This is a genomic window from Serratia sp. BNK-17 (assembly GCF_048684935.1).
GTDB lineage: Bacteria > Pseudomonadota > Gammaproteobacteria > Enterobacterales > Enterobacteriaceae > Serratia > Serratia nematodiphila.
Map to the genome: position 1 here is coordinate 4,588,693 of NZ_JBLQTR010000001.1, position 54,339 is coordinate 4,643,031.

The 54,339-nt window shown below is 53.2% G+C and carries 68 protein-coding genes (2 of these 68 cut by a window edge); 17 read left to right on the forward strand and 51 right to left on the reverse strand.

Going from position 1 to position 54,339, the window contains the following annotated elements:
* The 33 genes from umuC to ACMGF7_RS22015 form a co-directional block, all read right to left on the reverse strand.
* On the reverse strand, positions 1–129 hold the start of the coding sequence (gene umuC, locus ACMGF7_RS21855; RefSeq protein ID WP_265260056.1) for a translesion error-prone DNA polymerase V subunit UmuC. It extends 1,140 nt beyond the left edge of the window; only the first 129 of its 1,269 coding nucleotides appear in the window; its start codon is at positions 127–129; the stop codon falls past the left edge of the window.
* Complete coding sequence (gene umuD, locus ACMGF7_RS21860; RefSeq protein ID WP_420286654.1) at positions 129–551, reverse strand: translesion error-prone DNA polymerase V autoproteolytic subunit; 423 nt, start codon at positions 549–551, stop codon at positions 129–131. The genes umuC and umuD overlap by 1 nt, the downstream gene beginning before the upstream one ends.
* Positions 552–1,197: 646 nt before the next feature.
* Positions 1,198–1,893, reverse strand: coding sequence for a hypothetical protein (locus tag ACMGF7_RS21865; protein ID WP_420286656.1), 696 nt, complete (start codon positions 1,891–1,893; stop codon positions 1,198–1,200).
* A gap of 23 nt (positions 1,894–1,916) precedes the next feature.
* Complete coding sequence (locus tag ACMGF7_RS21870) at positions 1,917–3,038, reverse strand: contractile injection system protein, VgrG/Pvc8 family (RefSeq protein WP_420286658.1); 1,122 nt, start codon at positions 3,036–3,038, stop codon at positions 1,917–1,919.
* Positions 3,039–3,041: 3 nt separating this feature from the next.
* Positions 3,042–3,257, reverse strand: coding sequence for a tail protein X (locus tag ACMGF7_RS21875; protein WP_085337420.1), 216 nt, complete (start codon positions 3,255–3,257; stop codon positions 3,042–3,044).
* A complete protein-coding gene (locus tag ACMGF7_RS21880) occupies positions 3,232–3,690 on the reverse strand; it encodes a phage tail protein (RefSeq protein ID WP_049232666.1) in 459 nt (152 codons plus the stop codon). The genes ACMGF7_RS21875 and ACMGF7_RS21880 overlap by 26 nt, the downstream gene beginning before the upstream one ends.
* Complete coding sequence (locus tag ACMGF7_RS21885) at positions 3,690–5,309, reverse strand: hypothetical protein (RefSeq protein ID WP_420279541.1); 1,620 nt, start codon at positions 5,307–5,309, stop codon at positions 3,690–3,692. Before ACMGF7_RS21885 ends, ACMGF7_RS21880 begins: the two co-directional genes overlap by 1 nt.
* A 102-nt stretch (positions 5,310–5,411) precedes the next feature.
* Entirely contained in the window at positions 5,412–5,711 is a 300-nt protein-coding gene (locus ACMGF7_RS21890; protein WP_197763118.1) for a phage tail assembly protein, read from the reverse strand.
* A 56-nt stretch (positions 5,712–5,767) separates the two neighbouring features.
* Positions 5,768–6,274, reverse strand: coding sequence for a phage major tail tube protein (locus tag ACMGF7_RS21895; RefSeq protein ID WP_380692115.1), 507 nt, complete (start codon positions 6,272–6,274; stop codon positions 5,768–5,770).
* Positions 6,271–7,812, reverse strand: a complete 1,542-nt coding sequence (locus tag ACMGF7_RS21900; RefSeq protein ID WP_420286660.1) for a phage tail sheath C-terminal domain-containing protein — start codon at positions 7,810–7,812, stop codon at positions 6,271–6,273. The genes ACMGF7_RS21895 and ACMGF7_RS21900 overlap by 4 nt, the downstream gene beginning before the upstream one ends.
* A gap of 49 nt (positions 7,813–7,861) precedes the next feature.
* Complete coding sequence (locus ACMGF7_RS21905; RefSeq protein ID WP_420286662.1) at positions 7,862–8,593, reverse strand: tail fiber assembly protein; 732 nt, start codon at positions 8,591–8,593, stop codon at positions 7,862–7,864.
* Positions 8,590–9,936 (reverse strand): phage tail protein, encoded by a 1,347-nt coding sequence (locus ACMGF7_RS21910; RefSeq protein ID WP_420286664.1) that lies wholly within the window; start codon positions 9,934–9,936, stop codon positions 8,590–8,592. The genes ACMGF7_RS21905 and ACMGF7_RS21910 overlap by 4 nt, the downstream gene beginning before the upstream one ends.
* On the reverse strand, positions 9,936–11,066 hold the full coding sequence (locus ACMGF7_RS21915; protein ID WP_420286666.1) for a phage tail protein I: 1,131 nt from the start codon (positions 11,064–11,066) through the stop codon (positions 9,936–9,938). Before ACMGF7_RS21915 ends, ACMGF7_RS21910 begins: the two co-directional genes overlap by 1 nt.
* A complete protein-coding gene (locus tag ACMGF7_RS21920) occupies positions 11,056–11,970 on the reverse strand; it encodes a baseplate assembly protein (protein ID WP_380692120.1) in 915 nt (304 codons plus the stop codon). The genes ACMGF7_RS21915 and ACMGF7_RS21920 overlap by 11 nt, the downstream gene beginning before the upstream one ends.
* The gene (locus ACMGF7_RS21925) at positions 11,945–12,304 is read right to left on the reverse strand and encodes a GPW/gp25 family protein (protein WP_380692121.1); all 360 of its coding nucleotides are present in this window, start codon (positions 12,302–12,304) and stop codon (positions 11,945–11,947) included. Before ACMGF7_RS21925 ends, ACMGF7_RS21920 begins: the two co-directional genes overlap by 26 nt.
* A gap of 32 nt (positions 12,305–12,336) precedes the next feature.
* On the reverse strand, positions 12,337–12,957 hold the full coding sequence (locus ACMGF7_RS21930; protein ID WP_420286668.1) for a phage baseplate assembly protein V: 621 nt from the start codon (positions 12,955–12,957) through the stop codon (positions 12,337–12,339).
* A complete protein-coding gene (locus ACMGF7_RS21935; protein WP_265260181.1) occupies positions 12,950–13,504 on the reverse strand; it encodes a hypothetical protein in 555 nt (184 codons plus the stop codon). The genes ACMGF7_RS21930 and ACMGF7_RS21935 overlap by 8 nt, the downstream gene beginning before the upstream one ends.
* Positions 13,505–13,511: 7 nt before the next feature.
* Positions 13,512–14,168, reverse strand: coding sequence for a hypothetical protein (locus ACMGF7_RS21940; protein WP_420286670.1), 657 nt, complete (start codon positions 14,166–14,168; stop codon positions 13,512–13,514).
* Between the two features lie 4 nt (positions 14,169–14,172).
* The gene (locus ACMGF7_RS21945; protein WP_420286672.1) at positions 14,173–14,538 is read right to left on the reverse strand and encodes a head-tail joining protein; all 366 of its coding nucleotides are present in this window, start codon (positions 14,536–14,538) and stop codon (positions 14,173–14,175) included.
* A 9-nt stretch (positions 14,539–14,547) separates the two neighbouring features.
* Positions 14,548–14,958: a DNA-packaging protein FI gene (gene gpFI / locus ACMGF7_RS21950; protein ID WP_420286674.1), complete on the reverse strand. Its 411-nt coding sequence runs from the start codon at positions 14,956–14,958 to the stop codon at positions 14,548–14,550.
* Between the two features lie 53 nt (positions 14,959–15,011).
* On the reverse strand, positions 15,012–16,049 hold the full coding sequence (locus tag ACMGF7_RS21955; protein WP_420286676.1) for a major capsid protein: 1,038 nt from the start codon (positions 16,047–16,049) through the stop codon (positions 15,012–15,014).
* A gap of 59 nt (positions 16,050–16,108) precedes the next feature.
* Positions 16,109–16,441 (reverse strand): head decoration protein, encoded by a 333-nt coding sequence (locus ACMGF7_RS21960; RefSeq protein WP_171884968.1) that lies wholly within the window; start codon positions 16,439–16,441, stop codon positions 16,109–16,111.
* Positions 16,442–16,452: 11 nt separating this feature from the next.
* Positions 16,453–17,730 carry a S49 family peptidase gene (locus ACMGF7_RS21965; protein WP_420286775.1) on the reverse strand — a complete coding sequence of 426 codons (1,278 nt, stop codon included), beginning with the start codon at positions 17,728–17,730 and terminating at the stop codon, positions 16,453–16,455.
* Positions 17,731–17,749: 19 nt separating this feature from the next.
* Positions 17,750–19,351 carry a phage portal protein gene (locus ACMGF7_RS21970; RefSeq protein WP_420286678.1) on the reverse strand — a complete coding sequence of 534 codons (1,602 nt, stop codon included), beginning with the start codon at positions 19,349–19,351 and terminating at the stop codon, positions 17,750–17,752.
* Positions 19,348–19,554: a phage head-tail joining protein gene (locus ACMGF7_RS21975; RefSeq protein WP_026142328.1), complete on the reverse strand. Its 207-nt coding sequence runs from the start codon at positions 19,552–19,554 to the stop codon at positions 19,348–19,350. Before ACMGF7_RS21975 ends, ACMGF7_RS21970 begins: the two co-directional genes overlap by 4 nt.
* A gap of 1 nt (position 19,555) precedes the next feature.
* A complete protein-coding gene (locus ACMGF7_RS21980) occupies positions 19,556–21,481 on the reverse strand; it encodes a phage terminase large subunit family protein (protein ID WP_420286680.1) in 1,926 nt (641 codons plus the stop codon).
* A complete protein-coding gene (locus tag ACMGF7_RS21985) occupies positions 21,456–22,010 on the reverse strand; it encodes a terminase small subunit (RefSeq protein ID WP_122078345.1) in 555 nt (184 codons plus the stop codon). The genes ACMGF7_RS21980 and ACMGF7_RS21985 overlap by 26 nt, the downstream gene beginning before the upstream one ends.
* A 334-nt stretch (positions 22,011–22,344) precedes the next feature.
* A complete protein-coding gene (locus ACMGF7_RS21990) occupies positions 22,345–22,800 on the reverse strand; it encodes a hypothetical protein (protein ID WP_420286682.1) in 456 nt (151 codons plus the stop codon).
* A gap of 276 nt (positions 22,801–23,076) precedes the next feature.
* Positions 23,077–23,358, reverse strand: a complete 282-nt coding sequence (locus ACMGF7_RS21995) for a DUF7681 family protein (protein ID WP_420286684.1) — start codon at positions 23,356–23,358, stop codon at positions 23,077–23,079.
* Complete coding sequence (lysC, locus tag ACMGF7_RS22000) at positions 23,355–23,609, reverse strand: Rz1-like lysis system protein LysC (RefSeq protein ID WP_420286686.1); 255 nt, start codon at positions 23,607–23,609, stop codon at positions 23,355–23,357. The genes ACMGF7_RS21995 and lysC overlap by 4 nt, the downstream gene beginning before the upstream one ends.
* Entirely contained in the window at positions 23,512–23,895 is a 384-nt protein-coding gene (locus tag ACMGF7_RS22005) for a hypothetical protein (protein WP_420286688.1), read from the reverse strand. Before ACMGF7_RS22005 ends, lysC begins: the two co-directional genes overlap by 98 nt.
* A gap of 2 nt (positions 23,896–23,897) precedes the next feature.
* Positions 23,898–24,386, reverse strand: coding sequence for a lysozyme (locus tag ACMGF7_RS22010; protein ID WP_420286690.1), 489 nt, complete (start codon positions 24,384–24,386; stop codon positions 23,898–23,900).
* A gap of 4 nt (positions 24,387–24,390) precedes the next feature.
* Positions 24,391–24,618 carry an HP1 family phage holin gene (locus ACMGF7_RS22015; protein WP_060424656.1) on the reverse strand — a complete coding sequence of 76 codons (228 nt, stop codon included), beginning with the start codon at positions 24,616–24,618 and terminating at the stop codon, positions 24,391–24,393.
* A 287-nt stretch (positions 24,619–24,905) separates the two neighbouring features.
* On the opposite strand from ACMGF7_RS22015, the gene ACMGF7_RS22020 reads away from it, so the two are divergent.
* A complete protein-coding gene (locus ACMGF7_RS22020; protein ID WP_420286692.1) occupies positions 24,906–25,967 on the forward strand; it encodes an N-acetyltransferase in 1,062 nt (353 codons plus the stop codon).
* Positions 25,945–26,322 (forward strand): ASCH domain-containing protein, encoded by a 378-nt coding sequence (locus ACMGF7_RS22025; protein ID WP_420286694.1) that lies wholly within the window; start codon positions 25,945–25,947, stop codon positions 26,320–26,322. Before ACMGF7_RS22020 ends, ACMGF7_RS22025 begins: the two co-directional genes overlap by 23 nt.
* A 29-nt stretch (positions 26,323–26,351) precedes the next feature.
* Here ACMGF7_RS22025 and ACMGF7_RS22030 read toward each other — a convergent pair whose 3' ends face one another.
* The 9 genes from ACMGF7_RS22030 to ACMGF7_RS22070 form a co-directional block, all read right to left on the reverse strand.
* A complete protein-coding gene (locus ACMGF7_RS22030) occupies positions 26,352–26,711 on the reverse strand; it encodes an antiterminator Q family protein (protein ID WP_420286696.1) in 360 nt (119 codons plus the stop codon).
* Between the two features lie 62 nt (positions 26,712–26,773).
* The gene (locus tag ACMGF7_RS22035; RefSeq protein ID WP_420286698.1) at positions 26,774–27,823 is read right to left on the reverse strand and encodes a hypothetical protein; all 1,050 of its coding nucleotides are present in this window, start codon (positions 27,821–27,823) and stop codon (positions 26,774–26,776) included.
* A gap of 74 nt (positions 27,824–27,897) precedes the next feature.
* Positions 27,898–28,884, reverse strand: a complete 987-nt coding sequence (locus tag ACMGF7_RS22040) for a DUF968 domain-containing protein (protein WP_420286700.1) — start codon at positions 28,882–28,884, stop codon at positions 27,898–27,900.
* 8 nt (positions 28,885–28,892) lie between these two features.
* A complete protein-coding gene (locus ACMGF7_RS22045) occupies positions 28,893–29,690 on the reverse strand; it encodes a KilA-N domain-containing protein (RefSeq protein WP_420286777.1) in 798 nt (265 codons plus the stop codon).
* A gap of 106 nt (positions 29,691–29,796) precedes the next feature.
* Complete coding sequence (locus ACMGF7_RS22050; protein WP_420286702.1) at positions 29,797–30,174, reverse strand: RusA family crossover junction endodeoxyribonuclease; 378 nt, start codon at positions 30,172–30,174, stop codon at positions 29,797–29,799.
* Positions 30,175–30,385: 211 nt separating this feature from the next.
* Positions 30,386–31,432, reverse strand: coding sequence for a hypothetical protein (locus ACMGF7_RS22055; protein WP_420286703.1), 1,047 nt, complete (start codon positions 31,430–31,432; stop codon positions 30,386–30,388).
* A gap of 8 nt (positions 31,433–31,440) precedes the next feature.
* Entirely contained in the window at positions 31,441–31,623 is a 183-nt protein-coding gene (locus ACMGF7_RS22060; RefSeq protein WP_420286704.1) for a DUF4222 domain-containing protein, read from the reverse strand.
* Positions 31,624–31,808: 185 nt separating this feature from the next.
* Positions 31,809–32,342, reverse strand: a complete 534-nt coding sequence (locus ACMGF7_RS22065) for a YmfL family putative regulatory protein (protein WP_251683262.1) — start codon at positions 32,340–32,342, stop codon at positions 31,809–31,811.
* Positions 32,343–32,369: 27 nt separating this feature from the next.
* Complete coding sequence (locus tag ACMGF7_RS22070) at positions 32,370–32,567, reverse strand: Cro/CI family transcriptional regulator (RefSeq protein ID WP_033637966.1); 198 nt, start codon at positions 32,565–32,567, stop codon at positions 32,370–32,372.
* A 99-nt stretch (positions 32,568–32,666) separates the two neighbouring features.
* Between ACMGF7_RS22070 and ACMGF7_RS22075 the strand changes: the two genes are divergently transcribed.
* The 3 genes from ACMGF7_RS22075 to ACMGF7_RS22085 all read left to right on the forward strand — a co-directional run bounded on the left by ACMGF7_RS22075 (position 32,667) and on the right by ACMGF7_RS22085 (position 34,193).
* The gene (locus ACMGF7_RS22075) at positions 32,667–33,317 is read left to right on the forward strand and encodes a helix-turn-helix domain-containing protein (RefSeq protein ID WP_414162024.1); all 651 of its coding nucleotides are present in this window, start codon (positions 32,667–32,669) and stop codon (positions 33,315–33,317) included.
* Positions 33,318–33,361: 44 nt separating this feature from the next.
* Positions 33,362–33,730 carry a hypothetical protein gene (locus tag ACMGF7_RS22080; protein ID WP_251683258.1) on the forward strand — a complete coding sequence of 123 codons (369 nt, stop codon included), beginning with the start codon at positions 33,362–33,364 and terminating at the stop codon, positions 33,728–33,730.
* A 163-nt stretch (positions 33,731–33,893) separates the two neighbouring features.
* Positions 33,894–34,193, forward strand: coding sequence for a hypothetical protein (locus ACMGF7_RS22085; RefSeq protein WP_251683256.1), 300 nt, complete (start codon positions 33,894–33,896; stop codon positions 34,191–34,193).
* A 686-nt stretch (positions 34,194–34,879) separates the two neighbouring features.
* On the opposite strand, the gene ACMGF7_RS22090 is transcribed toward ACMGF7_RS22085, so the two are convergent.
* A complete protein-coding gene (locus ACMGF7_RS22090) occupies positions 34,880–35,617 on the reverse strand; it encodes an ETEC_3214 domain-containing protein (RefSeq protein ID WP_230206260.1) in 738 nt (245 codons plus the stop codon).
* A gap of 233 nt (positions 35,618–35,850) precedes the next feature.
* On the opposite strand from ACMGF7_RS22090, the gene ACMGF7_RS22095 reads away from it, so the two are divergent.
* The 5 genes from ACMGF7_RS22095 to ACMGF7_RS22115 are packed head-to-tail and all read left to right on the forward strand — an operon-like array spanning position 35,851 to position 39,082.
* Complete coding sequence (locus ACMGF7_RS22095) at positions 35,851–36,483, forward strand: 3'-5' exonuclease (RefSeq protein WP_420286706.1); 633 nt, start codon at positions 35,851–35,853, stop codon at positions 36,481–36,483.
* A complete protein-coding gene (locus ACMGF7_RS22100) occupies positions 36,483–37,343 on the forward strand; it encodes a DNA cytosine methyltransferase (protein WP_420286707.1) in 861 nt (286 codons plus the stop codon). Before ACMGF7_RS22095 ends, ACMGF7_RS22100 begins: the two co-directional genes overlap by 1 nt.
* Positions 37,330–37,695 (forward strand): hypothetical protein, encoded by a 366-nt coding sequence (locus tag ACMGF7_RS22105; protein ID WP_420286708.1) that lies wholly within the window; start codon positions 37,330–37,332, stop codon positions 37,693–37,695. The genes ACMGF7_RS22100 and ACMGF7_RS22105 overlap by 14 nt, the downstream gene beginning before the upstream one ends.
* A gap of 36 nt (positions 37,696–37,731) precedes the next feature.
* Entirely contained in the window at positions 37,732–37,977 is a 246-nt protein-coding gene (locus ACMGF7_RS22110) for an excisionase (RefSeq protein ID WP_072056085.1), read from the forward strand.
* On the forward strand, positions 37,958–39,082 hold the full coding sequence (locus tag ACMGF7_RS22115; protein WP_420286709.1) for a phage integrase Arm DNA-binding domain-containing protein: 1,125 nt from the start codon (positions 37,958–37,960) through the stop codon (positions 39,080–39,082). The genes ACMGF7_RS22110 and ACMGF7_RS22115 overlap by 20 nt, the downstream gene beginning before the upstream one ends.
* A gap of 4 nt (positions 39,083–39,086) precedes the next feature.
* On the opposite strand, the gene ACMGF7_RS22120 is transcribed toward ACMGF7_RS22115, so the two are convergent.
* The 3 genes from ACMGF7_RS22120 to icd form a co-directional block, all read right to left on the reverse strand.
* Positions 39,087–40,076: a DNA-processing protein DprA gene (locus ACMGF7_RS22120; protein ID WP_101453102.1), complete on the reverse strand. Its 990-nt coding sequence runs from the start codon at positions 40,074–40,076 to the stop codon at positions 39,087–39,089.
* The gene (locus ACMGF7_RS22125; protein WP_420286711.1) at positions 40,073–41,518 is read right to left on the reverse strand and encodes an HAD-IA family hydrolase; all 1,446 of its coding nucleotides are present in this window, start codon (positions 41,516–41,518) and stop codon (positions 40,073–40,075) included. The genes ACMGF7_RS22120 and ACMGF7_RS22125 overlap by 4 nt, the downstream gene beginning before the upstream one ends.
* Before the next feature lie 163 nt (positions 41,519–41,681).
* Positions 41,682–42,935 carry an NADP-dependent isocitrate dehydrogenase gene (gene icd, locus ACMGF7_RS22130; protein ID WP_015377612.1) on the reverse strand — a complete coding sequence of 418 codons (1,254 nt, stop codon included), beginning with the start codon at positions 42,933–42,935 and terminating at the stop codon, positions 41,682–41,684.
* 131 nt (positions 42,936–43,066) lie between these two features.
* On the opposite strand from icd, the gene rluE reads away from it, so the two are divergent.
* The 4 genes from rluE (at position 43,067) to mnmA (ending at position 45,717) form a co-directional block, all read left to right on the forward strand.
* A complete protein-coding gene (gene rluE / locus ACMGF7_RS22135) occupies positions 43,067–43,693 on the forward strand; it encodes a 23S rRNA pseudouridine(2457) synthase RluE (RefSeq protein WP_049240217.1) in 627 nt (208 codons plus the stop codon).
* A gap of 22 nt (positions 43,694–43,715) precedes the next feature.
* The gene (locus ACMGF7_RS22140) at positions 43,716–44,054 is read left to right on the forward strand and encodes a lysozyme inhibitor LprI family protein (RefSeq protein WP_049240218.1); all 339 of its coding nucleotides are present in this window, start codon (positions 43,716–43,718) and stop codon (positions 44,052–44,054) included.
* A gap of 9 nt (positions 44,055–44,063) precedes the next feature.
* Positions 44,064–44,510 carry an NUDIX hydrolase gene (locus ACMGF7_RS22145; RefSeq protein WP_049240219.1) on the forward strand — a complete coding sequence of 149 codons (447 nt, stop codon included), beginning with the start codon at positions 44,064–44,066 and terminating at the stop codon, positions 44,508–44,510.
* Between the two features lie 106 nt (positions 44,511–44,616).
* Positions 44,617–45,717: a tRNA 2-thiouridine(34) synthase MnmA gene (mnmA, locus tag ACMGF7_RS22150; protein ID WP_197842782.1), complete on the forward strand. Its 1,101-nt coding sequence runs from the start codon at positions 44,617–44,619 to the stop codon at positions 45,715–45,717.
* Positions 45,718–45,764: 47 nt separating this feature from the next.
* On the opposite strand, the gene kup is transcribed toward mnmA, so the two are convergent.
* Entirely contained in the window at positions 45,765–47,633 is a 1,869-nt protein-coding gene (kup, locus tag ACMGF7_RS22155) for a low affinity potassium transporter Kup (protein ID WP_420286712.1), read from the reverse strand.
* Between the two features lie 331 nt (positions 47,634–47,964).
* Between kup and hflD the strand changes: the two genes are divergently transcribed.
* Together hflD and purB are read left to right on the forward strand one after the other, a co-directional pair.
* Positions 47,965–48,591, forward strand: a complete 627-nt coding sequence (gene hflD, locus ACMGF7_RS22160) for a high frequency lysogenization protein HflD (RefSeq protein ID WP_004941196.1) — start codon at positions 47,965–47,967, stop codon at positions 48,589–48,591.
* Between the two features lie 22 nt (positions 48,592–48,613).
* Entirely contained in the window at positions 48,614–49,984 is a 1,371-nt protein-coding gene (gene purB / locus ACMGF7_RS22165) for an adenylosuccinate lyase (RefSeq protein ID WP_004941193.1), read from the forward strand.
* A 51-nt stretch (positions 49,985–50,035) separates the two neighbouring features.
* Here the strand turns inward: purB and ACMGF7_RS22170 are convergent, their stop codons facing one another.
* The 3 genes from ACMGF7_RS22170 to ACMGF7_RS22180 all read right to left on the reverse strand — a co-directional run bounded on the left by ACMGF7_RS22170 (position 50,036) and on the right by ACMGF7_RS22180 (position 52,839).
* Positions 50,036–50,740 (reverse strand): GNAT family N-acetyltransferase, encoded by a 705-nt coding sequence (locus tag ACMGF7_RS22170; protein WP_033633284.1) that lies wholly within the window; start codon positions 50,738–50,740, stop codon positions 50,036–50,038.
* 15 nt (positions 50,741–50,755) lie between these two features.
* A complete protein-coding gene (locus tag ACMGF7_RS22175; protein ID WP_015377605.1) occupies positions 50,756–51,208 on the reverse strand; it encodes a GNAT family N-acetyltransferase in 453 nt (150 codons plus the stop codon).
* 116 nt (positions 51,209–51,324) lie between these two features.
* Positions 51,325–52,839 carry a PLP-dependent aminotransferase family protein gene (locus ACMGF7_RS22180; protein ID WP_049240220.1) on the reverse strand — a complete coding sequence of 505 codons (1,515 nt, stop codon included), beginning with the start codon at positions 52,837–52,839 and terminating at the stop codon, positions 51,325–51,327.
* 139 nt (positions 52,840–52,978) lie between these two features.
* Here ACMGF7_RS22180 and ACMGF7_RS22185 point away from each other — a divergent pair, with 139 nt between their 5' ends.
* Entirely contained in the window at positions 52,979–53,743 is a 765-nt protein-coding gene (locus ACMGF7_RS22185; protein ID WP_085336317.1) for a GntR family transcriptional regulator, read from the forward strand.
* 21 nt (positions 53,744–53,764) lie between these two features.
* Here ACMGF7_RS22185 and ACMGF7_RS22190 read toward each other — a convergent pair whose 3' ends face one another.
* Positions 53,765–54,339: the 3' portion of an ADP-ribosylglycohydrolase family protein gene (locus ACMGF7_RS22190; protein WP_049240222.1), read on the reverse strand. It continues 445 nt past the right edge of the window; only the last 575 of its 1,020 coding nucleotides appear in the window; its start codon lies off the right edge, out of view; it ends in the stop codon at positions 53,765–53,767.

A 54,339-nucleotide genomic window follows, 5' to 3' on the forward strand; every position in this document is an offset into this window, starting at 1 on the left:
TTCCTTGCTCCTGGCTACGACACATCCGTCGTTATTCGACAGAACGACAACAGGACGCCCTCGCAGATCTGGTCGCCACAACGTTTCGCAGCTCGCGTAGAAGCTGTTCACATCAGCAAGCGCATACATCACTTGAGCCTCGTTATCGAAGATACGACAACACCCATCACCTCCAGATCGTCGCCGCCGTCATGAAGCAGGATCGGCTCATACTTGGGGTTCATGGGTTCCAATTGCGCGCGAGGATGCAAACAGAGGCGCTTCACGGTGAACTCGCCGGCTATGTTGGCAATCACAATATCGCCATGAGAGGGGCTGATGCTACGATCAACCACAAGCATAGAGCCCTCAGTGATGCCGGCCTCAAGCATGGAATCACCTGTCGCATAGAGAAAATAGGTCGCATTGGGATGGCTGATACAGTACTCGTTCAGATCGATGCGCGAGCTGACGTAATCTGCTGCGGGGCTGGGAAACCCCGCCGGCACCTTATCGGCGAACAGCGGGATTTTGAGCTTGGTTGGGTTTGGTGTTGGATAAAAGAAAGTCATAATGTTGCCTTGTCACTGTGTTTTTATACAGTATATACGCAAGATTTTGACGGGGGAAAGTTCGGATTTTTGTTAGATAGGTAGGATATTGATCGGTAAAGAAAGATAGTTTTGATGAATGAAGATGAAGTTCTACCAGTATTTGGCCTACGTGAATTAAGTACACAAGCACGATAAAAACTGAAGCCATTATACGTTCCCCCAACACAACTGTAGTTCTGTGGCCCCTACCGAGGCATTTCCATGTACAGACAAGCCTGGTAGTCACCTGGCTAATCGTAAGCGATCGTTTTCAACGATCAATCTGCAACTAATTGATCGGCAATACCCATTTGCAACTCCAAGATAATACACGCACCATTAATAATGATTTTCATATGGAGGTGTATCATGTCTGCACACAACATGACGTTTTGCAGAACGTGCGGGTTATGGATAACTGAAACCACCGGTTGGGCAAACGGCGAACCGAGCTACTGTGAGAAGTGCAAGCCACCATCAATTTTAAGACGTGCTGCGACAAGATTCAGAAACATTATCCGAACGATATTTATTGGTATGATTAAAAGATAAAAAATCCACCAGCACCAAGGATACTAAAAGAGGCAGATTATCAGCCTCTTTTTCTTTATAAACTTCAATGTAATTATGGTACCGATTGAGCCATGTCCCCAAACGTATATTTAATGCTGACATTCCACGCAATTCCCTCCTTGTAATCTTCTAAAGCGCCGGACGCTACATCCATTAATTTAACGGGAGCACCAACAATAGCCAATATCATGACAGAATGCTGACGCCAAACCCCTCCGACCCTTTTATTTGTTGCCCCCACGCTTAACGTGTATTGCAATGGTATCCCTGACGTGTCACACGGTATTTTACCCAAGGTGATATCAATGATGACCGCGCCGCTGGCCGTACTTGGCACTCGGCTAAGCATTACCGTATTCTTGACTCGCCAAATCCCCCCCGTTTCACTAAACGCGTTATCCTGAGTGAAATCAGGCCCCGCGCCGGTACTTACATACGTGCCAGTAATGCCTACGCAAGGGGCCTTGTAACGGTCTAACAGAAGTCCCGCATCACTCTTACTCAGCAGATTATTCGCACTAGGGTCTAACGTGATATCACCAGGCCCCCCGCCACCAAGTAAATCAGTGATGTCTTGTATTTTTGCTGCCTCAGTCACCCCATTGTTAACTACAGGAACCAAAGCAGAGAGTTTTAATTTATCGGTAGGTGGCAGTTTAGAGATTGACAACGATAATTCATCGTCTCGACTATTTATAACACCTGACTTTATTTGTTGAGCAGTACGGGCACGATTTAACCTTTCCATTATTTATCCTTCCGCGAATAACGTTAATTATAATAGCCTATGCCATCAGCTTTATTTTCTTTCTTGGCCGCCTTACTGCCTGCCTGCGGTTTAATATCAGTGACCAGGTTAAACGCCATCGTCAGGCCGGAGCTGTTCAACGAGAACGCCAGGGACTCAATTAACCAGGTGCGATCCTCCTCTTCACCAAAACCGGCTGTTGTTATCCGAGTCTCTGCCGTTAACGGGACGTACTGCGGCCGTCCCGGGCCGCTCAGCGTCATTCTCCGCTCGTTACGGTTGGCCTTCGTCATTTTGGCTTTGGCGCTGCTATCAGCCTGGGCCTTGCTCGGCTGCGTGAACGGGTTAGCCTGGTCAGGCCCGTTATGCTCGAGTGATTGCGTTTTAGTCCGGCCGTCGGCGGCGTCGTAGTATGCAACGCTCACCTTGCCCTTTTTGCCTTTGCCGTCCGCCGTCTTCGCTGGCTTTTCTGTGGTAGCGCCGCGCTGGCCATCTGAATAACTCCACGATGTCAGCGCCTCCCGGGTGATCGTCACATTGGTAAGCCGGCGCCCGCTCGCGGTCGTCGCCTCTCCTTGTTCCAGGAATAGCCAATAGCCGCCGGCAGGCTTGCTAACCGCGTTATACGTTCGCGCCAGGCGAGTCATCAGCGCGGCGTCAGACTCTCGCACCTGATCGATATGCTCGATCGCAATGCTGGCCAGCTGCTCGGCAACCTTCGGGATCAGTCCGTTATCCTTTGCGACCGTCGTCACAATGTCCCCGAGTGTCACAGCGTCCCAGCTGCGGCTTTTCTGGCTCTGTACGTCTCCGGGTTGCTTTTGTGCATTCATAGGGGCTGCAGTGGCATACAGCACGATTTTTCGCGGCGGCCCGCTGCTGGCGCGGCCGGATACAACAAACCAGCCCTTGTCGACCAGTTGGCCATTGAATCCCAGGGAAACCCGGAGGCGGGCGCCCTTTGGCGGTAGTTTTAGGGTTTCAGACAGGAGAGTGATCTGCAGCTCGTCAGCCTTGCCAGTGGCGCCACCGTTATCGGTCAGGCTGAGATCAACCAGGTTTTCTCGCAGAATCGCGGTAATATCTCGCCCCTCTGCAGTTATGCGAAATTCTGGCCGAAATTCGGCCGGCTGTTTTTGTTGCATCGATTAATCCCATAGCTGTATCGGCGATTCTGGCGTCGGCGTCTCAATGTCTGGCAAGGTGATGACTATCCCCGCCGGATAGACGGCCCCCAGGGCCGCCAGTTCGCGATTTGCATCCAAAACCGTTACAACGGTTTGGGAAAGGTTCTCCGTGCCATAGTGAGCCGCACAGACGGCATCCAGCACATCGCCCTCACGGGTTAGATAATTCGTCGGCATAGTGTTTTATCGTGATCGAGTAGGTTTTCTTGCGGGGAGCGCCACCAGGCAGAAACGCCGGCGTCGTGTCGGTAAAATCGGTAATGACCCACCAGCCCAATACATCGCCGGCGCTGCTCACCAACTGCTGAGGCTCCGCCTTGTCAGCCAGGTCATACAGCGCATCGATACTGGCCACGCCGTTCCTAAACTGTGAGTGCGCCTCTCCGTCCATTTTGACGGACCGCGCCGATTTCCCTGTGTACTGCAGTAAGTCCTGCCGGCCGATCCGTTCCTGCTCACTCCAGCGCCAACGGGCCTCACGCGTCAGCTGGTTATACGTCGCCGTATCGATGGAAAATTCAAAATTGCCGAGCATCATCATGATGCTGGCGCTGTCTGCCGGCTGCCTGGCTGAATAGGCGCCGGTGATCGTGCCGATAATGTCTACCATTACCAGGCCTCCGCAGGGTCATACATCGCATTATTGCCGTTGAACACGTCCATGTTTTTCAGTGATGAAACCGCGCTATCCGCCACCGCCTGCGCATCCTGGCCAGGTTGAGCGATCACCGTCATATTCACCTCTTGCCGGCGATTGTCCGTCATCGTGGGCTTGTCGCCGGCAGCGCCCTGATTGGTCAGCGATGAAAGGAAAGCAAACGCGCCATCTAATGGATCATCGCCCTTATCCGTCTCACCGATTGCGGCTAACATCCGATCGTCCGCCTTGTCCCAATATTCGCCCGGGCTGAATACGCGTTCAGAGGTCACGGAATATTGCGTATCGCGGTAAATCCCCTGCAGGGTCTTTTGCTTCTCCGGGTCTGCCAGAATTGACTCAAGCCAGGAACCTAGCCCGTGCGACTGCGCAAAATCACGCGCGCCGGCAATGTCACCGCTCCCGAGTGAGCGCACTATGGCTTTTTTGTCGCTCTGCTCGTTAGGTAAAAGCCAGGACAAACGGCGGGCAATGGCCAGAAACAGCTTTGTTACGGTCATGATGCCGTTGGCGAACTCCACCAGGTTCGGGATCCATTTGTTCCTGATCGTGGTGGAGATAATTTCTATGCCGCCATTTTTGAACCAGGCGGAAAGCTCGTCCGCCAGCTGCGTCACTTTCGGCGCCAATGATCCGCCCAGCTTGCCGGCGATTTCCTCAACGGCCGACCCCCACACGCTGCGCAGATTGCTAAACGCGATATTGCCGCGAATGGCGCCATCTGCGCCTTCTTTCGTCACCAGGTTGTAACGCTTCTGCTGATCCATCAGCTCTTTGTAGCTCTTACCGGTCAGGCGCATGTACGTCAGGATTTTGTTCGCCTCGCCGCCCATCAACATATCAACAGCGGACGCCGCTTCCTGCTCGTCTTTATGGGTTAGCGCACGCTCCATGATCTTCTCAAACTGCTGCTCATTGGTCAGGCCGGCAAAGTCGCCGGCGCCAAATTTCAGCATCTTGAAAGCATCGTTAAGCGAGGATTGCTCCCCGGTCGCCTTATATTCGCCGGCTTTGTTCTTCAGCTCCTCGAGGAGGTCCCCGAAGTTTTCACCGTTCAGCCCCATTTGCTTTCCGAAGCTGTCCCAGGCGTTATACGTCTCGATGCCCACGCCATAGGTTTTCGCTTTGCCGACGGCTTCAGCGGTCCGGGCATTCATGTTCACAGGGGAAAGGATCGCGCCGGCAGCGGCAGCCAGCGCGCCACCGCCGAGCGTCATCCCGATCCCCGCTTTCAGCGTGCGGCCGACCGCCGTTTTTGCGCCGGCACCGAAGCGGCGCAGGCGTTCGGCGCGCTGCAAATCACGGTTAAAGGCCTCCTGAGCGGCATCCGCTTTTTTTATCTCGCGCGTCACGCCGGCATAGTCGCGTTTCAACCCGGAGATATCTTTGCCGGCTAACTTCGCCTTCTTCATTTCCAGCGCAAGCGCCTTCTGTTGCTTGCCCAGCTTTTCAGACTGTTTTTCTACAGAACTCAATCCCTTTTTCAGGCCGTCCGTAGAACGGCCCCAGGAGGAGTCGATATTGCCGCCGAAACTGATAACGGCCTTTAATTTCTGGCTAAGTCCGGCCACGATTGATTATCTCCACTTCAAGCACCAGAAAATCGCTAAACACGCTGAATGGCATGTTCAGCCAGTCGCCCAGCGTGTAATGCAGCCGGCGCCCCAGGAGCCTTAGCCCTCGCTGGATGTCGATTTCTCTCGCTTGTCGGGCGGCAGCAAAAAATCGTTAAACATGTCCTCCAACTGGGAGAAGTCCGCTGAAGTCAGGCGGCCAACGTCAGCAACGTTCATATTGCAAAGGTTCGCGATCATGGCCACTTCATTCTCCAGGTCATTCCCTTTCATCCGGGAGAACTCAATACGGTCACGAACCAGAGGCTCCCGCATGAGCACACTCGTTAACTGGCTGCCGTTTTCGAGGGTCAGCGGGGAGTAAAACTTGATTTCTTTCGTATTGGCTGGATAGCTCATAAAAAACTCCAATAAAAAAGCGGCCCGGAGGCCGCTTGTCAGCGATAAGGAAAGGTTTAAAGGCGGATTTTGGCGGCGATACCGCGCAGCTGATCCACGCCGTTCACGCGGCGAATAAAGCGCTCTGTGTCGATTTCGAACAGCTCCCGGCCTTCAAGGGTTTGCTTGTAGTAGTTGATCGCGATTTCGACCGTTGTCGCCTTCTCAGACAGCGTTTGATTGTCCCGGGCGTCAGGGGTGATCTTCGAGACAAAGCCCTCAATCTCGTCAATCGACCCCAGCGCCCCGCCGTTGCTGAGATAGCCCTCGTAAGCCGCAAAGCGGTTACGGTTGCCCGTCACAAAACCAAAGCGGGACAACATGTCCGCATCGATGCCGTAAAACTTGATCTGGCAGGTGAGCGCCTCCATGCCGTCATCCATCGGCGTCGGCGCGTCCTGCGCGCCGGTGCGCAGGTCCGTTTTAACGATCGACAGTTCCGGCGGCGTATACTCGTGCGCGCCCTGAATACGGAAACCGCCGGCGAAAAACGTCCAGGCCCTTAACGTTGTTTGTTGGCTCATACAGTCCCCAGCTCCTCTACAGCATATTTGTTGTTAATGCGGACCCGCATCGTGATCCGTTCCGTCGGCGACTTCGGCCCAAAATCGTAATCGATATAGACTTCGCCGGCCGCCAGGGTTTCGGCAGTGTTCAGCTCCTCATCCAGCCAGGCGCGCCCGCCAAAAATGGCTTTGAGCTTGGTCAGTGTGCGCATGTAGGAGTTAATCGTTCCAAGGATGTCATCGATGTTTTCAAGGTCCAGCGGGCGATCGACGTACAGCAATACAGTCTCCTGAATGCTGTCCTCGATAACGTCAGCCGTTCGGCGCACAGACTCAAATTGCCATTGCGGATGCTTGATACAAAGGCGGTTCCCCCAATGGCGAAAACCATCACGGCGGATAATGGTTGCGACGTTTTCCATATTCAGGAGGTTCGCCTGGCAGTTGCGATCGCCGAGAATAAACTCGTCAACCTGTTCAACGCCGAGAATATTGGCGATCGGCTGATTCGACTTACTCCACCACCAGCCCTTTTCCAGGTCGATTTTGGCGCGCAGGCCGGCCGCACAGGCGGAGTAAGGACGAAATACGATCTCACCGTTGGCCTTCACTTTCGAGACGCGGGGACGTAACAGCTCAACCCGGGCGCCGTACATCTGCCGGCGGGTCACAACTTCTTGCGGCGTGGCCATCGACTCACAATCAACATAAGCCACCGCGCGCAATTTATTTGCGGCCGTCTCCAGGGCCTTCCCGATCACGTCATCTTCACTAAACCCCGGGGCAATCAAAATGCGTGGACGGTAGCCGGTGATTGATTCACTTTGCGACCAGGCGGCCATTGCGGCGATCAGGTTGGCCCGCACATCTGGATCCACCGAAAATTTCTGTTCAGTGAGCAATTTTGCTCCGCCTTCGGTCGTTAACTTCGCGCCCTTTTCCGTGCTCAGCACCGCAGCGGCTTTACCCTCCGCGTCATCCGCCGCTCGCACGACAATGATCAGCGCGTTCGTTTGATCGGTGATATCCGTGATCGCCTCGCCCAGCGTACCACCAGCACCGAGGGCGCTTAGTTGAGTCCCCCCAATGACGGCCACGGGCGTATTGACAGGAAACGGCTCATCGGTCCCGCCGGTTAACAGGGCCGTGAATGGCGCCACAATCCCCGCCGCCGTCGTTTCTTCGGCCTTAATTTTGCTATCGGCTACGGCATTCACCGCTGTCACCACGTCGGCAGTCGTCGCAGTCACTACGCCTTTATCATCTGCAGCCAAGATGATCGACAGCACGCCGGCCGCATAGCTGGCCGAGGTTTTCACGCCTGCGTCGCCGGCGACGGCCTTAACACTGTACTGATTACCCTGGCGGCCAGGGTCTACCGCTTTGAATACCAGCTCGTTATCCAGTAACGGCGTTCCGCTCGTCACACTGGCCGGCGAGCCTTTCGACGCGTTCGGCGCCGTTCCCACCAGGCCGATAATCGCGGTCTGAATCGTCGTCACAGCAACAGATCCGCTATTCAGCTCTATCGTTTCAACACCATGTAATTCTGCCATTGTTATCTCCAGGCATAAAAAAACCGCCGGCGGCGGTCAAGGGAGGGGGTTATTCAGCTGGCAATGGTGGCCAGGGAACATCTGGGGCCTTGTCGAGGCTGATACGGCTCAACATCACGCGGTATTTCTTCCACGCAGCCAGGCGCTGCTCATCGCCGGCGGCAGCAATTCCCGTTTCTGCTGCATCGTTTAGCAATTCGATTTGCCGATCTGCCTGCTGCCGCAGCTGCAGCCTCGTTACCGCCGCTTGTTCTACGGCGGCCCGTTTCATAGCATCCGTATCCGTTACCCATTGCTCACCGTCCCAACGGTCCCATTGCGACGCCGGCGCGGTAAAGGTGCAATCAGGAGGGAGGACAAAATAAGCATTGGGAACCACCTGGGGACTCCCGTCGGCGGTGTAATACGTCTGCCCTGAACGGTCCTCAATTTGCTGCCAGGCGCCGGCGGTATACAACACAACGTGGCCAGGTTCAGGCGCCGGCGGCGCTTCGGTTACTGCCCACTCAGGAAATGCGGCCAGCTCCATCATGACAAACGGCCGGCCCTGTTCATCCCAATATGTAGCGCCGCGCACGTCGGCCACATACTTCCAGCCTTCCCCGTTCCATATTCCCGCCTGGCCAGCTTTCGGGCTGCACTTCACAGGCGTGCAATTCGCCGGTAAGCCGGTATGCGGCGCAACGTAAAAGTTGAGCGACCCGGTGAAAATGCCGGCATCATCAAAACGGTAAACCCATACCCAGCGCGGGCTATCAGAAAATTCAAAACTATCAGTCATGCAAGCCTCACGATGTAGTTAAAGGCGATGTTATCGACGGTGTTTTTTGCGGCGCCGAACGCATCGATGCGCAGGCCGTGGCCGTGCCAGCCGAGATCAAGCCAGTGGGTGTGATTCGGAGATGCTTCAACGAGATCAAAATCGGCATAGGCATTATGTAAAGTGAAAGAGAAACGTTCACTTGTTCCACCTTCAAGGGCTGTATTGGATGAATAAGCCCTAATCCTTGGTTGAAAAGCACCATTTGGCGTTGTCTCTTTCGAACCAAGATTTTCGCCCATAACTTCCCCGCTGTGGCCGTGGCTCTTAACCTGCCCCTCAGCCCAGGACAATACGGCGCGATCATCAGGTTTCCCCATAATCGTCAAACTGCGCATATCAGGGAGAAATCCTCCGGGATACGCTTGCGCCGTTCGCTGATAGACGTTTTTATCAAAGGTTTGCCCCAGCATGAAGGCATAGCCTGGCGGCGGTGTATCGCCGGAAAAAGGCAGCGGAACGATCGGCTGCAGCTCCTCTATCGCGAACGTACCCGCTTTACTTCTCAGCCCCCCGCTCTGTGTATCAAACTCCCAAATACACTCCATCCCGCTATCACCGATTGCGTGGATAACAGGATGAGCGTGCATATCTGTACCCGGCATAAGGTAGCCAAAGCTAACGGCCGTCGGCCACCCTTTGCCTTTTCGAGTCCCTCGCCCTTTAACCAGGGGGATATAAGTGCTTCCAGGTGTCACGGACCAGTGATAATCAGGCGAATAAAATGGGGCGTGGTTGTCCAATTGCTCCTTGTACATGCCTGCGCCGGCCGGTATGCCGTTCGTGCCGTTTGCCTGGAACATTGGGGCGCCTAGATCCCCCGTCGCTGTGTCGCCCTTCCTGAAGAGATAGCGGGCATCAGCCTCTTCAATCGTCAGCACCGAAATATTGGGGTCAATCTCGAGCACCACGCTTTCGGCATGTACCAGCGGCATAGCAAAGTTCACCACCAGCTCTTTTACGATCGAGTCATTTTGTTCCGGTAAGTAGGTGTCTGGATAGGCGCCATAGGCAATCAGAACGCCGGCGCTACTCATCAGCCCAAACTCCCGAACCACTTTACCCGGGTGCTTACGGGCGTTAATCACCGCCTGGCCGGCAATCATGCCGCTACCCGATTCCCCCTGCGTAAAGGGCACATCCCCAAATTTATTGACCAGTTTGGTTACGGCAGGGTCAGGGGTCACAGAGGCCCCGCCACCATCACCGAACGCGACGATCGGGATAGTGACCACCTCACCGGCCTGATAGGCCGCCTCTATCGCCTCGGCCCCGACGGCGGTTAAAATTAATCCTGCTGCCATTATTCACTCTCCAGTTCAATTACGGCGGCCGTGCAATATCTGTCCGGGTTAGTCAGCCCCAGATTTTTCCCTCGGCCATACTGCAAAATAATGGCCCACCGGGTACTCTCTGGATTTGGTCTTCCCGGGGTGTCTGTGACATACAAATGCCGGTCTGTGTTATCTTGCAGCCATCCATACACCACCATGTTTCCCCACTCGTTCCACAGCGCACCATCACCTCGCGGAGCAAATTCGTTGCTCTTTAGCGATAACTCTTTTTCATGTGGCCAGCGGCCGTTGTTCGACGCCAGAAAAGCAGGCATATCGGCCTGATACATACGCTCGGGGGTTGGTATGAGATAAAGACGCGGATTAATCGTGTGTACCAGTTCGCGGCCTTTGGCGTCAGTTGCAATGATTGACACTTTCCCCGGACCCGTAATGGTTACCGTTCCGTCAGACGCCACCGTAGCCGGGCCATCCGCCCGCCAGGTTATCAGGCCAAAATTGCCTTGCGCCGAGAGGGTATAGGTTGCGCCCTTAAATGATGTCGTCGGGGTAAAATTTGACGTCATCCAGCCATTGATATGCACACCGATAAATTCAAACGGCTGCAAAATCTGGATAGACTCCGACGCAATCATGTAGCCGGCTAAAATCGCCTTACCGTCCAGGTTCCCCTTAAATGTCACATCGAACCAGGAGCGCAAATTCTTACCTTTCATCACCGCGCTTTTCAGGTCCTGCACATCGCCCAACGTGATCGGCCGGTCGTCCTGCGTCACCTCAAGAGAGAACGTGTAAGGCTCCCCCCGTGGCGTCTTTTCAAACCACTCGATAACATCGCTGGCGAACGGCGAGGAGGACAACGACATTTCGATCGCCGCCCGCGTACCTCTATGCCGATGGATATAGGCAGCACGAGCAATAGCCGCCCGTTTCTCCTCCTCCGTCCAATCCGTGTTCCAGGTGTCTACGCTGAACTCCCACGCCAGCCACGGCAGCAGTTCAACTGGACATAACGCCGGGTTTTTCACTATCCGGATCAGGTCCGGGATAGAGAGCACCTCTTCAATTGTCGCCTGCTCAAGCGCGCGCTCTGCCGGAATGGCATTGGGCGGGAGTAACGTTTTAAATTTATTCGGCATTGATGATCACCTTACGCAGCGTGACTTTTGAGCATCGCGGCGCCTGCCCCATTGCCATGCTGATATCTGCAGCAGGTGAAAGCAGCTTTACCGTCACTATCCCGGGCTGATGTAAGGCACGGTCTATGGCCGAACGCGAAACCAGCCGGCCGAGGCGGTGAACAATGGCCAGGTACTTGTCCAGCGCATCCTCCGCCGCTTTCATCACCGTGTCAGTGTCCGGGCCGTAGGGGATCTGGATATCTGCGGTCACTTCAAAATCCACCAGTTCCGCCGGCTTTACCGTGACAAAATCGGTCAGCGGCCGAACCTCTTTTTTATTGACCGCCTCGGCGACCTTCTTCAGCACCTCGGCCGAAGGGATCCCCCCGTTGGTGCGGGACAACACATAGAGATAGACCTCGCCGAGAAGCTGGTGATCTTCAGGGCCGTATGCGCGGACGTCGAGCACATCGGGATCGGCAGACGCGGCAAAAAACGTATACGCATTTTCGGCGCCGGCGGTACTTAAACGGGACCAGGCCAGCTGTATTCGGGTACGAAATGCCTCGTCGTCTTCGAATACCGGTTCAACCGGCGGGACCGCACTCGGATCGCCGGGCTTTATCAGCAGCCGCTCCACATCAAAGTTGGCGCCGATCTGGTCAAGGTCATTCCCTTTCGCGCTGGCCAGCAATACAGCCCGAATGGAGTCATTCATGCCCTGGCGGATCAGCGTTGAGTGATACGCCAGGACTTCCCCTTGTTTAAAAACGGGGTCAGACTCCAGCAAGGCATCATAAACCGGGTCCAGCTCACGGAGCCGCGCCAGCCAGCCGGCAAAAATCAGCGCCGGATCGGGCATCTTTACCGCATCGGGTACGGGCAGCTCCGACAGGTTAATCGTTGCGGAATTGGTCGCCATTTATCGTTAGCTCCTTCAGGGTGATCGGGTAGCCCGTTTCTGTGTTGATGCCGTAAATCGTCAGGTCAAATTGCCCGGAGCCGGAAAACTGCACCGTCACCGATTTAACCTGCAGGCGTGGCTCCCAGCGAGCCAGGGCGCCGGCAGTCGCTGCGATGATATGCACGCGTGTGCTTTCGTCCTGGGGATTGTCCACCAGGTCTAACAGGCGGCTCCCGTAATCCCGCACCAGAACGCGACTACCGATCGGCGTTGTCAGAATGTCAAAGACGGACTGGCGCAGGTGCGCTGTCCCGGCCAGATGCTTACCGCTGGCCGCATTAACTCCCTGCATATTGCCCCCATAAAAAAACCCGCCGGAGCGGGTTACATTTGGTTGTTCGGTTTATCGGTGTCCCCACCGTGGGGATCGGGATGGGTGTGAATGTTGAAAATTTCTCTGACCCGCGCCAGCGTGCTTTTGCCGTCGGAAATATCCCCCGTGGCGGACAGGTCGCCGGTAACGGCAGTGTCTGCCTGCAGTTCCGTTTTGCCTTTCACCGTCAGCGTGTCCGTTATTTCTACCGGACCGCGCAACGTCCCTTTGCCGATAATTTCATAGGTGCCGTTTTCGGGGAGCGTCAACGTAAACGCGTGCGTTTCGCGGTTGTATCGAAACTCGGCGCCGTCGCTGAATCGGGTGATGTGTTCCGCGTCGCTGCCTTCTGGCGCCGGCATGGCGCCCGTATTCCAGCCAGGGAAAACGCGGCCGTTATTCAGCTCCCCGCTTTCTGAAAGTACCGTAACAGGATCGCCCACGGCGCAGGGGTTTGAGTCACTGCGATGGGCGCCGGCGAAGCCCTGGCATAACGGGAGCCAGGTTGTAATATTCTCGCCAATCTCCACCCGACAGAATGGCTGCGGGCCGTGCTTTACCGAATGAATGACCCCTCGACGGACCATATTGGCAACCCGGCGCTGCAGGTCTGATAACACGTCTTCACTCATCGCCGGCGCCCTCTTTTTTCTCGTAAATAAGGCGATAATCGTCAACGTGCGCGCGGCCGATATTTGGCGCCTTGCCCAGAAAGACCTTTTTCAATGGCCCGGCTTTCGATTCAAACGGATCTTCACCCATAGCAGCCACTTGGCTGAACGTGATACGCCAGACGATATAATCTTCCATTGCGATATCGAATTCATCCGGGCCAGCTCTGACAAACTCCGCTGGCTCCAACCCCTCAAGCCCAAACGTTCTCCCCTGGATCCATTGGCTCAAGTCTGCGGCCGCCGTTCGGATGTAAACCTGCGGCTTTGTGATTTCGTTGGTGCCGGCGCGGTCGACAACAACAAAGAGATCATGCTCAAACTCAACCCGCAGTTGGCCATCCGAACCGGGGGCATTTTCCCAGCCAGCGATCGACAAATACACCGCCGGCGTTTCCAGCTGCGTCACTACTTCCGGGTAATCATCGGCATTGGCTACCCACTCAATTTCGCGCAGTGCGGACAATATCGCGTCGTGATAGCTCGCCATTAAAATCGGTGTTGGCATAAACCCCTCACACGTTGATCCGCGCCTTCACGCGGCCTTTTAAATCCGTTTCAAAGTGATGGAAGAAAATCCGTGCCACGTCCGAAAATGCGTTGTCTTCGATGTAATCCAGCATCGGAGCATAGATATCTACCTCGGCCTCTTTTGCGCGGCGGGTCTGAGGGTCGCGGATCAAAACTGTCCGACGGCCGGCGCGCGTCCGGCCCACTTCACCATCAGGGAAGTTTTTTGCAGCCAGCAAGGCCCCTTTAGGCTCAAACCCAACTTCAGCGGCGGCCCGGCGCCTGGCGGCGATAAATCGCCCCGTTCTCGGGTCCCGGCGGTCATGGTGAGGCCGGATCCGACCTTTTACCCGGCCTTTCAAGTCCTTCACCTTGATAGCATTCAGACCAAACCACAATTTACCCTCGTCCAGCTGCGAGCCACGAGTTAGACGAAACGACAGGAGGCGCCGGCGGATCATGGATTGGTTGCGCGGCGCTATGCCGGCCTTCATATCGGCAACGACACGCTTTCGCAACGTCGCGGCTGTACGGTTTAATGCCCGGGAGTAGGCACGCAAATACTGCTTATGGTTCGCGCCGGCGGAAACGGCTATTCGCTGTAGCACCTGCAGATCGATATCAAACGGCAGATCACGCCTTAACCTGCTTGCTCGGGCCATATCATTAACTCCATTTGTCGATCGCCGGCGCGGGCTTCCCTGGCACTCCGCGCGCCAATGTAACAACACAGGTTCCTGTGTCGTCCGGGCCGACCTTCACCACCCAAAAGGCCTCCGCGCCAATCTCCACCCGATCTTTAGGTTTCAGGCCTGCAATCAGCGCCGTTTTTACAAATAACCGAGGGGCGACGTCCTGGACCGTGGCGGCGCCATAAGGCAGGGTAGTATCAGCGGCCGGCTCATCAAAAACGGCACGGACAGGCGTCGGCGATCCATTGATAAACACCTTCATTTCCCGCCCCATCGCCTCAATAATTCGGCTGTCAGCATCGAAAAGAGCCTCATCAAAAAGGTTATCGACCCCATCCATGCCGCCCCCTTAAAGCTCTGTAACGTAGCCAGCGTCTTCCAGCTCGTCCACGTCCGACTCCAGCACGCGGACCGTATCGCCGGCATACGCCATTTTCACCGGTTGATTGCGCGTCTCATGCAAGGCGTTGATGTGCAACGTCGTCAGCACGCGGACCGTTACCCACTCGATTTCGTCTTCTGATTTTGGCGCCATTGGCTGGCGTTGTTCTGTGGTCGCCTGCAACAACGGACCAGCACCAGATGCCCCACCGGTGCCACCGTCTGTACCGTCGCCGTCTTCCTCCTGAGCCTCGATTTCCTCTTCGGCTTCGCGGATGCGCAGTTGCAAATCTGCGATAGTTCCTTCCGTGCTCAGTTCACGGCCCAGCACCTTGCCCAACTCGCCCAGCTTGGCGATCAAATCGTCTTTAGCAGCCATTGTGTTCTCTCTCTAAAACAGGGGGAAAGGGGCCGTAGCCCCTACAGGATGGGTTAAGCGACTTTCACCACCACGAACTCATTGGCATCAGCCAATAGCATCAGCGGCGCGGTTTGCGTCATGGTGTATTCGCGCGCCGGATCGCCCGTTTGAATCCAGTTTTTTGGATAACGGCGGGCCTTGGTAATGCCTTCGTTCAGCGCCTCAACATCCTGAATAGCGCCATAGGTTCGGATACCCCGCGCCTCGTTATTACCCATCACAAAGGTGTTTTCAGGCATGTAGTTGGTTTTTTTCTGGGTCTTAGGGTCGATATACTGGCCAACGTAAACCACGATGGCCACATCGCCATACATGCCCTTAACCGATACCGCTTTGCCCAAATCCTTCAACGCGGTTTCCAGGTAAGCCACAGATCCCCGGCGGGTATCGAGCTTTTTCTGCACCGCTTTGAAAGACTGGAAGAGGGACCAGGCTTTAGGATCCATCACAACCAGATTGACAATCCCGGACGCATTGAGCGCGTACTCCTCAAGATCTCCGGTCGGGTCGTAGGTTTCCTTGTCCTGGGTAGACCAGCGACCGGCGCCAGCCTGCGTGATGTTGTTGGCCGGGTCGCGCTGCAGGTCTACTTCGACCTCTTCGAACGCTTCGCCGGTCATGATGTATTTGCCACTGATCACCGCATCGACAGCCTGTTTTTCTTCAACCTGGGCGATAGCCAATTCTTCATCTTTCAGGTTCTGCAGGATGATGCGATTACGACGATAAGCGGGATCTTTCAACTGCTCCGGATCTTCATCTGGCAGACGACGCAGCACCATTTGCGGGTTAACTTCGTGCTTTGGCTTAACGTAGCCCGGCTTAAATTGCGTGGTCAGGCCGCCACGCGAACGCAGCACTTTACCCTCAACCGCTGGAGAGATATAAACCGCCATTGCGACCTCGCCGGGGATCTTGGCCAGGTCTACAGTTTCACTATCAAATTCGTAGCTTTCACGGTAGAAAATACGCAGAAACAGCGGGTCAAACTTGAATTTTGTCTCAGTGACGGCGATCAATTTGCTCGTCGAGTACATGGATTGGGACATGAGTTTTCCTCATAAAAAAACCGCGCCAGGCGCGGTTATAAAGTGGTGATCGGGAGCTATTAGTTAACGCTGATAGCCGTACCGGCAAAGGCGTTAAATTTCAGTTCATCAGTGGCCGCAGCTTCTGGCCATTGCACTTCCTCAACCCGGAATGTACCGGATTTGTAGTACGTGATTTTCGGTTGCGGGCCATCGATGGCCAGCGCCAAAATAGCAACGGCCGTCCCTGCTTTTGCCCCATCCCATGCCACCAGCGTGTTAGTGTCTTCTTTCAACATTAGCGGGGTGAGCGCCGGCGTTGCCGCAGTAAGGCCACTAATGCCGATCGCGGTATGTGCCGCATCGCTGCCACCAAGGGGCTGAACATGCTTAAACTCTTCTTGATTTACCATTCTTGGATTCCTTACACCGGGGTGTTCATTAAATCGTCAATATCGGTCTTGGCCGTAGCCACTTGCCCCAGCGCTTCGGGAGAATCGGCCATCAGGCGATCAAGTCCCGTTTCAGTCCGCACCTGAGCGCTTTCCGGCATACTGGCAAGAATGCGCTGGGCATTTTCTACCGTCATGCCTGGCGTGGCTGCCAGGGCACGCGCGGAAGCGCCACGGCCTTTCGCCTCATCACAATCTAAAATCCCCATGATGCGGGCATTTTCGGCCTGAATGGCATCATTAACGGCCGCTGTTACATTTCCTGCGGGCTGAGCCGCTGCCGGATCCGCTACCGTTTGTGCTGTAGCCACTTCTGATCCTGTTGGCGTATCCGCTGCGGTTTGGGTTTGATTTACTGACATTTGGCCTCCTATAGACCGGGTTACTTTTGAGTTGCTGATAGCCTCACGCATGACCGCTAACGCATCGGTGTTGATAACCAGTTCGTCAGACAGACCTGCGTCTATCGATTCCTGGCCGGTATACACGGCCGCTTCGGTATCGAGCACCGCCTGAACGGAAATACCGGTATAGCCCGATACTTTTTCCGCAAAGGCTTGCCGGATGGCGTTCATTTTTGCCTGAAATGTTGCCCGGACTTCCTTTGGCAAGGCTTCCCAGGGATTCCCGTCCACCTTGTGAGCACCGGCATAAATCAGAGTGATATCAACCCCGGCTTGCTCCAGATTGCCGGCGTAATTACTGTGGGCCATCAGGACGCCGATAGAGCCGGTTTTAGCCGTTTGCGTGACCAATCGCCGAGAGCACGCGCTGGACAGCAACTGACCGGCGCTGCAGTTCATATCGTTGGCCAATGACCATATCGGCTTTTGATTACGCAGGCGGGCGATAATGTCGGCCGCATCAAATCCGCCGGCGACCATCCCGCCCGGGGTGTCCATATCGAGCAAAACCCCGTCAACGTCGGGATCGTTAATTGCCGCTGTCACCCTGGAAACAATCCCGTTGTAGCCGGTCATACCAGAATACGGACGCAAAGAACCGGACTTGCTGACCAACGTCCCTGATATCGGGACAATGGCGATCCGCTCCTGGATGTCATAGCCGTTATCCGAGACAGTCACTCGCCCCGGCCCATAAGACGCGGCTAATTCCGTCATTTGCGGCGGTGATAAGACCGTGTTTGTTGTGCCATCAATCATGCGCCCCACGCCCAGCTCGTTACCCAACGCGCAAAAGAAAACCCGCGCATAGGCGGGTTCTAATAAAAGCGGCTCATTGAGTGCCATACTGGCGATATGGGGCAAGTTACGCGCTTGATCCACGCTGACCTCCCTCGTTTTGTGTTGAGTTCTGCAGCTGAGCCTGGAAAGCTGCAGCCACCCACGCAGGCTGCGTTAAGCCGGCGGCCTTGCGTTCTTCTGCTTCCCGGACCTGCTGGCGGAAAATGTCCTGATAATCTTCGCCCAGCTTGCCGCACTCCTTTTCAAAGGTACTTAAACCCGCCTCTATCAGCATGACGGACTCCTGCACCTCTTTCAGGCCATCAATGGCCATGCGGCCGGCGCCGATCCATTCTGAATTACTCCAGGCGCATCGCGCCTCACTGAACGAGAAACGGGCGCGGGACGGCATTTTTACCACCCCACGGATCAAGGCTTCTTCCAGCCAGCAGGAAAACATCATGCTCGCCTGGCGTGACGCAATAAACTTGCGGCGGCCGAGGAAGTAACGCCAGGATTCGTTAGCCGATGCCCGGGCACTGGAGTAACTCACCTGCGAATAATCGCGGGAAAGCTGTTCATAGGACACCCCCAAGCCGGCGGCGATGTATCTCAACAGCGACTGTTCAAAGACTGAATAGCCGTTATCCGCGTTCTGCGCGGTTTTCAGTTCCAGTTTGTCCCCAGGGAACAGGTGCGGGACTTTGGCACCGCCAAACTTCACTTGCGCGGCCTGGTAATAAATCAGGTATTGCTGCAGGAATTTATTCATCGGGGGTTCCTGGCCTTGCGCGTTCCCCGCCCCCAGGATGTAATCAAACGCCTTTTCTGTATCCAGCTCAGATTCAATGGTTGCGGCATACATCGCCTTAACGATCGCACTCTGCAGCTGCGTGTTCTGCAGCGTATCGAGCATCTTCATCTGCTCCATCACGCTGTAAAACCGGTTGGCCCCACGCGTCTGGCCATCCTCCAGGGGTTCAAAGATGTGGATCATCGCCGGCCGACCATTTGCCAGCTCACGGGGCACATAGGAAACACGGCGAGCGCCCCAGCTCGGATAGCTGTCATCCACCACGTTGTAGCCAATGGCGGCGCCATATTTGTCCAGCGAAACACCGGCCCGCTGTGTATTGCTGTCGAGCACTCCAGGCGCGTTTCGGATACGTTTGGGGCTGACCATCTTAAACTGCGTGCGAAACAGCCGATGCGGAGCACGATCCCAGCAAGGCTGGGTAAAGACTTCCCCGTTAAAAGCGTGCATGGCCACGCCTTCACGGATCATCATCGTAAAGGTTCGTTTGCGCTCCACGTCCAGGCAACAATCAGGGTCCTCTGCGTACTCTCGCCAGGCCGCTTCTACCTCGTCAGAAAATGCCCGGGATTCTTCCTCAGCGATGCCGAGATAGCGCCAGTTTGGCCGATAGCTAAGGCGAAAGAATGAGCCGACGATATGATCCTGGTGCAACTGCACGCCATTGGCTGCGTAGCCGTTATTTCGCACCAGGTCATCCGCCCGGGCGTTCCCCCGTTCAAATTGCGGCAGTAATGCAGCATCCACGCTTTGAGAAGAGGGTTGCCAGCCGGCTATCTGGCCACCAAAGCCCACACCGCCACCGGTATAACCGGCGTATTCACGCAGCGGCGTCGCGCCATCCGGGCCAAGTAAAGTTTGATTTTTATTCATACCCCGAACCCCGCCGGACCTCGGCGCCGACTGGCTAACCCCAGTTGAACCTCTAAATCAGAGATATAGGCGCGCAGCTCGTTTAACGTGGCGGAGGTGAATGTCACGGCGCGCCCGTCTTTTTGAATCGATGCCACACGTTTACCCGTTAGCAGTTCGTGTAAGGCTTTTCGGGCTTCTTCCAATTGTGCCAGTGTCGCCACGTTATCCTCCCAATTGAGCCGCCAGGGCGGCCAAGTCATTATTATTTCTGGCCTGCTGGCCGGACGGTGATTGTTGGCGGCTGGCCAGTAACACATCCAAATCCAGCTGCCAGCGCGAAACGCTGATACGCAAAGCCGCCAGGGCATAAACAAAACAGTCGAGGGCCTCGTTTCGGCGTTTTTTGGCGTCCCAGAGCAATTTAATTTTCCCTTTCTCATATTTTTCTATGAGTTCCTCTGCCGTCATCTGCTCGGCTTCTGCCAGGTCGAAAACCGCCGGATTATTCGGGTAGTGGATAAGCCCGGGAACGGGGGAGCCATCGGCGGAGCGCTCCAGTTTGTAGCGGCTGTAAATGACTTCTTTGGCAACGTCCGTGCCGATTTCGGTCAGAAAAACGCCGTGGCTGTTTTTCTTGCGCGGCATGTTGGCCACAGGCTTCCCATAAACGCTGGCTCCCTTGATCGGTATTACCCGGAAGAGGCCCAGCTTTTTCGACCGGTTATAAACAATCGCCGGGTCGATACCGCCGGAGTCCCAGCAAACGCGACCAATGGTCATGATCGTGCCGTCGGCCAGGTGATACTGTTTGTTGATAGCCTCATCAACACGCAGCAGCGTTTCCTCTTCATCGTGCCGACCCATGATAATCACGCGGTCGATCAGGAATGCCTCTTCACCTGGCGCCCAGCCCCACACACGCATTTCGTAACGGTCAAGTTGAGAGTCAATGCCGGCAGTAAGGTAAACCACACGATCGGGCACTTCTGCCCGGTAATGTTCGGCCAGTTCGAGCAGGGTTTCAGGTAACGGACGCTCCCCCACTTCCTCGGCCCAGGTTTCGCCAAGCGTCGTGTTGGTGAACGTTTTCAGCTTGCCCGGGTCGCCCTTCGTCTTTCTAAAGTCCTTAACGATTTGTGCCCAGGTAGTGAACGAGCTGTAAGCGGTCCAGATGTGAAAGGAGACTGATTCAGGGGGATCAACCTCCTGCCCCGTCGATTCGAACCAGCGGAGGCCATCAGACGTGTAAAGGCCCGTATTTTCACAGATATAACGCGCATCACTAAAATTAAGTTCCTGCTGGCGTATCACGCAGGCGTTATGCTCACAGAGATAAAAAACCGTCTTCGGCTTCCCTGATTCCCACTTAAAACCGTAGGGCGTTTCACGATCGCCGAACTTTAAAAACTGCTCCTCGCCGCAATGCGGGCATTTCACATGAAAACGCATCAAATGTCCGGACTCGCTGGCGGCGCGTTCTATCTGGCATATGCCCCTGATTTTCGGTGTAGATCCGCGTATCGACTTTGGCCACACTGAGCCTTCTATGCGTTTATCACCCAGGAATGTCGGAGAGCCTTCCTTCTCCACATCCTCATCAAAAGCAGCCAATTCGTCATAGCCGACATAGTCGACCGATTTTTCACGGTAGTTTTTTGCCGCTTTACCCCCCAGGCACCAGAAACCCCGACCGTTCGAAAAGCGCTTCATCGAAAGCGTGTTGTCGCGGTGTTTTTTTCCGTACCAAGGAGCCATTGCCAGGAGACTGGGAACGTCGCGGATCGTCGGTTCGACGTGCGACTTCATAAAATTTTCAGCATCGCCATCCGTCGGCTGCCACAACAGCCCGTTTCGCTGTTTGTGCTGGATAAAATACGCCACGACGGCCAGCAACATTTTTGAATAGCCGACGCGCGCCGACTTAATCAGGTTTACCTCCCGGATGTCATCGCTCCCCATTGCGTTCATGATCGCAACCTGAAACGGCATCGTTTCCCAGCGCCCCTCTTGATAGGAGGATTCTTTGGGGAGGTAATAATATTCGTTTGCCCACTCTACCGCCGTCATAGGAACGGGGCGGAATAGCGAGCGCAGACCGGCGGCAACCCAATAACGCAGCCGATCAATCCGTTTGTTCGATATACTCATTCAGCAACCCCGGAAGAATTTCATCCAGCGCAGCCGCTTTATTCATGGCTTTCACCACATCCCGCTTTAAAAATTCGATATGCCGATTTTCCAGTTCAGGAAAGCGCCGCTGCATTGAGAGAGGAATGCCGTCAAGAATGCCGGCAATCTCCCCCGCGACCTTTGACAGGACAAACATGCAGAAGCCGGTTTCCACTACCTCGGCGGAGTCTTTAGCATTCTTTAATTCCTGGCCGTCGGCTTGAGCGCGGGTTAAACGGTAGCGCTCATAATCGATAGTGCCGGGCTGCAAGGCCTCATCCCCGCTTTGCTGCAGGGCGTCCAGCTCTTTACGCAATATCTCGTTTTCTAGCGAGGCCTCGCGGTCGGCGTACCAGGTAATAACGTCCTTTGTCGAATAGGTATTTTCCCCGCCTTTACCGCCGTTCCCCTCGCCGGCCACTACCGGCATTCCTTGCGATTGCCATGTGGTGATCGTGCGCGTTGAAACTTCGAAGAGATCCGCCAGTTGTGCCTTTGTTACATTCATAAATCCCCCCGAAACTCCTTTTTATTAACATTTTTTTAACCGGGAAGTGATTTCCCGAAAATCGAGAGGATCTCGATAGGATCACTTCCCGCTCTGGCTATAGGTGAATCAAGTAAAAACAATGCGTTAGGTATCAAGTGAGAAGGAAGTAGGATCCGCGTCCAAAAAGCTCATAAATAGCGACTTTTCGCGAGTCTAGCGCCCCTCGGTGTTTTGAACCCCAGGAAGGACCCATGAAAATTGATAGCAACGCTCATCCAGTCTTGTTTTAACCCTTGCTTTTCGATAAAAAAACCCGCCGGAGCGGGTTTAGTCATTCTTGCTTCACGCTTTATTACGAAATGCTATCGGGAAAAGAGCAGGTAAAGTTTACCGACACCTCTAAACTTGTATCCGGTGCTCGCTCAATAATATACCCCTGATCTAACGAATAAAAATTGGCAACCTTACCAAACACCCAAAGCTCTACTGTTGCCGCTGGAAGAGATTTACCATTTTCAAAAATATTACTGCTAACAACAGCTAATGAATATGGCAGTGGATTCTCTTCCGCATCCATTGGCAAGTAACGCAAGCTGGCAGAGATATGAGTATCTGGGAAAGCAGGGATCTCATCGCCATACTTACTAATTAATTCAACTGTTGTTTTGGAGCGATAAACACGTTCATCTTCATGAAACGCTTTTTGTTTTGAAAAATCAGAGCCAACATTAATAATCCCATTGGGAAGATTTGTCGTCACTCCACCAACAACAAGGTTCACTGCATCTTTATAAACAGATAGTTTCATACAAAAATCCTTAATGTGAGTTTTCCATTGGAACTTAAATAACCAGGTGATAAAAACATATAAAAATGCACAACTACCTTATTAGACATATTTTTTAAATGCCAGAATCTCATGATAATTAAGTTCAAACATCATCTGATCTGTAGATAATTTTCGCATCAGATGCATTTACATTAAGAAATTACTTCCTATAATAAAATTGAAAACTACTGTGCCATCCTTGGTACAATGCATTATCGATGACCTTCGTAACGGCCACTTTGAATACCGTTGGTATTAGCAGTCAGAATCCGGTCGGGCCACCGCACGACAGGCCCACATGCAGGCTTCCTGCATCTTGGTGTGGGCGATAGCCAGGCAACGTGCGGCCTCATGCGCTTCAGCTGAGTGATTTCCCGTTTCACATAACTCAACCGCAACCTCATCACGTTCAGTTTCGACCAGATTGCAAAAGTGCCGGCTGGCATCTTTGAGACGGTTCATCCGCTCAATATCACCTAGTGTTAAAGTGCGGTATCCCTTCACGGTGCTACCGTCTTGCGGTTTTACTTCGCTCATTGTTTTCTCCCGGCGGCTTCCCGCCATTGGTTAAGTGTGGCCACCTGGCCAGCGCAGATTGATAAAGCAGTTTGCAGAGACAGCGTGTAGCTCACCGCGTCTCCCCAAGTCTCTCCTTGCAGTTGTGGATTTTCGCAAGGAGTGAAAACTGATTCAGGGGGTAGCAGGACTATTTGCTGTGGTGTCGGCTGCACTCTGCTGCAGGAGCTCAATAGTAGCGACAGGCATAGGCTGAGCAGCGCAGGCATCATTCTTGATTGCTTCACGATATTTCCTTTGGTAGCTTTCGTTCTGCTGGCGCAGTTGCTGCTCTCTCCGGTGCTGCTCTGTCGCTAAGGCTCTGTTTTTCCGCTCTTGCGTTTGCAAAGCTGAGATCAGCCCTGACTGCTGCGCCAGCGTCTTTTTCTGCTCTGCAGCCTGTTGGCGTGCCAACTGCAACCGGAGAGACAACAGCGAGCTGTAACCGCCAAGAAAGATAGCCACCAGCAACAGAAGCACCAGGCTGCCGCCGGCGATCTTGCTCATCCAGCCGTTCATAATTAGCCCCAAGTGCAGACGGTGTTTTCGACCTCACGCCGGGTGATCAACCCTTTCCACTCTTTGCCGCCGGCATACTTCCAGCACTTCAGTTCACCGCACGCGCCAGCCGGGTCGCCGGCATTCAATTTTTTCAGCATCGTGGAGCCGATAAACGCATACGGGCCGACGTTGTACGAAAACGAGTAAATAGCGGCGCGCTGGGTTTCCGTGGTTTTCACCTTGATCGAAGGATCGACAATCCGTGCAACTTTCTGCAGGTCAGATTTCAACAGCGCATCGCATTCTGCGTCGCTGTATCGCTTGCCGAGGATAATATCGGCACCGGTATGTCCATCGCAGACCGTCAGAACGCCGACAACGTCGCGATAGGCCACATACCGCCGCCCCTCTAACCCATCGTGGCCGCCGAGCATTGCAGTGGCGATCGCAATCGCCCCGCCGCCACCGGTTATGGCAGCGACGATTTTATTTCTCAAATGTGAGTTCATGGCTTCACTCGCTCATCGCTTTATAAGCTGCTTTTGCACGCTCTTTGTCATAACCGACGGCTGTAAGTTTGTTGACCAATTTGCGTTTGTAATACCAGTTCACCCCCGCCGTAAAAACGGCAACGAGGATCCCCACTAATACAGCCCAATCTTGCAATGTCATAGCGCCAGCTGCGGCCAACAGTGAAGCAACCCAGTACGAGAGCTGGGAGCTATATTTGTCCATCTTCATACCTCCCCCTTCCGGGGATCTGTCCCGGTACCGGGTGATAGAAATGGTTTAGCCTCCCGCCGTAGTCACTCAGAGACAGGATGTGTTTGCTTTGTGGTTGACTGTTTTGGCAAAGAAGCTAAAACGACAAAACCCCGCCGGAGCGAGGTTTTTTGATTGGGTAAGCTACGTGACTGCATAACCACTCTTAACACGTTACAACAGTTTTTGCGTACGCGTGAGTTATTTCGTATATTTAGCAAGTAACTACAAACAGCAGAAGCATTATAAGAAAAAACAGGATACCTATGGATAATCTTATCTATCAAAAATTTAGTGATTTCGATCACAAAGATCCATTTTTTGATTCTTTGAAAGCTGACTATAAAGAATTTCCCTCTTGGCTATCGAAAAAAGCAAAGGAAGGAGAGTCTGCTTATGTCTTATACGGAGACGAGGGACTGATAGAAGGTTTCATGTATTTAAAAGAAAATGATGATGGGGGCGGCCTTGAACCTCAACTTCCAGCAGGAAATCATCTAAAGATTGGTACTTTTAAATTTGAATCAAAGAGAACACTACGTGGGCAACGTTTTCTTAAAAAAGCATTTGATAGAGCTATAAGCTCGGGATCGAATGATATTTATGTCACCGTTTTTGAAAAACACGACCATCTAATTAGGCTTTTTCAAACCTATGGCTTTTATCGTCATGGTCAAAAAGACACTCCAAACGGGAAAGAATTCGTTTATGTACGCTCTTTAGATGAAGTTAATGGTGATATTCTACTTGATTACCCATTAATATTAAACCGCAACACAAAAAAGTATTTATTAGCAATCTATCCTGAATTTCATACTCGCCTATTTCCTGACTCAAAATTAGTCACCGACTCGCCTAATATCGTACAGGATGTATCACATACAAATAGCATACACAAAATTTACATATGTGGAATGCCAACAGTATCAAAAATGCAAAGGGGGGACGTAATAGTTATATATCGCACTGGAGATGGTAAAGGGCCAGCATTTTTTAGAGCCGTAGCTACTTCCATATGCGTTATTGAAAGTGTAAGAAAAATTAATGACTTTAATGATGAGGAAAGCTTTGTAAGTTATTGTGGTAAGTTTAGTGTATTCAGTGAACAAGAATTAAGGAATTTTTATAGGAATAAGAAATACCCATACGTACTGCGCTTCACATATAATCTAGCTTTACCTAAACGACCAACACGTGGTAAAATGATAGAAGATGTTGGTTTAAATGGCACCAAAGGGTTTAGATGGAGCCACTTTGAACTAACAGATCGTCAGTTTAACGAAATAATTGATTTAGGCAAAGTCGATGAAAGTTTTATTATCAATTAAACCTGAATATGCCGAAAAAATTCTAGACGGAAGCAAAAAGTTCGAGTTTAGAAAAGGGATATTCAAGAATGAAAAAATCACAACAGTTGTGATTTATGCGACCATGCCGATTGGTAAAATTGTTGGTGAATTCCAAGTTGACTCAGTATTAAGCGGCAGCCCTGATGACGTCTGGGCTGAGACAAAGAAGTTTGCTGGAATTACAAAAGAATTTTTCGATATGTACTATGAAGGAAGGGAAAAGGCATTTGCAATTAAGATCGGCTCTGTCGATAAGTTTGACGCCCCTCTTCCGCTATCAACACTTGGTAGCAATATCACCCCCCCACAGTCATACCGTTACCTTTTAGCATAATACATGCCCGGAGCTCTCCGGGCATCCGTTTAGCCCATTTTCAGCTTAACATCAAGCATAGCCAAGCACCCTCCGATGAAACCTTCAGCTGTCTGCATTTCCTTCCTGATGGTTCCATCTGAGCACTTACGTTTTCTGGCTATCTTGCGCAGAGACATGCCATAAACATGGTGCGCTATTACAAGATCATACTCTTCTGGTTTGTACTTCTTCAGCCGACTAACGCACCCATCGATCACCAACCCATCATCATCGCAGCATGAAAGCTTTCCGCTCGATGCAGGCGGCAGCAGCCCTTTGAATCCCACTGCAATTGGTGAGTAATCGATGCCACTGTCCTCACGCGCCCACACACCCCACCGTCCAAGAATTTCATTAATTTCAATCATAATTAATACCCCACACATATTGGCCCGCATGCCAAAGTCTAAAACGTCTTCTAGATTATTATTCAGAGATTTTCTCTAATATCATTATTTACTATTTTTGCAGCTTCAAAAAACATTCTCGCATCAACCCTTTCCTTTTCCGGCAGTTTTTCAAATGACACTTCATTTAATGCCTTATCCGTATAAAAATCCTGAACACTCAAAACATTTAAATTGGCTTTTTTAAGCTGCCCATCTAATCCATCTATGTAGTTTGGAGTGACTAATATTGAATCGGAATAATTCGTTTCTATTAACCCATTATTTGTTTCCACGAAAATATTCCCTATCCCCAATGAAATGTCTACGAAATGCTTTTCCACATGCCCGGCTGAAAGTAAATTAATTTGTTTAGAGTTACTTTTTAGCATAGGCTGATAAACCTTGATCCCATCAACATTAAGATCGAATGGAACTAGTCTATTTTTTATAACCCCATCGCCAGGATTAAGCATAACTTCGGTGAACTTTGACTTAGTAAGACTCGAGGATTCAGGATAAGGGAAACCCAACCCTTCTGCTAATAAAAACATATGCGAAACACTATAAAAATAAAAGTTATTCACTCTAAGACAAAAGACACTAGGATTTAAAGCGAAACTTAATGTTTCAGTCCCTATAAAATTAATACCCTCTGGATGTTTATTAACTCTCTCAATAGCAAGCATTCTGTCATGTAGTCCTATCCTATTTTTTATATAAAAATTTGGTGTTACACCTGCTGGATTAGCATTTAGTTGTCTAATCCCTAGCCAAAGTCCAACCCTAACTTTGTCGAACCAGTCTAGTAATATGTTCAATTCTTCTACTTTAACTTCATTGCCATTCATTATTTTCGATAAAGCCTTTTCAGAATCCCCTTCCAGAACCGAGTATTCAGAATTACACGAGTCACATGCTGGAAAAGTAAAGGAGTTAAACGGGAAATTCCTTATTTTTTTAGACTTCATGTCATATCCAAAGTTTGCTAAACGCGAAGGATCCCCTGTTCTCCGCAATAGCCATTGAGGAATTACATGTTCTTTTGTTTTAGTGCTTGGTTCTTCACCACAAAAAACGCACCCCATAGCCATGAAAGCCTCCAGTCAGTAAGTTAGAATAAGCACTATAATAATTAATTTTAAAGCTATAGCACTCTTAATATCAATTATAAAATCGCGCCTATGGACATAGAGTAGTCTATGAACTTGAACCACAGTTCGATCTGACTGCCGTGTTCCGATTCCCATCGTGACGGGGCACGGTGTAATGCATCGTGTTCTTCTCGGCATAATGGGATGGTGAAAAGGTCATGCGCCTTAGTTCCCATCCCTCCCTGTCCATGACCGATGATGTGGTGCGCATCGTCAGCCTGGATACCGCAAATAACGCATGGTCGTGACTTAACCCACCGCAGGTACGCTTTGCTTTCCCACCGCTCACGCTTTGGCAACTTCAGGAATGACTTTGGCGGCTCCGGATCTATTACCAACATCTTTGCAGCCTTCTGGGCTATATCGGCGATAATCTGACTCGGTGCCAGGCTGGGAGTGATATCGGCCTCTCTCCGGTGACCTGATGAGATTGTGATCGGCTTGATACGCAGTGATGCCGCCGCGACATCCTCAGGCAACAGATCGATGACTTCTTTCACCCAAGCCCACCAGCACAATTCAGGCAAGGTCAGTTGGTGGCTCTCCTCGAACATGAAGTAACTGCGGGCCCGATACACCACAAAATCAGCAATATTTTGTTCTGCTGTGGCTGATAGCTCATCCATCGTCTTATCACGGTACATATGCGAATGGTGCCAGCACAGGCGAATAGCACCGGCGCCATAACGCATGGTCTCCATGTTTTTATCGTGATAATCGTCCTCGGCACAATGGCGCTGACAGTCATGACGACGATCCAGCCAGCTCTCCAGGCTGTTAATGCCACCAGCGGCGGCAAGAACACGCTCATGCTGAAAGAACGGACGAAAGCGTGGATCAACAGCTATCTGCTGCTCAGTGGCTGGCAGTGCGCCTGATGGCAGTTCCCGAAACTCGATCGGTACAGTTGATATCATCACCCGATCACCGAACATCGGCAGGAGTTCTGCACCAGGCTTTAAGATGACCTGCCCGAGTTCACGGACGATGATCGGCTTCAATAACCCCCTCATGCCCTGGCCTTAGCCGTCATCATCAGCTTGATAAGTTCAGATGCCCGGGAATCGTAAAAATGAGGCTGAGTTTCGCGCGGGTTGCCTGGGTTGGTGATGTTTTTACCGTAAGCAAGGCCCTTTGTTGTCACAGCCCAGAACTGCTTAACGCCTCCCTTAGCGACTCTCGATGTGCTTCGACGTGCTCGGTGCTCAACAATGCCAATTTCTTCCAGCCGGCGATAAGCCTCTTGGGGACTGACAGGGATTGAGTGTTCCTTAAGAATGGCACTGAGTGACATTGTAGGCCGGCTTGAGCCGTCTACCGAATCAGATGGAGCGTCAATGGCATAGGTTGGCATCAGGTTAGGAATGCCGGCAAAGTCCTGCAGCTTCTGATAGGCGCCAAGTTTTGACGAATTTGAAAGGTTCAGCATTCGAGATGCTGACTCAAGTAGCAGAATACCCGCCTGAATGCGATCTGCCGTCTGTGAAACATGCTGGCCAACAGCTGCAGCGTCAAAGGTGCGGATAACCTTTAGGCTAAATGCAGGACTAATCCACATGGCATATGAGTAAACCAGCTCCTTGCAAACATAAACGCCAGGGCTGATCCCCCCTTTGATGACTTCCAAAGCAGAGATTCCTGCTTTGCTTATTTCTTGCGCAAGCTCTTGGGTTTGATTGTTCTGCAGCCAGACGCTCGGACGTTGGCGCCCTTCGCTTCCTGCTGCACGGTGCAAATCATTCAGGCAATAGCGGCCATTGATATCCTGACGTACAGCTACGCCATCAATCGCGATCAATTGATTCATTGTATTACTCCACACATTGGTTTTAGCCAGCCTCCCCACCCCGTCACCCGCATAGTGATTGGGGAGGCGATTAACTGCTCTATCAAAATAACCGATGCCTGTGTTTTTATCCAGCATCAGTAACCTCCCTGATCCGGAGCTCTACCTTACCGCCCTTGATTACCGGCCCCCAGCTCGCATTGATGCGCTTAATCTGGCTGTCATCGAGCCACACACCAGCCTTGGTCATCGCATCGAACAGGCCCTTGAAGTAATTATCCAGGTCACGTCGGGCTTTGGTCGGTGGACAGAACACGACCTCAACGGCGATATCTGCACTGATTGGCTTCGGCCGGCGACGTAGCTGCTCAAACACCTGGGCGATAGCCTCGGCTTGGAATGCCCTGCCGCGTTCACTGACCAGAGTTCTGCCTCTTAACGATCCCTTGTTTGGCGAGCGCCAGTAGCCGTTAACGCTTGGAGGAAATGGCAACGTCAGAATCATTCGCCCTCCCCAACCGCTGCACGGACAATCCCGCGTACACCGTAGTAATCCCATTCGAAATGCCACTGCTGCCACCCAGTGACATACCCACCGGCCAAAGCATCCAGCCGGTTCTTTTGGCGAGACCGCCAGAAACTCCGTGCCTCTTTCAAAGCCCGGCGGCGCCAGATGTGGTACGCGATGCTCGACAGTGGTATCAGAACTAGATTTTTCATGATGCCAACCTCGCTAAGTCGTTCTCGCTTGCCTTGGTTACTGCCTGAGCCCAGATACCAGTCCACGCCCTGCGTGCGTCGTAATCGGTCATGCGCCCAAGAGATCCGGCCATTTCCTTCGCCAGTGCCTCAACCTCGTTTTGGGGTTTTCGGCGTTGGGATACCAAGCGGGTGTAAGCGTCCTCTCGAGCAGCGCTATCAAGCTTCTGAACCTTAGGCAGGTCATTGGCCCGCTCCTCCTTGACCTTGAGGTAGCATTTCTCGGTGATCAGGTAGTCGAAATCCTTCTTGCGCCAGGTCTTGCCGGTGTTGGTATCTGCACGGTCTTCCAGCATCCAACGGCATTTTTTCGAGATGAACCGCAGGTAAGCCCCCCACTTCTCAAGGTTCAGCTCGTAGTCGGCCCAGAGTTTGCGGAGCTTTTTGCGGCGGTCGTCAGTGATTTTAAGAACGACGGGCAGTTCAGGGAGCGTGCTATGGAAGGCCTCAAGCATGGCCTTGTAATCGATTTTCAGAGAGTCGGCTTGTGAGTCTGCTGGTGGAGCCAGCTGACGTACAGGTTTCTTCTCTGTAGTAATCTCTGAAGTATTCTCTGTGTAATCTCCTGTATGAATGAATGCGGAATTTCCCCGATCTGGCTCGGGGGTTTTCTGCAGACTTGTCCGCGGAATTTCCGCATTCCTGTCTGCTGGTTTGTCGCATTCATGAATGCGGGATTTCCGCATACTGGATTGCTGGTTTTCCGCATACTGAATCAGCAGGGCTTCCAAGCGGTTTTTGTTAACGCGAAAATAGAGTTTTGCGGGTACCCCTCTGCGGTCTTCTTCCAACACGCCGGCGGTAACCAACTTTTTCCTGGCGCCTTCCTGCTCATAGCGTGATAGACCAGTTTCGGTCGTCAGCTCAGCCTGGGTTTTGTAGAACCAGCCATCCATTCGGTTTTGCCAATACACCAACTGCGAAAGCAGTACAGCACCGGTAACGCCAGCACCCAGCCCAACAAACGAAGGCTGGAATGCTATTGGGCGATCCAGTAACTGCATTAAGACGCTCATTGCTCTACCTTTTTAAATTTTGTACCGAAGTCCCGGCGTGGGCATGCGCAGTCATAGGGGTAACCCGGACGGCGGAATATGACCCGGTGGTTTACCCGATCAACTCCAGTCACATGAACAATCACACCGTGACTGTCACGACAGCGCATTTCGAACGGGATAATCACTTCGTTATCCATGATTTCCCCGCGCTAAAAACTTGCCGTTACCCACAACCCAAGCCGCATAGCTGTGGTTGATGGCTAACCATCGGCCTTGTACATTGAGCTCATACGAAAACGCTGCTGGCGAACGTCCACCAGCTACAGCACGGCAACGAAGTTGCGGGATACCCGCTAAATTGCGTACACTGTTCATGCGTTAATTACTCCACACGTTTAATTGATGCACTCGACGCCCGGGACCGCATATCCTGGGCGTCACCCTCTCCAAACATCATCACCGTCACGGCATATATCTCCGCCACCAGCGATTGAACCCGGTAACCCTTAGCTTTCAGCTTTCTGCTCTCGTCGTTGTCCAGCACCCCATCAGCTGTGAATTCGTTATGTGCTTTTGCAAACAGGCCAAGTGCTGACATCAGCTCGTTGAACTTGATCAATAACTCTTCGTTATCCGCCTGCTCGATTTCCGGCAACTTCACGAATACGCCACCAGCGTATTTACACATCGCCTCAGTGATATCTGAACGGCCAGAGATCGACTCCATCTCAACAGCCATACCCAAAGGCACCACCTGCCCTGATACTTGGCGGACGCGGTTACGTAGTGCGTTTTCAGTGCCGGCGACTGGATCTAACTGCTGCGCCATCGCGCTGTACTTGCCAGGGAACAACGTGATCAGCTTGTGCATCGCTTCGCTAATATCGTCCTGGGTTGGAAAGTCTTTGTTGTCCACAAGGTTTCTCCGCTTCTGTGGTTTTGGTTAAGCCGTTGGCGCGGTAGACTTTTTGTAAAGAGAGAGATCAACTTTTAATTCACCACCAGTAAGAACCTGGATCTCGAATGCTCGACCTTTGGGAATAATTTTCCCCCAGCCCGATACGGAGGCATGCGACAGCCCTAATGCCTTGGCTGTTTTACCCACCCCATCGAAGTACGAAATAACATCATCTTTTTTCATGGCTTACTCTTTGGTAAGGGAATGGAACACTTGAATAGTAGGATATCTTACATTTCAGAGTCAAGGAATCCTACATTGCTAGATGGTAGGATTACCTACATGGAAATGAATGACCGAATTCGATCAAGACGCAAAGAGTTAAAGCTAACTCAGGACACCTTAGCCAAGCGCATAGGGGTCAATCGTGTCACCGTCACTGGCTGGGAGTCAGGCGACTATAAACCTGGTGGTGAGAACCTCCAGGCATTAGCTGCTGCCCTAAACTGCAATCCAAATTGGCTTCTTGAAGGTGGCGATATTGACGAAAACATCACATATGTAGGCAAGGTTCGACCAGGGCTTGTCCCTGTAGTTGGTGATGCCGTTTTAGGAGTTGATGGCATGATCGACATGGTCGAGTATCGTGGTGGTTGGCTTAAGATTTATAGCGATGACCCTAATGCTTATGGCCTTCGTGTCAGAGGTGACAGCATGTGGCCAAGAATACAGTCAGGCGAATTCGTGCTGATTGAGCCAAGTACCGCTACCCACCCAGGTGATGAAGTGTTTGTGCGTACCAGTGACGGACACAACATGATAAAAGTGTTAAACTATACTCGCGAGGGCGAGTATCAATTCACCAGTATCAATCAAGATCATCGCCCCATAACCTTGACTAAAGTTCAGGTTCATAAGATTGAATATGTAGCGGGTATACTAAAGGCATCGCGGCACGTTGATAATGAAAATTTAAATGATTCCTTTAGTTAACAAAGAGTTAATTTGATTTACTGTGTAAAGTAAGTGAGATTTTGATGAGCGATAAAAATTGTGACATGGTTGATTTTGACGCGTTCGCTAATTATCTCAACACCTTAAAAGGTGAACAGGTTTGTCCAATTTGCCATGAAGAACAGTGGAAATTGCATACACCTAGTGAGGTTACAGAAGCGGATGAAAGCAAAGCACTTGTATTGCCAACATTACCAGGCACCTTCCTCCCCGTTGAAGGGAAGGCAAAAGCGGGTTTCTTCAGAAGTCGCAGCTTAGATCTGCTAATGATGCAATGCCAGAATTGTGGATTTATGCATCTTTTTAACTACAAAACAGTTGAAAAAAATATCAAAGAAAAAAACTATGTAAAGCAAGATAAGGTGGATGGGGATGAAACATCGGGAGGGTGAGTATGTCAAGGCTCAGACCTTAGACGATTTTCAGATTTTTGCCCAGGCACCATACAGAAATCGCCCATTGCATTCTCAGAATAGGTATGTACCATCACACAACTTTGATGCATCGCCGCGGTTCTATACTGCTGGTATAGATGTACCTCAAAGAGGAGATGACATGACCAGCAAATTAGTTACACATACACAAATGTGGATTGGAATTGGCGTTTCATTGTTGGGCATCGTAGCTATCGCGGTGACAGCTTCTTGGACCATATCCAATTCAATCAATGACAAAATAAACTCTTCGCGTCAGGAATTGACTACTGTTATCAACACAAGCAAGTCAGAGGTTTCTGCAAGAGTCGATAAGCTTGAAAGTAAGGTAGATAGTGGTTTTGCTACTACAAACAGTGGGATAAATGATATTAAGCTCATATTGGCAGGACAAAAAAACGCTGATAATGACAGATCATAAAAAGGTTGAATAGTAGCTTTACCCTACTCAACAATGCATCGATTACCCGGCCTCTGTGCCGGGTTTTTTGTGCCCCCCCCACTCCCTATCCCCCCCTACTGCGTTCCCCTTGATTCCACCAGCCCAACATTCACTCAAACCACAATGTAAGATTACCTACAATTTGATATTGACTTAAAATGTCAGATATCCTACATTTAATTCACCACCAGCGAACAGCCTGGACGCGTACGAAGTAGCCGCCCTAGGCACACAAAGATCGGGATGATTCGCTGAACCAGGCTCATTGCAGAGGGTTGTTCGATGAGTAAGCGAAGATGGCGGTCTTTAGTTTACTGCGTTGGTTGTTGTTCTGTTTTCTGGTGGTTGCTGTGGCTGTTAGTAGTTGTCGCCGGGTAACCGGCGCATATCGGGCTGATCACTCCCCGACTCCCTAATTCTGGAAGCGGTGATGGATCCTAACCATGAGTGGTCAGCTCAATGCGGTTCAAGGCTGGACACTTCAGGGGCGTTGTTTACCAGCCACCACACCAAATGCGCCGGGCCGGCGGCACTGCAGCGAAAGCAAGCGCAGATATCCGGCAAAAATCTATGCTGTGTGTAGTCTTGGCGGCTGTTCGCTGGGTTGGTGTCAGCCGCATTTTTTCGCTCTTTAACAAATTAAAAGTTATACATGATGCTTAAAATTAATAATCTAATGTTGGGATATCGCGTGCATCATAAAAGTTTATTCCAATCCCGTAGAATGTCTCTATCCCATCTTGGTCACCAAGATGATCTCCAATAGCGAACGTGTTTGGTCGATTAACTTTCCTGAATATAACTAAATCATTTTCTAATGGAGGTTTTTTGGGGTCATTAGCAATATCGGGTAATGGTTTTAGCTCAGAATACTCACCACCTGCTGGATTATACGCCAAATATAAATTCCTATAATTACCTGGGTTGCCTAAATAAATGGCCTCGTGATATTCATAGAATTTCGAGGAGTAACCTGAAAATAAAAATTCCGCACTATCATCGTAATTGTCAAATGTATCCCCAAGCTCTTTTCCTAGATAGGGTATTCTTGGATGGAAATTTTTATCCTTTACCGTCACAGTGTATAAAATAACTTTATTGTTACTAGTATAAACAAATTGAAGATAGAATTTTTGGAATGAATAGATATACTCATGCATACCACGACTCTCATCATGGTGTTCTATCATTGGCGGCCCAAATATTGATTCGACATATCTAATAGAGACCCCTGTATATAATACATTTAAGTTATCTTCGGCTTTCTTTTGTTTATATGTATCTTTAACATTTGAATATAAATCAAATGACGAATTAACAAAAGAAAACCAGTTACCTATGACAATAAAGGTCGTCGTAACAAATGCTATAACAGTTAAAGCTAGAGGCTTTTTAATTTTCACTAGTGACATCCATATCATTAAATATATAAAAATATCAATACCATTATAATAACAATTGACTTTATTTCAATAGAAACATCATAGCCGGGGCTAAATCCTTCGCATTTTATTGATGGATTTAAAACTTCGCGAGAAAAAACCATAGTCAATGCTATGCGGGCATTTTTAAATAATTGAAAACCAAATAATTCACTTGTGGTTTTATTGCAATGATATAGTGTGGAGAAGATAACATGATCAATACTATTACGATCGATACCGAAACAATGGATACCAAGCCAAGTGCTGTGATCCTTTCCATTGGGGCATTTGCATTCGATATCTCTGACGTTCGTCAGACACAACAAAACATTATCCAGATAGCCCGTGATGCAGAGCTGGCTGATTACTCAAATACAGCCTTCTACTGTCTGGTAGATACTTTCGGTCAGTTAATGCAGGGCCGCAATGTAAGCGTCAAGACCCAGGCTTGGTGGCGTGAACAATCTGAAGATGCACATGAAGCTCTTGCTGGTGATCGAGAGCCAATTGGCCAATGCCTCGCCCTGCTCACTCATTGGATAAAAGCCCATCCAGATGCCCGGATATTCTTCCGTGGCACTGACTTCGATGGTTCTATCCTGGAGCATGCCTATAGAACTAACGGGATCGAATGCCCTTGGCATTGGGGTGGCAAGCGTGACGTACGCACTTATATCGACGCAATGACAAAGGGAAACCGTGGCTATCTACCAAAAACCCACCAGCCCTGCTTTGCGGTGGTTAAGCATAACTCGCTCCATGACGCGATGAACGATGCCGAGCAAATGGCCATTGCCTATCAACAAAATAGCTTCCAGATGGATGCCGAACTGAGGAAGTCCTAGTGACTTCTGCTTATTACAACGAAATTGATCCATACGCCGCCCAGTGGCTCCGTAATTTGATAGCTGCTGGTCATATAACGCCTGGGGATGTTGATGAGCGTTCAATCGAGGATGTGAAACCCGATGACTTACGAAACTACACTCAATGCCATTTCTTCGCTGGAATCGGAGTCTGGTCTTATGCCTTGCGCAACGCCGGATGGCCTGACGATAAACCAGTCTGGACAGGTTCTTGTCCGTGCCAGCCTTTCAGCGCGGCAGGCAAAGGCAGCGGGTTTGATGACGAGCGGCACCTATGGCCACATTTCCATTGGCTCATCAGCGAGTGCCGCCCTGAGCACGTCTTTGGCGAGCAAGTTGCAAGCGGCAACGCAAATGCTTGGTTCGACCTTGTACAAGCTGACCTGGAAGCAATGGACTACGCCTTCGGGATTGTCCCGTTCCCGTCTGCGGGCGTCGGCTCTCCGCACATCCGTGACCGCGCATACTGGGTGGCCAACGCCTACCACGAGGGACTGGAAGGACGGAAAAGAATGTCTGAATGTTCCACTGAACTCATTGCTGGGACGAGTGGCGTGGTTGACAGAATGGCCAGAGCCGAAGGCATTAGATGGGGAAAAGGCAGCAAGGCCTGCCTACGGAGCCAGAACCCAAGCCAGACTAATGGTTTCTGGCGAGATGCTGACTGGCTTTTCTGCAGGGATGGAAAGTGGCGGCCAGTTAGACCCGGCTCATTCCCGCTGGTTAATGGGGTTACCGCAAGAGTGGGACGACTGCGCGCCTACGGCAATGCCATCAATGCAGAAGCTGCGCAAACCTTCATAAATGCATACATGGAGATCATCAATGGCGAAGACTAATGCAGAGCGTAAAGCAGCCCAACGCGAGCGCCAGCGACTGGCTGGTATTGTCCCTGTCGAAATCAAGCTAGATCAGCAAGAGGCTGAGATGTTACGAGAGAATTGTGCAGTTCGCCGGCCACAACGCGAGCCATACGACTTGGATGAATACATCACCATGCTGATCAGGAAGGATAACGCCGAGTTAAAAAAGCAGCTGGCGGCACGGAATAAACGGTGCTGCGGTAAGTGCAAAGACAAACTACCAGGTGACCCAGCAGGTTGTTATTTCCTTGGTGATTCTGAGTGCTGGCAAACCTACGGGTGGCATGAAACCAAATTAACAGTGTGTGACATGTCACGATTGAATTAATGCCCCTATGCGGCGGGGGATGTGTGGAGGTACATGATGCTACAGATGTTGACGCTTGAAGAATGGGCTGCGGAGCGATACCGCAGCAATCCCCCCTCTCTAAATACCTTGAGGCGTTGTGCTAAAGAGGGCCACTTCGCCCCACCTGCACGTAAGGAAGGTAAGTTATGGCGCGTGCGAGAAGATGCTGAGCTAGTTGGCCCACTCACTACTCCGGTCATTAAGCACAATGACAATCCGAAGCTCCAAAGGATATTGAACGATGGCAGCCAGACCACGTAAGAACAATGTTGATATTCCTAACCTGTATCCCCTATTTAGCCGCAAGGCCAATAAGGTCTACTGGCGATACCGTCATCCGGTTACAGGGAAGTACCACGCTCTTGGTGACAATGAGCAGGAAGCTCGTGAGATTGCGATCGAAGCCAATAGCCGACTAGCGGAGCAGCGTAGCCGTCAGATCTTGGCTCTTAGCGATCGCGTCGCTCAAATTAAGGGTAAAAACATAACTGTCAGTACCTGGCTCGACCGGTATTGGAAAATACAGGAAGAACGACTGAGCACCGGTGATATCAAGCCCAACACGTTTAAACAAAAACGTAAGCCTGTGGACCTTCTGCGCCAAAAATTTGCAATGAAATCTTTGCCCGAGGTTGATGCCAGAGATATCGCTTCGTTGTTAGATGAGTACACAGACGCCGGACAGCCACGTATGGGCCAGGTTGTTCGCTCAGTGCTGATCGATGTATTCAAAGAGGCTCAGCATGTTGGTGAGGTTCCGCCTGGCTACAATCCCGCACTCGCAACAAAGCAACCGCGCAGGAAGATCACCAGGCAACGCTTGAGTTTAGAGGAGTGGCAGAAGATTTTCGATATTGCTGATAAACAGCATCGGTACATGGGCAATGCGATGCTATTGGCCGTAGTTACAGGACAGCGTTTGGGTGATATTTCAGCAATGAAATTCAGCGATATCTGGGATGACCACTTACATGTTGTGCAGGAGAAAACTGGTGCAAAATTGGCATTACCTCTTTCTCTTCGATGCGATGCTTTGAACACATCCTTGCGTGAGGTTATCTCTCGCTGCCGAGATTATACTGTCAGTCAGTATCTTGTACATTACTTCCGTTCAACATCAATGGCCTTACGTGGAGCCAAAGTGCCAGGAAATACCCTGACAACCAACTTTAGCAAAGCTAGGGATAAAACAGATATCGATTGGGGAAACGGTACACCAGCTACATTTCACGAACAGCGTTCACTATCTGAACGATTATATAATAACCAAGGAATTGATACTATGAAACTACTAGGGCATAGAAATCGCTCCCAAACTGATAAATACAACGACGACAGGGGTAAAAATTGGATTATCATTACTTGATTTATCAAAAACCAAAGCCCATATTCGGTGAAGAGCCTTCGTTTGAATCTATATTTTTTAATATATCATCTACAAAGGTGTACTCACTTTTATTTTTCATAATAATTATCTTACTGATGTCAAATTTATTTGTTTTTAAAATATTAAGCAACTCAGATTTATTCATGCGACTAAAAAGCATATTTGCTTGAATTTTTGGCTCGCTATTATTAATATCTCTATCAGATTGATTGGGGACGATCAAATAGCGACCATATTTTAATATGGCTCGCGAGGCATGTAAACTACCGCCATTTATATCTGATTGAACCATTATAACACCAGATGATAAGCCAGCTTGAATACGGTCACGTTGGACAAAATTATTCCTGTAAGTACTAGCGTTATAGGGATACTCGGAGATTAACAGCCCACCATTAGTAACTATTTCAGTAGCCAAGTGTTTATTTTCTGCAGGGTAAACTTTTTCCAACCCCTGAGCCATTACAGCAATTGTTTTAGAAGGACTACGCAATGTCGTCTTATGTGCAATAGTATCCACTCCTTTAGCCAATCCACTAACTATATTCCAACCTGAACTAGCGAACCATTTTGTTATATTTCTCGCAATAACAACCCCATGTTCAGTGGGCTCTCTCGTCCCAATAACGGCCAAGCATTTTTTGTTTAATTGCTCGACATCTCCGGCACAATATAAAATTGCTGGGGCATCATCTGTTTTTTTTAGTAAAAGAGGATAGTTCACATCAAAAAAAGAGATTATTTTATGATCATACTTATTAGCAAGGTCGATATTTTTTTGAGCAAAATTAACACAATTGTCAATCATGCTTATCGTGATATCGGTTACATTCAATAGTTTTGCAATATCCAATAGAGGCATATCTTTAAAATCTTTCAGCTTAACTAATGAGTTTAATGTCTTAGCGCCCACTCCTTGTAGGGCGCTCAGAGCCAAGATCTTTTGCGTATCCGGCGATATTACTTGCATCATTCGCTCTCAGAGTTATTACATTTTGGTTCCATATTCCAACCTGTGCATGAGAGGAAGTATGTACCCTTTTTACGATTTAGTTTTCTTACCATATCTCTACCACATTTACCACAAGTCTTTATAACAACATCTTCCGTATAATCACATTTTTCATTTTCATCATTATAACCAGAACATCCCCAAAAGCGAATCCCAGTACTCGAGTTCTTACGAAGTCTTAGGATGTGGCTAGAACAGCGAGGGCAAAGTCGTTCTGTTTCAGAAATGCTAACTGTTTTTGCCAAACAAACACCCAGGGTATGCTTAGCATTTTCATCTTTTAATATAGAATAAGCACGCTGTAATGTTGATCCTGTCGTAATTACATCATCAAAAACCAAGATGGTTTTATTTCTTAGTCTACCTTCATATTTAGGATTTAGAAATAAACTCCCCTCAATTTCTATAGCCCGCTCATCACGTGGAAGAGTTTTTAAGGTTTTCGCACCCTCTTCAAAAACAAATAAATCGGGTATAAATTCAGAGCCAACCTTACTCCTACCCGCTGCGCCATCCAATACAAGCTCGAGCCTTTGTTTTTTTTCCTTCTTAGACGGAATAACAGTAACAATATCAAAAGGTTTCTTCGCTGCGAAAAATTGCGGTATATTATCAACCGCATGAGCAAGTATATCACTCCAGTAATCCGGAGGCGTATAATTCTCAACCAGGTCTTTTCTTGCTATTTCTAACGACAATGCATGCTTATCATGCATTTCTACAGTAACAAGACTTTTCTTGGAAAAGTATCTCCCAAGACAAATTGTAGCCAACTCATCCTTTAAAGTTATAACATTGGCAGATTCATCCAGTGGAACGAAATATAAACGTTTTCTTGGAAAGTCGAAAGTATTTAGCTTTGCACTCAACTCTGCTAACAGGACAATATTATCACACTCGTTACATTCATCTTTAATGAAGTCGGTGCTGAGTACAGCAGCAGGAACTTGAGATACCGGCTTCCTAGATGCCCAAGTGGGTACGATTGGCTTAACCCCAGCATAATAACTAGCGACAATATCCTTATAATCATCACCAATGTATATTACTTTTTCAGATGCTTTGACCCCTAACAAATTCAAAGCTAAACTTATTCCTTTAGGACTTGGCTTCATTCCGGCGCTACCAACATCAGTATAAGTAACTAGAGCATCGAAGGCAGGGAGGTTTAAGTGTTTCAAAAGTATCTCTGCATATTCCCTACCAGAATTCGTTACTATAGCTGTTTTTATTCCTCTTTCCTTAATGAACTCTAGTAATTCCACTGTCTTCTTGTAAGGTTTTATTCTCGCAAGTACATCAGGAGTCATTTCATGATATGCCCGCCTTTCACGAATATCCTCTAATTTATCAGTTGGAGCCAGTGTATTGTCTAAATCAAAAATAACAGCATCTAAAATCATAGCATTTCCTTATGTTTTATTTTTATGTCAAAGACAGTTAAATATACATATATTATTATGTTTTGATAACTAGTTTTGATAATGTTTTGATAACCGTTGCAAATTGAATAATAAAAAACGGGAACCATCAGGTTCCCGTTATCATTTAACGCTAAAAACACACTTACATGTGTTTAACGATAGCGTCGCCAAACTCTGAACATTTCAGCAGCTTAGCGCCTTCCATCAGGCGTTCGAAGTCATAGGTCACGGTCTTGGCGGCGATGGCGCCTTCCATGCCCTTAACAATCAGGTCAGCCGCTTCGAACCAGCCCATGTGACGCAACATCATCTCTGCAGACAGGATGATGGAGCCTGGGTTCACTTTGTCCTGGCCGGCGTACTTCGGCGCGGTGCCGTGAGTCGCTTCGAACAGGGCGCAGTCGGAGCCGATGTTGGCGCCCGGCGCGATGCCGATGCCGCCGACCTGGGCCGCCAGGGCGTCGGAGATGTAGTCGCCGTTCAGGTTCATACAGGCGATCACGTCGTATTCCGCCGGGCGCAGCAGGATCTGCTGCAGGAAGGCGTCGGCGATCACGTCTTTAACCACGATCTCTTTGCCGGTGTTCGGGTTCTTGATCTTCAGCCATGGGCCGCCGTCGATCAGCTCGCCGCCGAACTCTTCGCGCGCCAGCTCATAGCCCCAATCCTTGAAGGCACCTTCGGTGAACTTCATGATGTTGCCTTTGTGAACCAGGGTCACGGAGTCACGGTCGTTGGTGATGGCGTATTCGATCGCCGCACGCACCAGACGCTTGGTCCCTTCTTCGGAGCATGGCTTCACGCCGATACCGCACTGCTCCGGGAAGCGGATTTTCTTCACGCCCATTTCGTCGCGCAGGAATTTGATCACTTTGTCCGCTTCGGCGGAACCGGCTTTCCACTCGATGCCGGCGTAGATGTCTTCGGCGTTTTCGCGGAAGATCACCATGTCGGTCAGCTCAGGCTGTTTCACCGGGCTTGGGGTGCCCTGGTAGTAACGCACCGGGCGCAGGCACACGTACAGGTCCAGCTGCTGGCGCAGGGCCACGTTCAGAGAACGGATGCCGCCGCCGACCGGGGTGGTCAGAGGGCCTTTGATGGCGACGCGGTAGTCGCGGATCAGGTCCAGAGTTTCGTCCGGCAGCCACACGTCTTTACCGTAAACGTGGGTAGATTTTTCGCCGGTGTAGATTTCCATCCAGGAGATTTTACGTTCGCCGTGGTAAGCCTTTTTAACGGCCGCATCAACCACGTGGATCATGGCAGGAGTCACGTCAACGCCGATGCCGTCGCCTTCGATGAACGGAATGATCGGGTTATGAGGAACAACCAGTTTACCCTGGGCGTCAACCGTGATTTTTTTACCTTCTGCCGGAACAACTACTTTGCTTTCCATCAACCTCTCCTTCAAGCGCAATTTTGTTAATGCTTTGTAAGATGCGTGTAGATACTACTTGAATATTCGGTCCGCGCCAATCCGAAACGGATTCGGTTATAATGCGCTTATCATCCGTAATCTCAACCGTTATGAAAAAATTCTCTGTTAGAAATCACAACGTTAAACGATTCAGCAAGCCGAATGCCGCCAAACCCGCCGCGCAGAAGGGGCCGCGCCGCATTGTGTTATTCAACAAGCCCTTCGACGTGCTGCCGCAGTTCACCGATGAAGCCGGCCGCGCCACGCTGAAAGAGTACATCCCCTTCCCCGACGTTTACGCCGCCGGGCGCCTGGATCGCGACAGCGAGGGGCTGCTGGTGCTGACCAACGACGGCCAGCTGCAGGCGCAGCTCACCCAACCGGGCAAACGCACCGGCAAAATCTACTATGTGCAGGTCGAGGGCGCGCCGCAGGAGAGCGATTTGGCGCCGCTGCGCAGCGGCGTCACGCTGAAAGACGGCCCGACGCTGCCCGCCGGGGTGGAGTTGGTGGCCGAGCCGCAGTGGCTATGGCCGCGCAACCCGCCGATCCGCGAGCGTAAATCCATCCCCACCAGTTGGCTGAAAATCACCCTGTTCGAAGGGCGAAACCGCCAGGTGCGTCGCATGACGGCGCATATCGGGTTCCCTACCCTGCGCCTGATTCGCTACAGTATGGGTAATCTTTCGTTGGGTTCGCTGCAGCCTGGTGAATGGAAAACCATCGATTCCCTGTAGACCGGCAATTGAAGGAGGCGCCATGAAACACGTTCCGATCGCACTGCTGTTTACCGCCCTGGCGGCCCCGTTCGCCGCCCCTGCCGCCAGCTTCGACTGCGCCAAGGCGGCAGGCGGCGATGAGCGCGCCATCTGCGCCGACCGCACGCTGAACGATCTGGACGTGCAAATGGCCACCAAATATCAATTCCTGCGCGGCCTGTTCGCCATGGGCGCGCGCGGCGCGATGCAGGACAGCCAGCAAGCCTGGCTGACCAAGCGCCAGCGGTGCGGCGGTGACACCGCCTGCCTGCTGCAAAGTTACCGCACCCGCATCGCCGAGCTGGACGACATCTACCGGCGCATCGACAAACCGCTGTAAGGAGACCGCATGTTCAAACCGCACGTCACCGTCGCCTGCGTGGTGCACGCCGCCGGCAAATTTTTAATTGTCGAAGAAACCATCAACGGCAAAGCGCTGTGGAATCAGCCGGCCGGCCACCTGGAGGCCGACGAGACGCTGGTGCAGGCCGCCGAGCGCGAGCTGTGGGAGGAGACCGGCATCCGCGCCGCGCCGCAGGCGTTCCTGCGCCTGCACCAGTGGATCGCGCCGGATCGCACGCCGTTCCTGCGCTTCTGCTTCGTCATCGAGCTGGAACAGCCGCTGCCGACCGAGCCGCACGACAGCGACATCGATCGCTGCCTGTGGCTGAGCGCCGAAGAGATTTTGCAGGCGCCCAACCTGCGCTCCGCGCTGGTGGCGGAGAGCATTCGCAGCTATCAGCAGCCGGAGCGCTACCCGCTGTCGCTGGTCGGCAGCTTCGCCTGGCCGCATTAAGCGCGCCGGGCAGCACAAGATGAACAGTGCGCCGGCGCGGCCAACGTGGTAAAATCCTGCGCTTGTTTTTATCAGCACGGTTCGTGTTCAAGTTCGTGAGATCCCCATGTCAGACAACAGCCAGAAAAAAGTAATCGTCGGTATGTCCGGCGGCGTCGACTCTTCCGTTACCGCCTATCTGTTACAGCAACAGGGCTATCAGGTCGCTGGGCTGTTCATGAAGAACTGGGAAGAAGACGACGACGAAGAGTACTGCTCCGCCGCGACCGATCTGGCCGATGCGCAAGCGGTCTGCGACAAGCTGGGCATCGAACTGCACACGGTGAACTTTGCGGCGGAATACTGGGACAACGTGTTTGAGCTGTTCCTGGAAGAGTACAAAGCCGGCCGCACGCCGAACCCGGACATCCTGTGCAATAAAGAGATCAAATTCAAAGCCTTCCTGGAGTTCGCCGCCGAAGATCTGGGGGCCGATTTTATCGCCACCGGCCACTACGTGCGCCGCCAGGATGTGGACGGCAAGAGCCGCCTGCTGCGCGGCGTCGACGGCAACAAAGATCAGAGCTACTTCCTCTATACCCTGAGCCATGAGCAGGTGGCGCAGAGCCTGTTCCCGGTCGGCGAGCTGGAGAAGCCGGAGGTGCGCCGCATCGCCGAGCAACTGGAGCTGGTCACCGCCAAGAAGAAAGACTCTACCGGCATCTGCTTTATCGGCGAGCGCAAGTTCCGCGACTTCCTCGGCCGCTACCTGCCGGCGCAGCCGGGCCCGATCGTCAGCGTCGACGGCCAGACCGTCGGCGAACACCAGGGCCTGATGTATCACACCCTGGGCCAGCGCAAAGGGCTGGGTATCGGCGGCCTGAAAGACAGCAGCGAAGATCCGTGGTACGTGGTGGATAAAGACGTGGCCAACAACGTGCTGGTCGTCGCGCAGGGGCACGATCATCCGCGCCTGATGTCCGTAGGCCTGATCGCGCAGCAGCTGCACTGGGTGGATCGTCTGCCGCTGAGCGGCCCGTTCCGCTGCACGGTGAAGACCCGCTATCGCCAGCAGGACATCCCTTGCACCGTGACCCCGCTCGACGATGAACGCATCGAAGTGCGTTTCGACGAGCCGGTCTCCGCCGTCACCCCCGGTCAGTCGGCGGTATTCTACCAGGACGAAATCTGCCTCGGCGGCGGCATCATCGAACAGCGCCTGGCGTAACTGCCAGGCAAAAGAAAAACGCTGCGGTTACCGCAGCGTTTTTTTATTCAGAATTCCACCTGCGCCCCCAGCTCGATCACCCGGTTCGGCGGGATTTCGAACAGGTCCGGCGCCCGCAGCGCGTTGCGCTGCAACAGCTGGAACACCTTGCCGCGCACGCGCAGATACCAGGGCCGTTTGCCCAGCACCAGCGTATCGCGCGACATGAAGAACGAGGTCTCGTTCATGGTGAAGCTCATCCCCTCCAGCCCGCAGCGGTAAAGAATGTCCGTCACGTTGGGCGTCTCGCGCCAGCCGTAGCTCGCCACCACCCGCCAGAAACTCGCCGACAGCTGTTCGATCGCCACCCGCTGCACGTTGTGCACGTACGGCATGTCGGTGGTGACGATGGTCAGCAATACCACGCGCTCGTGCAGCACCTTGTTATGCTTCAGGTTATGCAACAGCACCAGCGGCACCGCATGCGGCGTGCGCTCCATAAACACCGCGGTGCCCGGCACCCGCTTCGGCGGCGCCTTCTCCAGCGACTCGATCAGCGCGCTCAGCCCTTCCTGATTGTCGCGCAATCGGCGGATCAGGCGTGAACGCTCGGTCTTCCAGGTCAGCATGATCAGCAGAATGATTAGCCCGAGCGCCACCGGCAGCCAGCCGCCGGTCGCCAGCTTGATCAGGTTGGCGCCGAACAGCGGCACGTCGATGCACAGCATGACCAGCAGCATCAGCCCGCCCAGATAGCGCGGCCAGCCCCAGTTTTTCACCGCCACGATGCTCAGCAGAATCGACGACAGCAGCATGGTGCCGGTTACCACGATGCCGTAGGCCGAGGCCAGGTTGCTGGAGTGTTTGAAGCTGACGATCACGATCAGCACCGCCGCGAACAGCAGCCAGTTCACCACCGGAATGTAGATCTGCCCGGACTCCTGATCGGAGGTATAGATGATGCGCATCGGCGGCAGGTAACCCAGCCGCACCGCCTGCCGCGTCAGCGAGAACACGCCGGAGATAACCGCCTGCGAGGCGATCACCGTCGCCAGCGTAGCGATCACCAGCAGCGGGATCAGCGCCCAGGTCGGCGCCAGCAGGAAGAACGGGTTATTGATCGCCGCCGGGTTGGCCAGCAGCAGCGCCCCCTGGCCGAAGTAGTTCAACACCAGCGCCGGCGCCACCAGCGTAAACCACGCCAGACGGATCGGTTTTTTACCGAAGTGGCCCATATCGGCGTACAGCGCTTCAGCGCCGGTGACCGACAGCACCACCATGCCCAGCGCAAAGAACGACACGGCCTTGTATTCGAGGAAGAAATTCACCGCCCAGTAAGGGTTCAGCGCCCGCAGCACGCCGGGGTGATGCAAAATGCCGCCGAGGCCCAGCAGCGCCAGCGTCAGGAACCAGATAACCATCGCCGGGGCGAACAGTTTGCCGACGCTGCCGGTGCCGCGTTTTTGGATCGCGAACAATGCGGTCAGCACCAGCAGCGACAGCGGTACGATAAAGCTGTCCAGCTCGGGGGCGATAATCTGCAGCCCCTCGATGGCCGAGAGCACCGAAATGGCCGGGGTGATCACCCCATCGCCGTAAAAGAAGCTGCCGCCCACCAGCCCGATCAGCACCGCCGCCGGCACCCAGCGCGCATCCAGCTTGCGGATCGCCAGCGACATCAGCGTCAGAATGCCTCCCTCGCCGTCGTTGTCGGCGCGCATCACGAAACAAACGTATTTAATGGACACCACCAGCGTCAGCAGCCAGAAAATCAGCGATAAAAAGCCGTAAATCGAGGCCGGCGTCAGGGTGATGCCCTCCTCCGCCGTCAGGCATTCGCGCAGGGTATACAGCGGGCTGGTGCCGATATCGCCGTACACCACGCCGATGGCCGCCAGCGTCACCGCCGGCAGTGGCTGCTTGTTTTTTACGTGCATATAAAGGTCTTTATTTGAGGGTTCACGTTGGCAGTATAGATGCAGCCGCCGCACTTTATTTGCCGCAGCAACAATAAGTTCGCGCCGCCGCGCCGGCGATTTTCGTCGCCTATTTGCGCAGTTCTGCGCCGCACGGCGCCTCCGCCTCACCGCAGACGTATTAGACGCTGGGTTTACCCTCGATTTTGTGGCATGATCCGCGGCATTCGTTGTCATCGTTGTTACAGCCACGCCCGATCGTTACCGTTCGCGGCCGCCGCCGTTACCCCTGCGATACACACAACCTTATGCAGTAAGCCATGTACCGTTCACCGCGTTTACAGGAGTCATCGTGGCGAAGAATTATTATGACATCACGCTGGCCATGGCGGGCATCAGCCAGTCGGCGCGTTTGGTTCAGCAGTTGGCCCATGAAGGGCAATGCAACCGCGAAGCGTTTCAGACCTCGCTGAAAAGCCTGCTGCAAATGGATCCGCCCTCCACGCTGGCGGTGTTCGGCGGCGAAGAACGCAATTTGATGGTCGGCCTCGAAACCCTGATGGGCGTGCTGAATGCCAACAACAAAGGGCCGGGCGCGGAACTGACCCGCTACACCATCAGCCTGATGGTGCTGGAGCGCAAGCTCAACGCCAACAAACAGGCGATGAACACGCTCGGCGAACGCCTCGGCCAGCTCGAGCGCCAGCTGGCGCACTTCGATCTTGAGTCGGACACCATCATCAGCGCGCTGGCCGGCATTTACGTCGACGTGGTCAGCCCGCTCGGGCCGCGCATCCAGGTGACCGGCTCGCCGGCCATCCTGCAGAACCCGCAGGTGCAGGCCAAGGTTCGCGCCACGCTGCTGGCCGGCATTCGCGCCGCCGTGCTGTGGCAACAGGTCGGCGGCAGCCGCCTGCAGTTAATGTTTTCCCGTAATCGTCTGTTCAAGCAGGCGCAAAATATCGTTGCTCATTGTTAATCGATCCCAGGAGTTGCTACCGATGGAATTATCCTCACTGACCGCCGTTTCCCCCGTTGATGGACGCTACGGTGATAAAGTCAGCGCACTGCGCCCCATTTTCAGCGAATACGGTCTGCTGAAATTCCGCGTACAGGTTGAAGTACGTTGGCTGCAAAAACTGGCCGCCTGCGCAGAAATCAAGGAAGTTCCCGCTTTTGACGCCGACGCAAACGCTTTCCTCGACAAAATCGTCGCGGAATTCAATGAAGAAGACGCACAGCGCATCAAAACCATCGAGCGCACCACCAACCACGACGTGAAAGCGGTCGAGTATTTCCTGAAGGAAAAAGTGGCGGCGGTGCCTGCGCTGCACGCGGTGTCCGAGTTCATCCACTTCGCCTGCACCTCCGAAGACATCAACAACCTGTCGCACGCGCTGATGCTGCAAAGCGCCCGTCAGGACGTGGTGCTGCCTTACTGGCGCAAGATCATCGACGCGCTGAAAGGGCTGGCGCAGGAATACCGCGATATCCCGCTGCTGTCGCGCACCCACGGCCAGCCGGCGACCCCGTCAACCGTCGGTAAAGAGTTCGCCAACGTGGCTTACCGCATGGAGCGCCAGTACCGCCAACTGGAGCGCGTGGAGATCATGGGTAAAATCAACGGTGCGGTCGGCAACTACAACGCCCACATCGTCGCCTACCCGGAAGTGGACTGGCATCAGTTCAGCGAAGCGTTCGTCACCTCGCTCGGCATCACCTGGAACCCGTACACCACCCAGATCGAACCGCATGACTACATCGCCGAACTGTTCGACTGCGTAGCGCGTTTCAACACCATTCTGATCGACTTCGACCGCGACATCTGGGGCTACATCGCCCTGAACCACTTCAAGCAGAAGACCATCGCCGGCGAAATCGGTTCTTCCACCATGCCGCACAAGGTCAACCCGATCGACTTCGAAAACTCCGAAGGCAACCTGGGGCTGGCCAACGCCGTGCTGGGCCACCTGGCGGGCAAACTGCCGGTGTCCCGCTGGCAGCGCGACCTGACCGACTCCACCGTGCTGCGTAACCTGGGCGTGGGCCTGGGCTATGCGCTGATCGCCTATCAGGCCACCCTGAAGGGCATCAGCAAGCTGGAAGTGAATCAGGCGCACCTGCTGGACGAACTGGATCACAACTGGGAAGTGCTGGCCGAGCCGATCCAGACCGTGATGCGCCGCTACGGCATCGAAAAGCCTTACGAGAAGCTGAAAGAGCTGACCCGCGGCAAGCGCGTGGACGCCGCCGGCATGCAGGCGTTCATCGATGGCCTGGCGCTGCCGGAAGAAGAGAAAACCCGTCTGAAGGCGATGACCCCGGCCAACTATATCGGCCGCGCCACCACCATGGTCGACGAGCTGAAGTAAGCGCGTTAGACCCACAACGACAAGGCGGCCCACGGGCCGCCTTTTTGCTTATTATTCGCCGCGCAACACCTGCAGCCGGGCTATCTGCCGCCCCTGCGCATCGAAGTTGTCCGCACTCAGCCAACGCGCCAACGCCTGCCGCACCGCCGGCCAACGGTCAATGGTGATGGCGAACCAGTCGGTATCCCGGCTGCGCCCCTTGACGATCACCGCAAAGCGGAAGTTGCCCTCGTAACGGAAGCCGAAGCGCAGCGCGGCCTGGCGCGATGGAGCGTTATGGCTGTCGCACTTCCATTCACAGCGGCGATAGCCCAGCGTGTCGAAGGCATAACGCAGCAGCAGCGCGATGGCTTCGGTGGCGCTGGAGCGCTGTTTCATCAACGGTGACCAGCTGACGTGGCCGATCTCCAGCACGCCGTTGGCCTCGTCGATGCGCATCAGCGCCACCGTCCCCACCGGCGCGTCGCTGGCGGCGTCGAACACCGTCAGATTGACCAGCGTCGGGTTGGCCTGCAGCGTCTCCAGGTGCTGCAACATCGCCGCCGGCGTGTCGGGCCGTTCGATAGACAGATAGGTCCAGTCGCGGCCGTCCGGCGCCAGCTGGAAAGCGTCATACAGCGCGGCGTAATCCCGCTGCGGATCGAGCGGCGCCAGTGAACAGAAACGCCCGCCGAGCGTTGCGCCGCCCGGGCGGCGAGCCGGCTGCCAATCCGGCATCGGTTCGCCAATCGGCTGACCATAACGATTCATTGCCATACGCGCCTCCTGCGGTTAACGGGTATACACGATAAACGAGCTTCTTCTGCCGATTTTGTCGTACAGCGAACGCGCCGGCGCGTTGTACTCCTGGGTCATCCAATAGACCCGATCGCTGCCGCGCGCCTCCGCCAGCCGATACGCCTGTTCGAACAGTTTTTCCGACACTTTATGGCCGCGCGCCTGCGGCGACACATAAAGATCTTCGATATAACAATAGCCCACCGCGCTCCAGGTGGACGGATGGAATACCAGGTTCATCAGCCCCAGCAGCCGGCCGTCGGCATCCTCCGCCACCAGCCCGTACACCTGTTCATCCTGCCCCAAACGTTCGAAGGTGCGATCGGTCACCTGCGGCGCCACCTCGGCGCGGTAAAAGTCGAGATAGCCCTGCCACAACGCCAGCCATTGCGCTCTGTCGTCGCCATTGATTCTGCGGATGGTCACTTCACGATTTGATGGGTTCATAGCGCCTCACGGGGTTAAGATATTATTTCCATTAGGGAAATAACCGAATAGCGGCAGAATACACCGCGCAGCGACGGCGTAATACGGACCAATTCAAAACGCCGGGCAGACCAATTTTAACCGCCGTTTTCCCGCGGCAGCGCGTTGAACACCTGTGCCAGCGTGGCGATAAAACGCACGATCTCGTCCGGCGTGTAGGCCGAGAAACCGAGCACCAGCGCCCCGCGCTGCGGCGCACCGGTGTAAAAGTCCGCCAGGCCGTACAGCCGCATTCCCCGTTCGGCAGCGGCCGCCACCAGCCGTCGCTCCGTCGCCGCATCCGCCAACGGGCAAACCAGCTGCAGGCCGCCCTGCGGCAGCGGCGGGCGCGTCCAGGCCGCGAGATACCGGTGTACCGCGCCGTACAGCGCATCCAACCTTGCCTTGTACAGCGTGCGCATATTGCGCAGATGCTCGGCGTAGCCGCCCTCGTGCAGGCAGTGGAACAGCGTCATCTGCGCCAGCGCCGAGGTGTAGCCGTCCTGAAACTGCCTGGCGGCGACCAATGGCCGCACCAGCTGCGGCGGCGCAATCATGAAGCCGATGCGCAGCCCCGGAAACAGCGTCTTGCTGAAGGTGCCGATGTACAGCGTGCGCCCGCCGCTGTCCAGCCCCTGCAGCGCCGCCTTGGTTTGTCGATCGTAGTTGAACTCGGCGTCATAATCGTCTTCGATGATCCAGGCCCGCCGACGCTGGGCCCACTGCAACAGCGCCAGACGCCGCTCGAGGCTCAGCGAGTACCCCAGCGGGTAGTGATGGGACGGCGTGATGTAAACGCCCCGCCCGCCGCCCGAAGCCTGCATCAGTTGCCCGACGTCCAGCCCCTGCTCATCAATGCCGATCGGCCGCGCCTGCAGCCCCGCCGACTGCACCAGCTTTTTCGCCCCCTGGTAACCCGGCTCTTCGACGAATACCGCATCGCCGGGATCGAACAGCACCTGCGTGCACAGCGCCAGCGCCTGCTGAGAGCTGGTGACCACGATCACCTGCTCCGCCGTCGCCTTGACGCCCCGCTCCCGCTGCAAATAGTGCGCGATCTCCGCACGCAGCTCCGGCAAGCCCTGCGGATCGGCATACCCCAACAGCCGCTCGCCGTGCCGCCGCAGCGCCAGCTTTTCCCACTGCAGCCATGAATCGATGGGAAACGCCCGCAGATCCGCCAGCGAGGGCGTCAACGAGGCCTGGCGGCTGGTGTGCGGCGTATGGCTGACCGCCAGCAACGCCCGGCCGCGATCGCTTAACTCGCGTTCCGCCAGCCGCGCCTCCTGGCCTGCCTGCGTCGCCAGCAGTTCACGGCCGAGCAGCGTATCGCAGCGATAACGCACAAAGCTGCCGCGCCCCACCGTTCGGCTGATGAACCCCTCCGCCTCCAGCCGCGCGTAGGTCTGTTCCACCGTGTCACGCGCCACCGCCAGCCGGGCCGCCAACACGCGGCTCGGCGGCAGCTTCGCCCGCCACGGCAGTTCCCCGGCGGTGATGAGCCGCAACAGGGCCTGGTGCAGCGCCGAACGTCGGGTCAGCCCCTGCTGACGCTGCTGGGTGAAGGCTGCCAGGATTGCCGCGTCGTCCGCGTGTCGTGGGGTGTCACTCATGGGCAGTCTGTTTCTCCGAGCCTGGGGCGATTGCACACTACTCTACCTCATTTTCTCCCAGCGGCGGCGGCAGTTGCGCTGCCCGGCGAAATCCCCTTAAATAAGCCATCGCATTGCGGCTACAGGACTTCCGTCAGCTATGAGCAAGGAGATCAACCAGCGTCTGCTGGAAAAACTGCTGCAGGATCTGGCCAGCGCGGGCGCGATGCCGTTGTATCTGCGCTTTAACGCCTCGGTGCGCCAGGCTATCGAGCAAGGATTGCTGAGCGCGGGGGATTTCCTGCCCAGCGAGCGCCTGTTCACCGAACAACTCGGCATCTCGCGCATCACGGTGCGCAAAGCGCTGGCCTGCCTTGAGCAAGACGGCATCATTGGCCGTTCACGCGGCTACGGCACCTTCATCCAGCCGCAACGGCCCGCGCCGAAGCTGCGCTATTCTTTAGCGGACATCAAAGGGTTCTCGCGCGAGGCGGCGCAACAGGGGCGTCAGCCGGACACGCAATGGATCAGCCGCGAGCGGGTGCCGGCCAGCGCCGCACTGGCGGAAAGGCTCCAGCTGGCGGTTGGAGCGCCGATCTACCAACTCAAACGCATTCACTTTATCGATCGGCGGCCGATGTCGGTGGCGGTGTCCTACGTGGTGGCGGCGGCGATTGCCAACATCGACGAGATTGGCATCTCGCTCTACGACTACTTCCGGCGCAATAGCGTGGAGATGGGCTCGCTGCGCAGCCAGGTCAGCGCGGCGATGGCCGACGACGATATCCGCCAGGCGCTGCAGCTATCAGAACCGATGCCGCTGCTGATCGTGCGCCAGACGTTGTTCGACCACCGCAAGAAGCCTGTCGAATACAGCGAAAGCTTCTGCCGCAGCGACATGTACGAATTTACCAGCGAAAGCTGACCCGTTGCACCTTGCGGCGGCTCACGCCTCGCCCTGCCGGCGGCGGCGAAAACGCACGAACGCCTGGGCATACGCCTCAACGTCCAGCGGATTCACCCGTTTTAACTCCGCCAGCAATCCGGGTTCGATCGCTTCTGCACCGTGCAGCGCACCGCAGACAGCGGTGGCCATCGCGCCGATGGTGTCAGTATCGCCGCCCAGGTTGGCGCACAGCACCGCGCAACGGGTAGGATCGGTTTGCGCCAGCTGCACCATCGCCAGCGCCGCCGGCACCGACTCGATGGTGCTCACCCCGGCGCCGATCAGTTGATATATCCGCTCAGAGGTCTGCTCGGGATCGGCGGCCTCATCCACCACCTGAAACGCCAACTCGATGCGCGCCGCCAGCGAGGGGCTGAACGTCGTCTCCTGCCGGCGCTGGGCATACTCCGCCACGCCCGGCAGCGCCTGGCGAATCGAGGCCCAGTCCGCGCCCTCCACCGCTCGCGCGACGGCCCAGGCGATCGCCACCGCACCGGCGACGGCGATGTCGGATTTGTGCGTCGGGCTGGAGGCCAGCCACACCTGCTGGCAGAAATCCTCCAGCGGCGCGGACG

Bases quoted from the DNA above. Each gene is read 5' to 3' on its own strand.
- ACMGF7_RS22110 (WP_072056085.1), top strand. From the start codon at position 37,732: ATGCTACAGATGTTGACGCTTGAAGAATGGGCTGCGGAGCGATACCGC.
- ACMGF7_RS21935 (WP_265260181.1), bottom strand. From the start codon at position 13,504: ATGCCAACACCGATTTTAATGGCGAGCTATCACGACGCGATATTGTCC.
- ACMGF7_RS22140 (WP_049240218.1), top strand. From the start codon at position 43,716: ATGAAACACGTTCCGATCGCACTGCTGTTTACCGCCCTGGCGGCCCCG.
- ACMGF7_RS21875 (WP_085337420.1), bottom strand. From the start codon at position 3,257: ATGCCGACGAATTATCTAACCCGTGAGGGCGATGTGCTGGATGCCGTC.
- ACMGF7_RS22080 (WP_251683258.1), top strand. From the start codon at position 33,362: ATGAGCGATAAAAATTGTGACATGGTTGATTTTGACGCGTTCGCTAAT.
- ACMGF7_RS22105 (WP_420286708.1), top strand. From the start codon at position 37,330: ATGGCGAAGACTAATGCAGAGCGTAAAGCAGCCCAACGCGAGCGCCAG.
- ACMGF7_RS21985 (WP_122078345.1), bottom strand. From the start codon at position 22,010: ATGAATGTAACAAAGGCACAACTGGCGGATCTCTTCGAAGTTTCAACG.
- ACMGF7_RS21970 (WP_420286678.1), bottom strand. From the start codon at position 19,351: ATGAATAAAAATCAAACTTTACTTGGCCCGGATGGCGCGACGCCGCTG.
- ACMGF7_RS22185 (WP_085336317.1), top strand. From the start codon at position 52,979: ATGAGCAAGGAGATCAACCAGCGTCTGCTGGAAAAACTGCTGCAGGAT.
- ACMGF7_RS21870 (WP_420286658.1), bottom strand. From the start codon at position 3,038: ATGCAACAAAAACAGCCGGCCGAATTTCGGCCAGAATTTCGCATAACT.
- ACMGF7_RS22175 (WP_015377605.1), bottom strand. From the start codon at position 51,208: ATGAACCCATCAAATCGTGAAGTGACCATCCGCAGAATCAATGGCGAC.
- ACMGF7_RS22070 (WP_033637966.1), bottom strand. From the start codon at position 32,567: ATGAAAAAAGATGATGTTATTTCGTACTTCGATGGGGTGGGTAAAACA.
- ACMGF7_RS22095 (WP_420286706.1), top strand. From the start codon at position 35,851: ATGATCAATACTATTACGATCGATACCGAAACAATGGATACCAAGCCA.
- lysC (WP_420286686.1), bottom strand. From the start codon at position 23,609: ATGATGCCTGCGCTGCTCAGCCTATGCCTGTCGCTACTATTGAGCTCC.
- ACMGF7_RS21930 (WP_420286668.1), bottom strand. From the start codon at position 12,957: ATGAGTGAAGACGTGTTATCAGACCTGCAGCGCCGGGTTGCCAATATG.
- ACMGF7_RS22005 (WP_420286688.1), bottom strand. From the start codon at position 23,895: ATGAACGGCTGGATGAGCAAGATCGCCGGCGGCAGCCTGGTGCTTCTG.
- ACMGF7_RS22035 (WP_420286698.1), bottom strand. From the start codon at position 27,823: ATGGCTATGGGGTGCGTTTTTTGTGGTGAAGAACCAAGCACTAAAACA.
- ACMGF7_RS21880 (WP_049232666.1), bottom strand. From the start codon at position 3,690: ATGGTAGACATTATCGGCACGATCACCGGCGCCTATTCAGCCAGGCAG.
- ACMGF7_RS22030 (WP_420286696.1), bottom strand. From the start codon at position 26,711: ATGATTGAAATTAATGAAATTCTTGGACGGTGGGGTGTGTGGGCGCGT.
- ACMGF7_RS22060 (WP_420286704.1), bottom strand. From the start codon at position 31,623: ATGGATAACGAAGTGATTATCCCGTTCGAAATGCGCTGTCGTGACAGT.
- gpFI (WP_420286674.1), bottom strand. From the start codon at position 14,958: ATGGCTGCTAAAGACGATTTGATCGCCAAGCTGGGCGAGTTGGGCAAG.
- ACMGF7_RS21955 (WP_420286676.1), bottom strand. From the start codon at position 16,049: ATGTCCCAATCCATGTACTCGACGAGCAAATTGATCGCCGTCACTGAG.
- ACMGF7_RS22025 (WP_420286694.1), top strand. From the start codon at position 25,945: ATGAAAGTTTTATTATCAATTAAACCTGAATATGCCGAAAAAATTCTA.
- ACMGF7_RS22045 (WP_420286777.1), bottom strand. From the start codon at position 29,690: ATGAATCAATTGATCGCGATTGATGGCGTAGCTGTACGTCAGGATATC.
- ACMGF7_RS21895 (WP_380692115.1), bottom strand. From the start codon at position 6,274: ATGAGCCAACAAACAACGTTAAGGGCCTGGACGTTTTTCGCCGGCGGT.
- ACMGF7_RS21940 (WP_420286670.1), bottom strand. From the start codon at position 14,168: ATGGCCCGAGCAAGCAGGTTAAGGCGTGATCTGCCGTTTGATATCGAT.
- ACMGF7_RS22055 (WP_420286703.1), bottom strand. From the start codon at position 31,432: ATGCAGTTACTGGATCGCCCAATAGCATTCCAGCCTTCGTTTGTTGGG.
- ACMGF7_RS21990 (WP_420286682.1), bottom strand. From the start codon at position 22,800: ATGAAACTATCTGTTTATAAAGATGCAGTGAACCTTGTTGTTGGTGGA.
- ACMGF7_RS22015 (WP_060424656.1), bottom strand. From the start codon at position 24,618: ATGAAGATGGACAAATATAGCTCCCAGCTCTCGTACTGGGTTGCTTCA.
- ACMGF7_RS21900 (WP_420286660.1), bottom strand. From the start codon at position 7,812: ATGGCAGAATTACATGGTGTTGAAACGATAGAGCTGAATAGCGGATCT.
- purB (WP_004941193.1), top strand. From the start codon at position 48,614: ATGGAATTATCCTCACTGACCGCCGTTTCCCCCGTTGATGGACGCTAC.
- ACMGF7_RS22050 (WP_420286702.1), bottom strand. From the start codon at position 30,174: ATGATTCTGACGTTGCCATTTCCTCCAAGCGTTAACGGCTACTGGCGC.
- ACMGF7_RS22125 (WP_420286711.1), bottom strand. From the start codon at position 41,518: ATGATTTTAGATGCTGTTATTTTTGATTTAGACAATACACTGGCTCCA.
- ACMGF7_RS21920 (WP_380692120.1), bottom strand. From the start codon at position 11,970: ATGGCGACCAATTCCGCAACGATTAACCTGTCGGAGCTGCCCGTACCC.
- ACMGF7_RS21995 (WP_420286684.1), bottom strand. From the start codon at position 23,358: ATGAGCGAAGTAAAACCGCAAGACGGTAGCACCGTGAAGGGATACCGC.
- ACMGF7_RS22115 (WP_420286709.1), top strand. From the start codon at position 37,958: ATGGCAGCCAGACCACGTAAGAACAATGTTGATATTCCTAACCTGTAT.
- ACMGF7_RS21865 (WP_420286656.1), bottom strand. From the start codon at position 1,893: ATGGAAAGGTTAAATCGTGCCCGTACTGCTCAACAAATAAAGTCAGGT.
- ACMGF7_RS22075 (WP_414162024.1), top strand. From the start codon at position 32,667: ATGGAAATGAATGACCGAATTCGATCAAGACGCAAAGAGTTAAAGCTA.
- ACMGF7_RS21925 (WP_380692121.1), bottom strand. From the start codon at position 12,304: ATGCAGGGAGTTAATGCGGCCAGCGGTAAGCATCTGGCCGGGACAGCG.
- ACMGF7_RS21960 (WP_171884968.1), bottom strand. From the start codon at position 16,441: ATGGTAAATCAAGAAGAGTTTAAGCATGTTCAGCCCCTTGGTGGCAGC.
- kup (WP_420286712.1), bottom strand. From the start codon at position 47,633: ATGCACGTAAAAAACAAGCAGCCACTGCCGGCGGTGACGCTGGCGGCC.
- ACMGF7_RS22010 (WP_420286690.1), bottom strand. From the start codon at position 24,386: ATGAACTCACATTTGAGAAATAAAATCGTCGCTGCCATAACCGGTGGC.
- mnmA (WP_197842782.1), top strand. From the start codon at position 44,617: ATGTCAGACAACAGCCAGAAAAAAGTAATCGTCGGTATGTCCGGCGGC.
- ACMGF7_RS22145 (WP_049240219.1), top strand. From the start codon at position 44,064: ATGTTCAAACCGCACGTCACCGTCGCCTGCGTGGTGCACGCCGCCGGC.
- ACMGF7_RS21965 (WP_420286775.1), bottom strand. From the start codon at position 17,730: ATGGCACTCAATGAGCCGCTTTTATTAGAACCCGCCTATGCGCGGGTT.
- ACMGF7_RS21980 (WP_420286680.1), bottom strand. From the start codon at position 21,481: ATGAGTATATCGAACAAACGGATTGATCGGCTGCGTTATTGGGTTGCC.
- ACMGF7_RS21905 (WP_420286662.1), bottom strand. From the start codon at position 8,593: ATGACTGATAGTTTTGAATTTTCTGATAGCCCGCGCTGGGTATGGGTT.
- ACMGF7_RS22120 (WP_101453102.1), bottom strand. From the start codon at position 40,076: ATGATGCAAGTAATATCGCCGGATACGCAAAAGATCTTGGCTCTGAGC.
- ACMGF7_RS22020 (WP_420286692.1), top strand. From the start codon at position 24,906: ATGGATAATCTTATCTATCAAAAATTTAGTGATTTCGATCACAAAGAT.
- ACMGF7_RS22180 (WP_049240220.1), bottom strand. From the start codon at position 52,839: ATGAGTGACACCCCACGACACGCGGACGACGCGGCAATCCTGGCAGCC.
- ACMGF7_RS22170 (WP_033633284.1), bottom strand. From the start codon at position 50,740: ATGGCAATGAATCGTTATGGTCAGCCGATTGGCGAACCGATGCCGGAT.
- umuD (WP_420286654.1), bottom strand. From the start codon at position 551: ATGACTTTCTTTTATCCAACACCAAACCCAACCAAGCTCAAAATCCCG.
- ACMGF7_RS21890 (WP_197763118.1), bottom strand. From the start codon at position 5,711: ATGAGCTATCCAGCCAATACGAAAGAAATCAAGTTTTACTCCCCGCTG.
- ACMGF7_RS21945 (WP_420286672.1), bottom strand. From the start codon at position 14,538: ATGGATGGGGTCGATAACCTTTTTGATGAGGCTCTTTTCGATGCTGAC.
- ACMGF7_RS21915 (WP_420286666.1), bottom strand. From the start codon at position 11,066: ATGCCGAATAAATTTAAAACGTTACTCCCGCCCAATGCCATTCCGGCA.
- icd (WP_015377612.1), bottom strand. From the start codon at position 42,935: ATGGAAAGCAAAGTAGTTGTTCCGGCAGAAGGTAAAAAAATCACGGTT.
- rluE (WP_049240217.1), top strand. From the start codon at position 43,067: ATGAAAAAATTCTCTGTTAGAAATCACAACGTTAAACGATTCAGCAAG.
- ACMGF7_RS21910 (WP_420286664.1), bottom strand. From the start codon at position 9,936: ATGGCAGCAGGATTAATTTTAACCGCCGTCGGGGCCGAGGCGATAGAG.
- ACMGF7_RS22085 (WP_251683256.1), top strand. From the start codon at position 33,894: ATGACCAGCAAATTAGTTACACATACACAAATGTGGATTGGAATTGGC.